The sequence below is a fragment of the Nocardia sp. NPDC057353 genome (assembly GCF_042667085.1).
Taxonomy (GTDB): domain Bacteria; phylum Actinomycetota; class Actinomycetes; order Mycobacteriales; family Mycobacteriaceae; genus Nocardia.
Genome location: NZ_JBHVAK010000015.1, coordinates 1 through 57,181 on the forward strand (window position 1 = coordinate 1; position 57,181 = coordinate 57,181).

Consider the following 57,181-nt stretch of genomic DNA (forward strand, 5'->3'; position numbering starts at 1 on the left):
ACCTCGCCACATCACCTCACCGGGACGTGTAGCCGGTCAGCAGATTTCAGGCCACCCCGTGCGACCTGCGCACATCACTTCGCAACACTGCCTAGCGTCCGGAACAGGGGTCCGGGGGCTGAAGCCCCGGACCCACGGTCTCAGGCGCAGGCGGCGAGGACCAGTTCGCGGACGCGGGCGGCGTCGGCCTGGCCGCGGGTCGCCTTCATGACGTCGCCGACGATCTTGCCCGCCGCCTGCACCTTGCCGGAGCGGATCTTGTCGGCGATGTCGGGGTTGGCGGCGAGCGCCCTGTCCACCTCGGCCTGCAGCGCGCTCTCGTCGCTGACCATGCCGAGCCCCTTGGCCTCGACGATGGCGGCGGGCTCGCCCTCGCCGGCCAGGACCAGGTCGACGACCTGCTTGGCGACCTTGTTGTTCACCGTCTTGGCCTCGACCAGCCCGATCACGGCGGCCACCTGGGCCGGGGTGATGGGCAGCTCGTCGAGCGCGACCGCGCGCTCCTTGGCCTTCTCGGTGAGGTAGGCGACCCACCAGGAGCGCGCCTCGTTCACCGGGGCGCCCGCGTCCACGGTGGCGATGATGAGGTCGAGCGCGCCCGCGTTCACCAGGTCGCGCATGACCTCGTCGGAGAGCCCCCAGTCGGACTGGATGCGGGCCCGGCGCAGCCACGGGTACTCCGGGATGGTGCCGCGCAGCCGCTCGACCCACTCGGCGTCCGGCGCGACCGGCTCCAGGTCCGGCTCCGGGAAGTAGCGGTAGTCCTCGGCGGTCTCCTTGCGGCGCCCGGGCGAGGTCGTCCCGTCCGCCTCGAGGAAGTGCCTGGTCTCCTGCACGATCTCGCCGCCCGCGGTGAGCACCGCGGCCTGCCTGCGCATCTCGTACCGCACCGCGACCTCGACGCTGCGCAGCGAGTTCACGTTCTTGGTCTCGGTGCGGGTGCCGAAGACCTCGGCGCCGATCGGCATGAGCGAGACATTGGCGTCGCAGCGCAGCGAGCCCTGGTCCATCCGCACATCAGAGACGTCCAGCGACTTCAGCAGGTCACGCAGCGCGGTGACGTAGGCGCGGGCCACCTCGGGCGCGCGCTCCCCCGCCCCGGTGATCGGCTTGGTGACGATCTCGATGAGCGGCACCCCGGCCCGGTTGTAGTCGAGCAGCGAGTGGCTGGCGCCGTGGATGCGCCCGGTGGCGCCGCCGACGTGCAGCGACTTGCCGGTGTCCTCCTCCATGTGCGCGCGCTCGATCTCGATCCGGAAGGTGCTGCCGTCGTCCAGCAGCACGTCCAGGTGGCCGTGCTGCGCGATCGGCTCGTCGTACTGACTGATCTGGTAGTTCTTCGGCTGGTCCGGGTAGAAGTAGTTCTTCCTGGCGAACCGGCCCCACGGGGTGATCGTGCAGTTCAGCGCGAGCCCGATCCGAATGGCGGACTCCACCGCCCGCTGGTTCACCACCGGCAGCGCGCCGGGCAGCCCGAGGCACACCGGGCACACCTGGGTGTTCGGCTCGGCGCCGAAGTCGGTGGGGCAGCCGCAGAACATCTTGGTCGCGGTGGACAACTCGACGTGGACCTCCATGCCGAGCACGGGCTCGAAGCGGGCGAGGACGTCGGCGTAGTCCAGCAGATCGACCGTTGGTGCGCTCATGCGCCCAGTCTAAATAAGCTCAGCGCGGCGGAATCCGGGTGGTCAGCCAGTCGGTGACGAAGGTCAGCGCGGCCGGATCGACGGTGGTCTCGATGGTGGCGTACTCCGACGGCGAGCCGGTGTTCGCGGGCTGCAGCAGGTGGTTCAGCCCGGGGAAGGTGCGCACGGTGGGGTCGGGGGCGCCCGCGAGCAGGTCGCGCATGGGCTGCTCGCTCTGCGCGGGCGGGACCTGCAGGTCCTTCGCGCCGAAGAGCGCGAGCGTCGGCACCCGGACGGCGCGCAGCGCGGGCGCCGGGTCGTAGGCGAGGAAGGAGCGCATGACCGGCGCCTGCTGTGCGTCCAGCGCGGCCGGGCTGCTGCGCTGCTCCGGCGGCAGCGCCGCCTCGTGCCGCTCGGTGGCGGCCCGCGCGCCCGCGGTGTCGCCCGCGACGAGCAGCGCCGACCACTCGGCCACGTACTCCTGCTGCGCCCGTGCCTCCTCCGGGGTGGCGCCCGCCGCGGTGAGCAGCAGTCCGTTCTGCTCGATCAGCACATCCCGGCCCGGCACCGCGGGCCCGGCCATCAGCACCAGGAAATCGATCTGGTCGCCCTGCTTCGACGCCGCCAGCGGCGCGAGGTAGCCGCCCTCGCTGTGCCCGAAGAGCCCGATCCGCTCGCGGTCGATCTCGGCGCGGCCGCGCAGGAAGTCGGTGCCCGCGGCGATGTCACCCGCGAGCACGTCGTAGGTGGCGGCGTTCAGGTCGCCGCCGGTGCCGCCGACGCCGCGGTCGTCGGTGCGCAGCACGGCGTACCCCGCGCGGGTCAGGGTGTCGGCGACGAGCAGGAAGACCTTGTGGCCCATGAGCTCCTCGTCGCGGTTCTGCGGCCCGCTGCCGGTGACGAGCTGCACGGCCGGGAACGGCCCCGCGCCATCGGGCAGCGTGAGGGTGCCCGCGACGGTGATGTCGCCGCTGCGGAAGGTGACCTCCTCGGAGCGGTACGGGAAGGGCGGCTTCGGTTCCTGCGGACGGGCAGGCGGTGGCAGCGCGCCGCGCGCCAGGGTCAGCGGGAAGCTCTGCCCGGCCTGGGTGAAGTCGCCGGTGATCCGGTCGTCGGCGTAGCGGCCGGTGAACGCGGGGTCGCCCGGGATGCCCTGGAGCGTGAAGCCGACGTTCCCCGGGTCGGTGACGACGTCGGCGAGCGGAGCGTCGGCGATGCCCTGCACCGGGATGTCGATGGTGCCGCCGCCGTCGGCGAAGGTGACCCCGATGGGCAGCGGCTGCCCGGGCACCTCGATCGAGCCGTTCCACTCGCCTGCCACCGGGTCGGCGGGTGCCTGCTCGCTCGCACACCCGGCCACCAGGGCGAGGATCGCGAGCAGTACCACCGGGAGCAGCCGCCGATCACGCATGCTCCAGTCATACCCGCTCGCGGGCGGTTCAGGCGAGCGTCGTCCGCGCGGGAGCGCGCTGCAGCGTGCGAGAACCCGGGTCGGCGCGCGAAAACTCGGGCCCGTGCCCGGGGCGACGCGGGCGCTACAGCCCGCGCGCGTAGGCGATCGACTCGGCGATGGCGTCCATGTCCATGCGCAGCTCGGGGTTGCGCTCCTGCACCTCGGCGAACTCCAGCAGCGCATCGGCGACGGTGCCGCGGCTCACTACCCCGATCAGTTCCTGCCGGACGTACTCGCCGAGCGGCAGCCCGGCCGCCTCGGCCCGGCGGGCGAAGACCGCGACCGCCTCGGTGGGCAGGTCGTGCTCGCTCCACAGCGCCACCGCGTCCGGCTCGGCGAGGCTCGGCTCCGGCACACCGCGCTCGGCACGGAACGCGACCACGCCGTCGATCGGGACCCGGCGGCGCGCCAGTGCCAGCAGCTCCTGGCGGACGTGCTGCTCCGGCGAGCGTCCGTCGGCCTTGGCCCGCCGGCGCAGCACCGCCGCGGCCGCCTCCGGGAGTTCGTCCACACGCAGATCGACCATGGCGGACAGGCTAACGGGAGCGGCGGCCGCGCGCAGCCCCCGGTCCGCCAAGCCCCCTGCGCGGATCAGCCGAAGAAGGCCTCGGCCTCGCCGTAGCGATCGGCCGGAACCCGCTTGAGCTGCTTGGTCGCCTCGGACAGCGGCACCAGGTCGATGGCGGTGCCGTGCAGCGCCACCATCTGGCCGAACTTGCCCGCGTGCACCGCCTCGGCGGCGTGCAGCCCGAAGCGGGTGGCGAGCACCCGGTCGTACGGCGTCGGGCTGCCGCCGCGCTGCACGTGGCCGAGCACGGTGGTGCGCACCTCCTTGCCGATGCGCCGCTCGATCTCGGTGCCGAGCTGCTGCGCGACGCCGGTGAAGCGCTCGTGCCCGAACTCGTCGATCCCGCCCTCGCGCAGCGCGAAGCCGGAGTCCTCGGCCGGGTGCGAGCCCTCGGCGACCACGCAGATGAAGTGCTTGTCGCCGCGCTGGAAGCGGCGCTTGATCATGGCGCAGACCTCGGCCACGTCGAACGGCTCCTCGGGGACGAGGGTGAGGTGCGCCCCCGCCGCCATGCCCGCGTTGATCGCGATCCAGCCCGCGTGCCTGCCCATGACCTCGACCAGCATGACGCGCTGGTGCGATTCCGCGGTGGTGTGCAGCCGGTCGATGGCCTCGGTGGCGATGGAGAGCGCGGTGTCGTGGCCGAAGGTGACGTCGGTGCAGTCGATGTCGTTGTCGATGGTCTTGGGCACCCCGACGACCGGGACGCCCTCGTCGGCGAGCCAGCTGGCGGCGGTCAGCGTGCCCTCGCCGCCGATCGGGATCAGTGCCTCGATGCCGTTGTCGTCCAGGGTCCGCTTGATCTGCCCGAGCCCGGCGAGCAGCACGTCGGGGTTGGTGCGGGCGGTGCCGAGGATGGTGCCGCCCTTGGTGAGCAGCCGGTCGGTGCGGTCGTCGTTCTGGATGACGATCTTGCGGTCCTCCAGTAGGCCCCGCCAGCCGTCCTGGAAGCCCACCACCGCGTCCCCGTAGCGGCCGTTCGCGGTGCGGACGACGGCTCGGATCACGGCGTTCAGTCCCGGACAGTCCCCGCCTCCGGTCAAGACTCCGATGCGCATGGCGTTCATCTTGCCCCGCAGCCGCATCCGCCGCGGGGCCGCCCCCGTGAACCCTGGGTAACGCTCAGCGCCTGCACTTCCCGCTGGGCAGCTCGGCCAGGTGCGCGGCGACCAGCGTCGCCATCTTGTTCAGCGCGAGCATGCCGTCGTTGAAGGTGCCGGACTCCGGCTTCGCGGCGATGGCCACCGCGACCTGCCCGGCCGGGCCGTCGACCAGGCCGAACTGCCGGACCAGGTAGTCGCCGTCCGGGTCGGGGCCCCAGCCGCCCTTGAACTCGGCGCCGTCGATGCTGCCCATCCCCCAGCGGTGCGTGGGGACGATCTCCGCCATCAGCGCGGTCACGCCCGCCGAGCCGGGCAGGCAGGGCAGCTTCGCGGCGAAGGCCACCTGGCCCGCCAGGCTCCACTCGGCCTGGCCGAAGGCGGAGTGGTCCGCGCGCGGGCGGGTGGGCGGCACCCTGGTGGTGACGTCGCCGCCCTCGCGCAGCACCGCCTCGACCGCGGCGGCCGCCTCCTGCCCGCCGCCGAGCGACTGCCAGAGCGCGTCGGCCGCGGTGTTGTCGGACTCGGTGATCGCGGCGGTGGCGGCGTAGGTGTTGGTGCCGGGCGCGGCGCGCTGCGCGGCCATGACCAGCGGGACCTTGATGGTGGACCAGGCGGGGCCGGTGGTCCATGAGCCGAAGCTCAGCGCCGCGGTGCCGCCGACCGGCATGGCGGCCAGCCCGATCGAGCCGCGGGTGCTCGCCTGCAATTCGGCGAAGTCCGCGGCCAGCGTGCCCGGCAGCGCGTACGACAGGTCGTGCTGCTCGGTGCGGGCCGCGGCCTCGGTGATGGTGGTCTCGTCGGTCCCGGAGACGTACGTACCGGTCGCGCACGAGGTGAGCAGGGCGGCCGCCGCAATCACGGCGCAGCCGATGGCCGCGCGGACGCGGCCGGATCGATCAGCAGACATTCCTCGACACATTCTCGTTGCGAAACTTCCGCACAACGTACTGTGTCCGCGCCCGGCGCGCCGCATCTTGCGGCGGCCGGGCGCTCGAGCACGCGCTGCCCGCCGCTCAGTCGCGCAGCGGGTGCCAGGTCGCGACGCCCCAGATCACCACCACGTTCAGCGCGATGATCAGGACCGACCACCACGGGTAGTACGGCAGCCAGAGGAAGTTGCCGATGATGGAGGCCGAGGCGATGATGATCGCCGTCACCCTGGCCCAGCCCGCCCCGGTCACCAGCCCGAGCCCGGCGACGATGAGCAGGATGCCGAGCACGATGTGGATCCAGCCCCAGGTGGTGACGTCGAAGGCGTAGACGTACTCGGGGCCGACGACGAAGAGCTCGTCCTCCGCCACCGCCGAGATCCCCTCCAGCAGCGAGAGCGCGCCGACGGTGAGCAGCAGGATCGAGGCGCCGATGGAGGTGCCCGCGGCGAGGCCCTGGCGCAGCGAATGGTCTTTCTCGATTTCGGTCGTGTGCGTCATTCCTCGACCCCTTCCGTGTGTGGGACGCACCCTCACCCTTCCGCCCGCGGCGGGGCGGGCGCCTCATCCGTTTCGGGTGATTCCGGCTCGGCCCCGCTGTGGCTGATGAGCGCGTCCACCCAGCGGGTGGTGGGGTCGATGTCCAGCAGCAGCGCCTTGGCCAGCAGGGTGAGCGGCACGGCGAGCAGCGCGCCGAGCGCGCCGAGCACCCAGCCCCAGAACACCAGCGACAGGAAGGTGACCGTCACGCTCAGCCCGACCGCGTCGCCGACGAACTTGGGCTGGATGATCGACTGGATCACGACGTTGATCACGCAGTAGATCGCGATCACCCACAGCATGAGGCCGGGGCCGCCCTCCAGCAGCGCCAGCGCGGCGGGCGGGATCACCCCGATGACGAAGCCGATGTTCGGGATGTAGTTGGTGAGGAACGAGACCAGCGCCCAGAGCAGCGGCAGCGGCACCCCGAGCAGCCACAGCGCGGCGCCGTCGAGCACCGCGACCACGAAGCCGAACACGGTGGAGACCACCAGGTAGGAGCGGGTGCCGTCAACGAAGGTCGCGAAGGCGCCCGCGATGTCGGGGCGCAGCCGGGTGACCACCGCCATTCGCGGGCCGATGGTCATCCCGTCGAAGGCCATGAACATCAGCAGCGCCAGCACGAAGACCAGGTTCGAGACCAGGCCGAGCAGCCCGCCGAGCACGCCGTCCACCGCGGCGACCACCTTGCCCACGTCGATCTGGCTGAGCGCGGAGTGGATCCGGTCCTGGGAGATGCCCGCGTTCGCCAGCAGCTCGCGGACGTCGTCCAGCAGGGCGCCGAGCTCGTCGGCGTAGCCGGGCAGCACCGAGCCGAGCTGTGCCACCGAGAAGAGCAGCGCCGCGACCAGCGCCACCAGCACGCCGACGACGGTGGCCAGCGCGGCGAGCAGCCCGAGCCAGGCGGGGCCGCCGCGCCCGCGCACCCAGCCCTGCACCGGCTGCACCGCGACGGTCAGCATGAGCGCGAGGAAGACCGGGGCGAGCACACCGGCGAAGGCCCGCATCCCGACCACCACGACGACGCCGCCCGCACCGGCGAGCAGGACGATCAACCCGCGCGGGATCGACCAGACCACGGGGGCTCCCTTCGGCCGCGGGCGCGCCGTGGTGGCGCACTCGCGGCCGAGGTTACGAGCGCGGCGACCGCGTCACCTCGCACGAATCGGGTGAAGCCCGATCAGTACACGTAGACCACGGCGTTGTCGCCGCCGGTGCAGGTGACCACGGTGCCGTTCGGGGTGCAGGTCATGGTGTAGCTGCGGCCGGTGACCGGGCTGACCGCCTCCACCGACTGTGAAGCGCCGCCCGACGCGCTGTACGCCTCCTGCACCGCCTCGGCGAAGCCGCAGCTGGTGGCACCGCTCCCGGTCGCGGTGCGGGAGTACGGCGTGCTCGCCGAGCCCTGGTCGCACGGCGACGCGCCCGCGGGCAGGCTGACCGCGCCCGCGCTGGTGGTCGCGGAGGTGGTCGAGGTCCGCGAGGCCGAGGTGGTGCTGCTGCTCCCGGTGGTGGTGCTGCTGCGCGGCGCGGTGGTCGTTGTCGGGTCCGGCCTGGTCGTGGTGGCCGGGCCGGTGGGGGCGGCGGCGCCGGTGAGCCCGGCGGTCGGGGCGACGGCGGTGGCGTTCGGGCCCGCCGCCGACGGCGCCGAGCTGTCGCCGCCCGCGAAGCGCTGCCAGCCGATGGTGCCGACGACCGCGAGCGCGAGCAGCACCACGACGGTGGCGAGCACCGGCCCGAGCGCCGCGCGGGCGCGCGACCTCGGCTTCGGCTCCTCGTCGTAGTACCCGTCGTCGGCGTAGCCGTCGGGGTCCTGCGGGCCGTACGGGTCGTAGGCGCCGTACGGGTCGTCGCCGTGGTCGCGGTCGTACCCCTGGTCCGGGTAGCCCTGCTCGCCGTAGCCGCGGTCGTAGCGGTCGTCGTACCCCGGTTCGGCGTACCCGGCGGGGCCGAGGTACTCGGTCCGCGGGTTGTCGCGGTCGTAGCCGGGGTCGACGGCGGGCTCCACGGCGGAGTACGCCTGCTCCGGGATGTAGCGGGTGGTCTCGGCGGCCGGGGTCGGCGCGGCACCGGGCTGCCGGTGCTGCTCGGGGGCGCCGTAGCGGGTGGTCTCCGGTGCGGCGTCGCGGACCGGCGGGATGTACTGGGTGGTCTCGTTCGCGGTGGCGTCCGGGGGCTGGTAGTGCTCCGGCGGCAGGTACTGCTGGCCGCCCGCGTACAGGTGGGCGTCGGGGAAGGCGCGCATCTGGCCGCTGCCCGGTGCGGGCTCCGGCTCGGGCTCCGGGTCCGGCGGGAGCGAGAACTGCACCTCGCCGAGGCGCACCTCGGTGGCGCCGCTCGGCTTCACCACCTTGTGCTCGCCGGTGGCGTCCGGTCTGCGCTCGGACTCCGGGAGCAGGTGCTCCGGCACCCGGACCACCAGCGTGGCGCCGGTGGCCGGGTTCGGCACCGGGGTGCCCGCCGGAACGACCGGCCCGGCCTCGGCCGGACCGGCGTTCGAGTCCGGCGGGGTGGTCTCCGCGGGCCGCCGCGACGGGATGGGGTGGCCGCCGGTCGGCGGGCGGCCGGGGCCACCGGGGTTGGGGTATGGGCCGGGCGGGGTGATCGGATGTCCTCCGGTGCTCGAATGGCTCGGCGGGGCCTGCTCGGGGCCGGTGCCGGTGCCGCGGAACGCGGCGGGGGTCTGTACGGCTTCATCCGGCGCGCCGGGCGCGCCGTTACCGCCGGGCGGTGCGGCGCCGGAACCGGGTGCCGCGCCGACGCCGGGCGGCTGCGCGGCGAACGCGGCGGAACCCGCAGCCGCCGCGGCGCCGGGCGGCGGCGCGGCAGCGCCCGCGCTGGGCGCTCGCGCGGGGCTCGCGGCGGCGCCGAGGCCCGCTGTTCCCGCGGCGGACGCCGCGAACGGGTTCCCCGCGCCGATGCCGCGGGAGACGGCGGACTCGGGCGCGCCGAAGGCGGCGAACTCCTCCGACGCCGCCGCGGGCTCGGGCCGCGCGGACCCACCGCCCACCCCCGACAGCGCCGCGGGCTCAGGGCGCGCGGAACCACCGCCTGCCCCCGACGGCGCAACGGGCTCCGACTGCGCGGGCCCGGCGGCGCCGGGGTCGAACCAGGAGTGCGCGGCCCCGACGGTGGGGCGCACCGACCCGGCGGCACCGCCGACGGCGGCGCGCGCGGCGCGGGCCAGCTCGAGCGCGCTCGCGTACCGCTCGCCCGGCTGCTTGGCCAGCCCGCGCGCGACGACCTCGTCCAGCCCGGCGGGCACCCCGGCGCGCCGCAGGCTCGGCCGCGGCGGCGGCTCGGTGAGGTGCGCGCGGAGCAGCACGTTCAGCGTGTCGGCCGGGTACGGCGGCGCCCCGGTGAGGCACTCGTAGAGCACGCAGGTCAGCGCGTAGATATCGGCGGCGGCGGTGACCGGGCCCGCGTCGAAGCGCTCGGGCGCGGTGTAGGCGTAGGAGTCCGGCCCGACCCCGACGACGGTGACGGCCGCGTCGCCCTCGGTGTCGGCGATCCCGAAGTCGGTGAGGTAGGCGAAGTCGGTGGCGGTGAGCAGGATGTCCGAGGGCTTGACGTCCCGGTGCACCAGCCCGGCGGCGTGCGCGGCGTCCAGCGCGGCGGCGACCTGCTCGACGATCCCGACCGCGCGCTCCGGCGCCATCGCGCCGTCGGCGGCCAGCACGGCGCGCAGGTCGATGCCCGCGATCAGCCGCATGTCGAGGAAGAGCGTCCCGTCGATCACGCCCCAGTCGTGGATCGGGACCACGTGCGGGTCGGCGAGCCGCGCCGCCGCCTGCGACTCCCGACGGAAGCGCACCTGGTAGACCGGGTCGCGCGCGAGCTCCTCGGTGAGCAGCTTGACCGCGACCGTGCGGTTCTTGACGGTGTCGAACGCCTCGTACACCTCGCCCATGCCGCCGCGGCCGAGCACCGACCGCAGTTCGTACGGCCCGAAGCGGGTGCCCGTCCGTGTTCCGTGTGCCACGCCGTCGCCCTCCACCCCGTCCGTCCGCCACCTTCCGGTTCTCGACGCGCCGCGCGTCAACCTGTGGATTCTCCTGGGGAAACTACCCCGTGGTCAAACGCGAAGACGATAGCGGCGGCCCGGTCGCGCAGGGCGAGCTTGCCGAAGATGTGTCCCACATGACTTTTCACCGTGACCTGGCTGATGCCGAGCGCCCGCGCGATCTCGCCGTTGGCGAGGCCGCGCCCGATGAGCTGCAGCACCTCGTACTCGCGGGCGGTGAGTTCGGCGAGCCGCCCGGCACCGCGGTCGACCGCGGGCCGGACCCGCCGGTACCCGGCCAGCACCCGGTCGGTGACCGCGGGGTCGAGCCAGGCGCCGCCCGCGGCGACCGTGCGCACCGCCCGGATCAGGTCCTCGGCGGGCGAGTCCTTGAGCAGGAACCCCGCCGCGCCCGCGCGCAGCGCGCCGGAGAGCAGCTCGTCGTCGTCGAAGGTGGTGAGCACGAGCACCGGGGGCGCGGCGGGGTCGTGCCGCAGCGCCCGGGTGGCGTCGATGCCGCCGACCCGCTTCATCCGCAGGTCCATCAGCACCACGTCGGGGCGGGCGGTGGCGACCGCGGCGGGCACCTCGTCGCCGTCGGCGCACTCGGCGACCGCGAAGCCGTCCCGGCGGCGCAGGATGCGGCGCAGCCCGCCGCGCACCAGCTCCTGGTCGTCCACCACGAGCACGGTGACGGTTTCGTCCGGCCCGGCCGCCGTCATCGCCGCCGCCGGCCGGAGCACGCAGGAGCCAACGCCGTCATCCCCGCCGCCTGCCGCGTCATCCCCGCCGCCTCCCGTGTCATCCCCGCCACCGGCCGCTTCGGGCTGTAGTCCACACCGTCGGCGCCGTCCCCGCCCGGAGCACACCGAGGACCGCGCGTCACCGGCCCTCCCCTGCCCCGCGCACCGCGCAGTAGCCGCCGGGGCGCTGCTCGGCCAGGGGCACCGTGACCCGCACCGTCCAGTACCCGCCTGCTGCGCCCGCGTCGAGTTCGCCGCCGAGCAGCTCGGCCCGCCTGCGCATGCCGGTGACGCCCATTCCCGCGGGCTCGCCCGTCCAGCCGGGCGGCAGCGAATTGCGCACCGTGAGCGTGGCGTGCGCGGCACCGACCGCGAGCCGCACCTCCCCGGTGGCGCCGGGCGCGTGCTTGGCGACGTTGGCGAGCGATTCCTGCCCGATCCGGTACAGCCCGAGCCCGGCCGCCGCGGAGACCGCGCCGAGGTCGCCCTCGGCGTGGAAGCTCAGCCGCAGCCCGGCGCGGACGAAATCACCGACCAGGTCCGCGATCTCGCCGACCCCCGGCTCCGGGGCCGGAGAGGCGGGGCGGGCGTCGAGCAGCCCGACGGTGCGCCGGATGTCGGCCATCGCCTGCCTGCCCAGCCGCTCGGCGTCGACCAGCGCCTCGGTCGCCTCGGCGACGTCCTCGTCGGTCTGCAGCGCGCGGCGCGCCGCGGTCAGGTGCAGCAGGGTGATGCTCAGCGAGTGCGCGATCACGTCGTGCACCTCCCTGGCGATCCGGCGGCGCTCCTCGTCGGCCGCCTGCGCGCTGCGGATGGCCTGGTAGGCCCGCTCCTGGTAGAGGAAGCGGCGCTGGTTGCGCAGCATCTCCCCGCACATCCAGCCGAGCAGCACGCCGACGCAGTACATGGGCAGCCCGGGCAGCCCGCCCTCCGACGCCGCGCCGAAGGCCGCCAGCAGCGCCACCGCCACCAGCGCGCTCGGCACGCTCGCCCGCCGCTGCGTGCAGGCTGCGATCTCACCCACCGCCACCACCAGGATGAACGGCGCGAAATCACCGTCGACCGGCTGCGCGAGCAGCACCGCGGTAGCGGCCAGCGCGGGCAGCCCGAGGGTGAGCGGGGTCGGCTCGACGGCGGTGAAGGTGAACAGCGCCAGCGAGCCGAGCAGCAACCCGACGGCGATCACCGGCAGCACCGTCGGCAGGTACGCGTGCCGCTGGAATCCGGCGGCGACCGCGATGGAGAGCATGGCCGCGTCGGCGGCCAGGATCACCGAGGGCGGGTAGTCGACCGGCGGGTTGGCCAGCCTGGCCCGGATCGTCGCGGCGGCCCGATCGCGCAGCGCGGGCAGCCCGCCGCGCACCGCCGCGCTTCGCCGCACCGGCCCGGACTCCGCCATCCGCCCAGGTTACCGCCGGGCCGCGGCGGGCACATCGTTCCGGGGCCGCACGGCGCCTCCACCCGGGGGCGGAGCCGCGATGGCGCCCGGAGCAGGACGACGGGAGCGCGCCGCGCGCCGTACCGTGGAGCGGCACCGCACCGATCAGGGGGAGTTTCTCGGCCGATCCGCCCGCCCATCCGGCGCCCGGCTGCTTCGATCGAGTGACGAGCGGGCAACACGCGGGGGAAGCGCCCCGAGCGAGGGAGTACGCGATGACGCAACCGGCCATGCTGGAGCTGAGCGGAGTCGGCAGGCACTACCGGGTCGGCGAGCAGGTGGTGCGCGCGCTGGACGGCATCGATCTCCGGCTGCACGCAGGCGAGTTCACCGCGATCGTCGGGCCGTCCGGGTCCGGCAAGAGCACGCTGCTGCACCTGCTCGGCGCGCTGGACCGCCCCGACACCGGGTCGATCCGGTTCCGCGGCACCGAGATCGGCGCGCTGACCGAGGAGCGGCAGGCCGAGCTCCGCCGCACCGAGGTGGGGTTCATCTTCCAGTTCTTCAACCTGCTGCCCACGCTGACCGCGTGGGAGAACGTCGCCATCCCGAAGCTGCTGGACGGCACCGGGTTGCGCCGGGCGAAGCCGCGGGCGCTGGAGCTGCTGGACCGGGTCGGGCTGGCCGACCGGGCCGCGCACCGCCCCGCCGAGCTCTCCGGCGGGCAGATGCAGCGGGTCGCGGTGGCGCGGGCGCTCATGATGGAGCCGCCGCTGATCCTCGCCGACGAGCCGACCGGCAACCTCGACTCGCGCACCGGCGCGGGCATTCTGGAGCTGCTCGGCGAGCTCGCCGGAAACGGGAACGCGGTCGTCATGGTGACCCACGACCGGGGCGCGGTGGCCGCCTGCGACCGGGCGATCACGCTGCGCGACGGGCGGATCGGCTCGGACGAGCGGGCGGGGGCGCTTCCGGCATGAGTGCGTCAGGCCCGGAGGCGGGAGCGGAGCGTAGCCACGGACGGCCGCGGAGACGCAGCGTGAGCGCGGCGTGGGATCGGTTGCGGCTGTTCAATATCGGGGAGCTGCTCGCGCATCGGGGGCGGACGGCGCTCTCGCTCATCGTGATGGCGGTGTCGGCGGCGCTGCTGGTGGCGGTGCTGAGCATCTCGGGCTCGGTCACCGGGTCGGTGGACGCCCTGACCAGGGGGCTGGCGGGCGCGGCCGAGCTGGAGGTCACCGGCGTGACCGACGCCGGCTTCGAGCAGTCGCTGCTGCCCGCGGTCGCCGCCACCCCCGGTGTGGCGCACGCGGTTCCGATGCTGCGCACCCAGGTCGGCACCGGCGCGGACCGCACGCTGCTGATCGGCGCGGACGCGAGCATCGGCGCGCTGGACAGCGCGCTCACGGCGCCGCTGGCGGGCCAGGCGGCGAAGCTGCTCACGGTGCCGCGCGGCGTCCTGGTCGGCGCCGCCACCGGGCACGCCGATGGCGACACCTTCGCGCTCGGGGCGGGCGAGGTCACCGTCGCGGGCGTGCTGGACGACGCCACCGCCGCGAAACTGAACGGCGGACACCTGGTCGTCGCCCCGCTCCCCCTGGCCCAGCTGGTCACCGGCCGACCGGACCGACTCGACTCGATCCAGGTGGTGCTCGAACCCGGCGCCGACCCGGCCGCCGTGCGCACCGCGCTCACCGCGGCGGCGGGCGGCCGCGCGGTGGTCGCCGACCCGGAGCTGCGCACCGTGCAGGCGAGCGGCGCCATCCAGATCGTGCGCTACTCCATGCTCATGTCCTCCGCGGCGGCGCTGATCGTCTCCGCCTTCCTGATCTACAACGCCATGAGCATGGCGGTGGCGCAGCGTCGGCCCACGCTCTCGCTGCTGCGCGCCATGGGGGCGGCGCGCGGGCCGATGGTGCGCGACCTGCTCGCCGAGGCCGCGGTAATCGGGTTGCTCGGCGGCGCACTCGGCGCACTGCTCGGCACCCTCATCGGGCGCGGCGCGATCGGCGCGCTGCCCGCCGCCATCCTGGAGTCGGTCGAGGCCCGCACCGAGTACCTGGTCCCCTGGTACGCCATCCCGCTGGCCGTCGCCGCCTGCGTGCTGGCCGCGGTGGTCGCGGCGACGGTGGCGGCGCGGCAGGTCTACCGGGTGGCCCCGGTGGAGGCGCTGCTGCCGGTCGACGCCGGGGCGGGCGAGGCGGACTCGCGCGGGTTGCGGATCGCGGCCGGGGTGCTCGGCGGCGTGCTCGTCATCGCCGCGGTCGTGGTCGCGACGACCGACCTTGGCCGGTACTCGCTGGCGGCGGTCTCGCTCGCGTTCACCGCGGCGGTGCTGCTCGCCTTCGCCGCGACCGGGCCCATCGTCCGGGCCGCGGCCGCGGTGGCCGGGCTCTTCGGCGCGCCGGGCACGCTCGGCGCCACCACGCTGGAGCGCGCGCCGCGCCGGGTCTGGGCCACCGCCATGACGGTGCTGATCGGCGTGGCGGCGACGGTGGCGGTCGGCGGCGCCGGGCAGAACATGATCGACTCGGCGACCACCACCTTCGACCAGCTCGCGGAGAACGACTTCTACGTCAGCCCGGCCTCGCTGGAGCAGTTCCCCACCGGCCCGCTGCTTCCCCCCGCACTGCGCGACGAGGTGGCGGAGCTGCCGGGGGTGGCGCGGGTGCGGCCGGGGCAGATGGCCTTCGCCACGCTCGGCAGCGGCCGGATCATGCTGCAGGGCTATGCGGCCGACGACCCGGACTCGCCGAACTGGCGCGCGGTGCGCCCGGACGTGGTGCCCGGGCTCGCCGCGGGCGCGGGCGTGGTGGTCTCGCGCGACATCGCCCGCTCGCTCGGGGTCGGCGAGGGCGACCCGATCACGCTGCCGACGCCGAGCGGCGCCCGCACGGTGACGGTGCTGGAGGTGATCCCCTACTTCTCCGCCATCTCCGGGGTGGTCGTGCTCGACCTCGAGCGCATGCGCGAGTGGTACCAGCGCCCCGGTGAGACCATCCTGGCGATCGAGCTCGCGCCCGGCGCCGACCCGGCCGCGGTGCGCGCGGAGCTCGAGCGGGCGCTGCCGCCGGAGCTGTCCGTGACCTCGGGAGACGACTCGGTGGCGGCGATCTCGTCGAGCATGCGCCAGGGGTCGGCGCTGAGCACCATGATCCTGTGGATCGTCGTCCTGGTGTCGACGGTGGCGCTGCTCAACACGCTCATGCTCTCGGTGCTGGAGCGGCGCCGCGAGCTCGGGGTGCTGCGGGCCATCGGCACCGGGCGCCGGTTCCTGCTGCGCTCGGTGCTGGCCGAGGCGGCCGGGATCGGCGTGGTCGGCGCGGTGCTCGGGCTCGCCGTCGGGGCGGCGGTGCAGTACCTGGCCACGCTCGCCATGGGGCACGCCATGACCATCGACATCGTGTACCGGCCCGGGCCGATCCCGGTGCTGTACGGGGCGATCGCGCTCGGGCTGGCCATGCTGGGCGCGATTCCGCCCGCGCTGCGCGCGGCGAGGATGCCGGTGGTGGAGGCGCTGGCCGTGGACTGACCCGCTACAGCCGGGCCGCCTCCCACCAGTCGTCGACCGCGGCCTGGGCGGACGGCTCGGGGCCGGTGCCGCTCGGGTCGCCGTGGTTGGCGACCGAGATCAGGAAGGCGGCGCGCTGCGGGTCGTCGCCGAAGCTCACGATCAGCCGCGCGGTGCCCTTCGCCTCGGTGAACGGGCCCGCCGGGTCCGGGCGGATCCAGCGGTGCAGCACCGCGGGGGCGCCGTCCTTGCGCTCGGCGGACCTGGTGTGCGCGGGCAGCGCGTCGACCGCGGCGCGGGCGGCGGCCGGGGCCGGGAACTGGAGCACCACGTAGCTGAGCGAGCCGGGGTCGTCCTCGTCGCGGTCGCAGCGCCAGGCGCGGACCCAGGTGCCCTGGCTCAGCGCGATCTCCTCGAAGCGGAGCCGGTCCTCGTCCGGGGTCACCAGCACGCAGTCGGTGCCGCGGTAGCCGGTGCCGACCTCGTCGCGGCCGAACGGCACCAGCATCGGGAAGGCGCGGCGGCTCGCGGCCAGCGGGTCGGCCTCCGCCGTCGCCGACTGCGTCGTCGGGGTCGGCGGGGCGGCGGCGCGGCCCTGGGTGGTGGCCGAGCCCTCGCCTCCTTCGTCGGAGCGCAGCACCACGAACAGGATGCCGACCAGCACCAGCAGCGCCACCACCACGACCGCGAGCCAGCCGAGGAGCAGGGTGCCGATGAGCCTGCGCCCCCCGCCCCGCCGCGGCGGCCGCATCCCGCGCCCCGGCGGCGGCCCGTTCGGCGGGCGCCCGCCCGGCCCCGGACCGGGCGACCCCGGATGAACCGGCCCGTTCGGCGACATCCCTGCGCCCTGCCCCGGACCGGCGGCGTTCTGCTGAACCGGCCCGGGTCCGTTCAGCGGCATCCCCACGCCCTGCCCTTGGCCGGGCGGGGCCTGCGGGACGGGACCCCCGCCAGAGCCGTTCGGCGGTAGCGGACCGCCCTGCGCCGGACCGGCGGCGTTCTGCTGAACCGGTCCAGGTCCGTTCGGCGGTGGCGCCCCGCCCTGCCCCTGGCCGGGCGGGGTCTGCGGCGGACCCGCGCTCGGGCCGTGGGGCGGCACGCCGCCGCTCCGGGCCGCCGCGTTCGGTGCCGCTCCTCCGACCTGCCCTGGACCCGGCGAGTTGGGTGAGCCGCCCTGCGGCGCGGGCGGCAGCTGAGCGGGGGCCACCGCCCCGAGCGCGCCGGGCGCCTGCATCGGCGCGCCCGGCGCCTGCGGCATCGGCCCGGCGGGCGCGACCGCACCGCCCGGCGCGGCGGCGGGCACCACCCCGCCGAACGCGGGCGCGACCGCGGGCATCCCCCCGCTCCCCGGCGCGTTCAACGCCGCCCGCGCCGCGGCGGCGAATTCACCACAACTCCCGTACCGGTGCGCCGGATGCTTCGCCATCGCCTTGGCGATCACCAGGTCCATGGCGGGCGAGATCCCCGGCCGCCGCGGCGCGATCGGCGCGGGGACCATGTTGAGGTGCCCGTGGATGATGTCGGCCGGGTTGGGCGAGTCGAACGGCCCGACCCCGAGCAGCAGCCAGTACAGCGCGCAGGCCAGCGAGTACTGGTCGGTGCGGTGGTCGAGCGGGTTGCCGGTCATCTGCTCCGGCGAGGCGTAGGCGAGGGTGGCGGTGAACATCCCGTCCTGGGTCAGGTGCGTGGAGTCCTCGCGCAGCCTGGCGATCCCGAAGTCGGTGAGGAACACCCGCTCCCCCTGCCCCTGGGAGCGGGCCAGCATGATGTTCCCCGGCTTCACGTCCCGGTGCAGGATGCCGATGCTGTGCGCGTAGTCGAGCGCCGCCGCGACGCCCTCGATGATCTGCACCGCCCGCTCCGGCGGCAGCTCGGTGACGTCGACGGTGCCCGCGTCCACCCCGTCCACGTACTGCATGGAGATCCAGAGCTGCCCGTCCTCGGTGCCGCGGTCGTACACCGCCACGATCGAGGGGTGGTCGAGCTGCGCCACCAGGTCGGCCTCGCGCTCGAAACGCGCCCTGACCTCGGTGTGCGTGAACAGCTCCCGGTTCAGCAGCTTGAGCGCGATCAGCCGGTCCATCCTCGGCTGCCGCGCCAGGTACACCGAGCCCATGCCGCCCGCGCCGAGCAGCCGCTCCACGGTGAACCCCGCGAACACCTCACCGCGCTCCAGCAACACGCCCCCTTCCGGTGACACCCAGGCTGAGAGCCTACCCGCAGCCCCGCCACCACGGAGTTTCGGTTTCGGGCGAGAATCGGTGAAACTGAATCGTCGGCCGTGCCTCCCGTGGCGGCCGGCGGATCGTCGAACAGCTTGTCGTGCACCACCTGCGAACGACCCGCGCACGCGGACGCGGTGGTGCTGGGGAGGGACGCGCGTGGTGAGCTCGAAGTGGCGGGCCGGTGGCTTCGGCCGGTCCGGGAAGCCCGCGCGGCTGCGACGCGGGGCGGGCTGGTCGCTCCGCACCCTGCTGGTGACCGTCGTGCTGGTGAGCTCGTCGTGCGCGCTCTTCACCGGTACCACCGACTCCGCGCCCGCCACCGTTGCCGCGCAGACCGGCGCCCCCGACTGGCGCGCCAGGATCACCTACCGCCCGAACGCCCTGGTAGCGGAGTTCGCCCGGCTCCGGGACGACCTCGAGGGCGAGGTCGGGCTCGCGGTGCTGCCGGTGGGCGGCGGCCGGATGACGGTGCTCGGCGACTGGACCTCGGGCATCGCCTGGTCCACCATCAAGGTCCCGCTGGCGCTGGCCGCGCTGCGCCGCGACCCGGACGGCGCCTACCCGGCCGCCGAGGCGGCGATCACGGTGTCCGACAACGACGCCGCGTGGGAGCTGTGGCAGTCGCTCGGCGACAACACCGAGGCGGGCATCGCGGTCCAGGAGGTGCTCGACGAGGCCGGGCAGTCCGCCACCGGCGACACCGTCACGCACCCCGAACTGGACGACATCTCCTACGGCAGCACCGAGTGGAGCCTGACCGATCAGGCCACATTCGCCGCCGAGCTGCCCTGCCTGCCCGACAGCGAACTGGTGACCGCGCTGATGGGGTCGATCACCCCCGACCAGTCCTGGGGGCTCGGCCGCTTCTCGACCGCCCAGTTCAAGGGCGGCTGGGGCCCGGACGACGACACCGGCGAGTACACCGTGCGCCAGTTCGGCACCATCGGCACCACCACCGGGCGGGTCGCGGTGGCGATGGCGGCGAGCGCCGACACCGGCAGCTTCGAGGACTCCACCGCGCTGCTCGACGCCATGGCCCAGCTGCTGGCCAGGAACATCGGGACGCTGCCGGGCGGCGCCTGCCCGCACTGAGCCTCAGCCCGGGGTGACCAGCCCCGACTCGTAGGCGAGCACGACCGCCTGCGCCCGGTCGCGCAGGTTCAGCTTCGAGAAGATCTTGGAAACATGGGTTTTCACGGTCTGCTCGGCCACGAAGAGCGCCTCGGCGATCTCGGTGTTGGACATGCCGCGGGCGACCAGCTCCAGCACCTCGCGTTCGCGCGGGGTGAGCTGGTCCAGGTGCGGCGCGGGCTTGACCCGGCCCGCCCGGCGGCGGGTGACGTCGGCGATCAGCCTGCGGGTGACGGTCGGGGCGAGCAGCGCCTGCCCATCGGCGACCACCCGGACCGCGCGCACCAGCTCCTCGGCGGGCGCGTCCTTGAGCAGGAAGCCGCTGGCGCCGATGCCGAGCGCCTCGTAGACGTAGTCGTCGATGTCGAAGGTGGTCAGCATGAGCACCCGGACCGGCGGGTCGAAGCCCGCGGCGAGGATCGCGCGGGCGGCGTCGAGGCCGTTCATCTCCGGCATCCTGACGTCCATCAGCACCACGTCCGGGCGCAGGCGGGCGGCCTCGGCCACCGCTGCCCTGCCGTCCGCCGCGTCGCCGACCACGCTGATGTCCGGCTGGGCCGCGAGCAGGGCGCCGAACCCCTGCCGCACCATCGCTTGGTCGTCGGCGATCAGCACCGTTATTGCCACGCGCCCACCCTAATTGCCCCGGGGTGCGTGCCCCGGGTTCCGGGGGTCGCGTAGCTCACCGTTCCGCGACAGCGGGCGTCAACGTCACCCCCGCCGCGAGCGGCAGCCGCGCCCGCACGTCGTACCCGCCGCCGGGCCGTACCCCCGCCACCAGCTCGCCGCCGACGGAGACCGCCCTGGCGTGCATCCCGGCCACCCCGTGCCCGCCGTTCCCGGCGGGCCCCGGCGTCCCCGGCCCGTTGCCGATCCACACCGTCAACTCGGCCCCGCACACCACGGCCACCTGCACCTCGGCCCCGGCCGCGTGCCTGGACGCGTTCGACAGCGACTCCTGCACGATCCGGTACAGCGCCAGCCCGACCGTCTCCGGCACCGCCGCCAGCTCGCCCTCGACCGTCCAGGTGAGCGGAACGCCTGCCCGCCGGGTGGCGTCCAGCAGCGCGGGCAGCTCGGCGGCGGTGGGCTGCGGTGCGTGCTCGGGCAGCTGCCCGTCGCTGCGCAGCACGCCGAGCATGCCGCGGATCTCGTTCAGCGCCTCGCGCGCGGTGGCGCCGATCGATTCGAACTCGGCGCGCGCCCCCGCGCTCACCCCCTCGACCCGGTACGGCGCGGTCTGCGCCTGCACCACCACCAGCGACATGTGGTGCGCCACCACGTCGTGCAGGTCGCGGGCGATCCTGGCCTTCTCCTCCAGGATGGCCCGCCGGGCCCGCTCCAGCTCGTTCTCCTCCTCGAAGGCGGACAGCTGCCGCCGGGAGAGCACCAGCCAGCGGATCAGCAGCGCGAAGAGGATGAGCGCGGCGAACCCGAGCGGCCAGCCGAGCAGCGCCCCCTCCCCCGGCATGGCGGTGCCGACCAGCAGCGAGGTCGCCAGCCAGGCCACACCGACCAGCGGGATCGGCGCCCGCAGCCCGACCGCGAAGAGCAGCGCGATCAGGCAGAGCAGCTGCACCACCTGGAACGGCAGGTCGTTGCCGGGCTGGTGCGGCACCGCGACCGCGATGAGCAGCGCCGCCCCGGCCGAGACCGCCCAGCCCAGCGCCGGGTTCACCCGCACCAGCAGCAGCGGGAAGGCGGCGAGCGCGGCCAGGAAGGGCTGCACCGGCGGCGTCACCACGTGCGTGACGTGCAGCGTCGGCCAGGCCACCGAGTACAGGGTGACGACCGCGATCAGCGTGCAGACGTCGACCCAGAACCGCGCGGGCATGCTCCGCAGTCGGCGTTTCACGGTGCGCACCGGTGCACGGTTACCCTGATTTCCCTCATGACCTCGACAGTAGGAACTCGGGCGTGCACTGTCCTCACCCCGGCGGATGAAGCGGACCCCCTACCCGGGTACGGGCCCCCCGACCCGCTCCCCCGCCGGAACCGGCGCCGAAGGCGACCCGAGCGGGAGGTGACCGCGGCACCGGCCGCCCTAGCGTCGACCGCCATGAGCAGATGGAAGCGCAGCGCACCGCACCGCGGGCCGGTGGCGGTCGCCGCCACCGGGGCGGTGCTCGCCCTCGTCGTCGCCCCCGCGCTGGCCCTGACCGCCGGTGAGTCGGCGGCGAGCGCGCCCGCCGAGGACGCGGGCGTCGCGGCCGCGGTGCTCGCGCTGAGCACCGACGACATCGGCGTGGCCGTGCCGCAGGGGTTCGCGGAGCAGTTCGGCTACCACCCCGAGCTGCTGGACGGGCTCGTCGTGCGCCCCGACGGCGGCTGCTCCTCCCCCGTCACCCTTCCGGTCGAGTTCGAACTCCCGTGCAAGGGCCACGATCTCGGCTACGACCTGCTCCGCTTCGCCGACGCGCGCGGCGCCGCGCTCGGCCCGTGGGCGCGCCGCGACCTGGACGCCGCGCTCGCCGGGCACATGCACCGGGCGTGCGAGGTGCGCGCGGACGAGTTCTCCCGCACGCGCTGCCATTTCATGGCGGACGTCGCGAGCGCCGCGGTCACCGCGAACTCGCATCGGCAGGACTACGGGGTTCCGGTGGTCGAGGAGGTGACGGTCCCGGATCCGGAGGGGAACAACGCGGGCATGCTCGCCGGTGCGGGCGTCCTCGCCACCGGCGCGGTCGCGCTCCGCTTCTCCCGGCGCGGAAGGGGGCGTGGCGTGCCCGCGCTCGCACCCCCGGACGCCCCCGCGCGGGCGGACGTTCCCGCGCACGCGGAAGCCGCACGGCCTGGCACCGCACAGCCTGGCACCGCAAGACCCGACAGCGTGCGACCGGACGACACGGCACGGCTCGACGGGGCGGCGCAGCGGTGAGCGTCGGATATGCGCAGCGCCCCGCAACCACGACCACGGCATTCTCCGCTCGCGCAGAAGTCCTGCCGCGCGTGCCGAGCACACTCGCGGCCGGCTTCGCGATCGTCGCGTCGCTCGCGCCGGGGCTACTGCCGCGCAGCCCGCTCACGCAGGCACTCCTGACCGCCCTGCTGGTCGCCATCGCCCTCGCGGGCACGTCCGCCACCGGGGCAATCCTGCGCCAGTTCGGCAGACGATCCGGCCCGCATCCTCGCCGACCGGCCGGGGAACTCGCCGACCGCGGCCCGGTCCTCGCGCTCACCGCGGGCGCGGTCCTCGTCGGCTGCGCGGCCGCCGCCTCCTGGCAGCACACCCTGCGCAGCGCCATGCACACCCCCCAGCTCACCCCCGCCCACTGGGCGCTGTGGGCCCTGCTCAGCACGGCATTCCTCGCCGCCCCGATCCTGCTGCTCCGCGTGATTCGCCGGGCTCCGCGCCGCACCGCCGCGGGCGCACTCGTGCTCGGCGTCCTCGCCACCATCCCGCACCCCTTCGGCGCCCAGGCGCTCGCGACACCGAACTCCGCACTCCCGTACACCCGTTCGGGCTCCGCGCACTCCACCGTCCCCTGGGACTCCCTCGGCACCCAGGGCCGCCGCTTCGTCGCCGACGGCCGCACCGACGCGGTCCGGGTCTACGTCGGCCTGAATTCCGCCCCCACCCTCGACGACCGCGTCGCCCTCGCCCTCCGCGAACTGGAGCGCACCGGCGGCCTGGCCAGGGACCACCTCGTCCTGGCCGTCCCCACCGGCTCCGGCTGGCTCGACGCGGCCGCGACGCGCGGCCTGGAGACCCGCTTCGCGGGCAATGTGGCCGTGGTGGCCGTGCAGTACTCCGCCGCCCCGAGCTGGGTCACCTTCGTCACCGACCGCGACCGCGCCGCCGACTCCGCCCGCGCCCTGTTCACCGCGCTCGAACACCGCCTGGCAACGCTCCCCGACCCACCCCGGCTGTACATGTACGGCCAGAGCCTCGGCGCCTGGGCGGGCAGCGCCGTCTTCGCCGACCCCGCCGACCAGCAACGCCGCACCTGCGCCGTCCTCTGGGCGGGCCCGCCCGCAGGCGCGGTGCACCGCGCGGGCGCCACGGTGCTCGCCAACCGCTCCGACCCGGTCGTGCACTGGTCCCCCCGCCTGCTCTGGCACGCCCCCGACCTCTCCGCCACCCGCCCGGACGCCCCCGTTCCGGCGTGGCAGCCGCTCCTCACCTTCCTGCAGACCGGCGCCGACCTGCTCGGTGCACTGGACGCCCCCGCGGGCCACGGCCACCGCTACGGCGCCGACCAGGGCACCGCACTCGGCGGCTGCCCCACCCACCTTGCCCCGAAGTGAAACTTGTTCTAGTTTCGCCGCATGGCCTTCGTCCTCGATCACGTCGTCGAGATCGACGCCCCCGCCGATCTGGTCTGGGACGTCGTCACCGACCTGCCCCGCTACGGCGAGTGGAACCCCTTCGTCCCGGAGTGCCGCAGCACCCTGGAGCCCGGCGACCCCATCGACATGCACGTCCGCCTGCGCGGAGCGAAACCGCGCAGGCAGCGCGAGTGGATCGTCGAGCACACCCCGGGCAGCACGCTCAGCTACCGGATGAAGCCGGTCCCGCTCGGCACCCTGCACAGCCTGCGCTCGCACACCGTCACCGCGCTGGACGCGAACCGCACCCGCTACGCTTCGCACTTCCAGCTCGACGGCTGGCTGCACCCGGTGGTCGAGGCGCTGCTCGGCGCCGACCTGCGCCGCGGCTTCACCGGCATGACCGACGGCATCAAGACCCGCGCGGAATCCCTGCACGGACAGTGATAGCCGTGTCTTAGTTTCGATCGTTTTTCCAGTTTCCCGGTGCGACCGCACCGGACGTGAATGACCATCGACCCCATGCTGGCGACTATGACCCGGAACGGGGCAGCGCGACAGGGGTTCAGCAAGACCTTCGCCGTTCCCGGCGCCGATCCCGGACAACTGGGCAGGGATTTCCGTGTCATCCCGGCTCCGGTGGTCGCGCCGGTACCGGAATCGCCGGGGCTGTTCGCGGTTCAGGTCCCCCTTACGTGGCTCGGCACGGCCGCGACCAGGAGCGACACCTTCGCGGCCATGGCCGCCACCTTCGACCGGATCTCCGAGATCGCCCGGCGGCGAGGAGGGTACGTACTTCCGCCGGGGTTGGGGACCACCCAGCATCGCGCACCCTTGGCGGGCGACACCCACGTGCTCGAAGTGCTCTCCTCCGTCGAGCAGGAGGTGCTGTGCAACCTGCTGCGAACGCAGGTGCCGACGCTCATCACACTGTTCGGTCGTGGCCGGACCGTCGCGGGCGCACCGCGCGATCGAGTCGGTTCCCGCTGGCTGGCCGGTTCGGGCTCGCACCTGGCCACCCGATTCCTCGCCTCCACCACACCGGCCCACCTGGAGCGGGTCAAGGCCGAGCTGCGCAGGCGCGACGGGGTCGCGCTGCTGGACCGGATGGACATTCACCCGGGCACCGCACCCGACGGCAGTATGACGGTGGTGGTCCGCTGCCTCGACAGCGCGGCCACCCTCGCCGGGCTCCGTGCTCAGGCGCTGCTGCTCGCCGCGTCCGCCATGCAGGCCCGACGCATGGTGCGCGACGGCCGCCGGATCGGGAACGTGCCGCAGCGGATGCTCGAGGACAACCGCGCCAGAGCAGTCGCGGACGGCTTGCGCGCGCAGCTCGCGACGGACGACAAGCGTTCCGCGCCCCGCACCAGGAACGACCGCTCACCGCACGGCGGTCACCGGCAGGCGGAAGGAGCGGGCGTCGCGCTCCGGCCCGCCCGCATCGTCGCGCGGAGCACGCTGCGCGCGCTGGCGGTGGAGCTGCGCAACCTGGATGTCGACGCCACCGAGCTGGCACCGGTGCTGCTGCCGCTCGAACTGCCCGGCCTCGGCGTCGAGCGCCGGAACTCGGAATCCGACCTGCTGGCGCGCTGGGCCATGGGCGGCGACCGGGAACTCACCGATCGCGTGCTGGCCGGGTTGACCGATCCCGCTCCCGGAGGGCCGTTGCTGAGCTGGGTGCACACGGTGGCGCCGAACCCCGCCGCGATCACGCTCGGCGCGTGGCAGGACCGGATTCGACAGGCCCGGTTGTTGCAGTCGGGGGGCAGGAGGTCGACCGGGTCGAGCAGCTCCGGCGGACGCAAGCACACGGGCAGACCCGATCGAAATTTCGGCGACCAACGCCGCGGCGGCGCCAGGCCCCAGCAGGCGGACCGAAGGGCGAACGGATCGTGACGGACGCGGTGGAGCTGGTGCTCGATCTCCGGGAGACGCGCACCAAACACGATTCCGCGACCGGCTTCGCAGGGCTGTGGGAAGCCTTGGAGCCCGCGCTGCACGGCCGGGATCTTCGCGATCGGCGCGTGCACTCCTTCGACGGCCCGGATGGGACGATCCGGCTCGAGATCGTGCGGGTTCCCGCCGCGGTACTGACGATCGACCGGAATACCGCCTTCTCCGTGGTGGCTATCCGGGAATCTCCGACGCTGCGCTACCGCTGCAAACACTGCGCGGCGAACAGCGCGGCCCGCTACGCCCCGTTCGTGTGCGCGGCCTGCCCCGCGGAGGGCACCGACAACCGGGTCTGCGACCAGCATGTGGTCATCCTCGACGGCGCGCTGACCCCGTCCTGCCAGGACCATCGGCCGCACTGCGAACAATGCTCGGCTCCCGCGGTTTTCCGGTGCGCCGGGACGAACTGCAGGCACCACAGAGCGTGGTGTGCGAACCACCGCAGGCAGCACCCCCGCGACCCCGACATCAACTACTGCCCCTCGTGCTTCGAGATCGCCTTCCCGCAGTGCTCGTCGACGGGCTGCACCCACATCGGAACCGTCCGGTGTGAACACTTCTCCGCCGAATACCGGCAGTGCGACACCCGGATGTGCACGCGACACGCGTTGCGCTGGCAGGTGTACGGCGGGGAGCGCATGGGGTTGGCGCAGTGTGGGCCGCACAGCCGGATCAACGGCCTCTCCGGCGAGGAGATCGTGGCCAGAATCATCGTCGGAACGGCAGCCCGCCGAAATCGTGAGCGCATGCCGAGCCTGCGCGGCTTCGGGCACACCCTGCGCCGCTATCGGCCGGAGTTCGTGAGCGATTTCACCCGCTTGCACCGAGTGCTCTGCAGCCAGAGCGACGGCCTCCGCGGCCACAAGCGGTTCGCGTCCGCGCTCGGGCGGGCCCGAGCGGACTGGGACAACCAGCTCGGAGTGATCACCCGGGGGAACGAGCAGGGCGAACGCCTCGTGGGGCGGCTGCGCGAACTCGTGGTCGGCCAGGTACCCCGGGGTGGCGCCGAGATCGCAGCCGCGCTCACCATGGCCGACTACAACCCGCCGGCCGACCACCGCGGGCGGTCGCGGCGCGGCATTCTGTTCATCCACCTTCCCGAGCAGTACCGCGGCCTGTTCATCGGAGCGCAGGGGCGTGGCATCCGCTTCTACAGCGAGCAGCTCGGGGTCGACGTTCGGTTCGAAGGAGATCGGCGCCGATGACCATCAACTCGTCCACGCACCGGCTGGCGGTCGTGCCCGCGAGCGGCCCGCTCACCGGGCACCGCATCGGAGTGCCGGAGGGCTGCGGAAGCGGCCCCGGCCTGCTCCAGGTGTCGGCGGACGCCGAGTTGCTCCAGGCTGCCGTGACCGCGGTCGAGCTACCCCAGGTCCCGGCGAATCACGTCGCGATTACCGACGATCTCGCGGCCTCGTGGGAGATCGAGCGGGATGCCGCCACCCTGGGCTGGCGGTTCGACCCGGCCCGGCCTGCCGACGTGCGGCGCATCGTCCTGGAACTGCCGACCGAACTCGATCCAGGCGACGCGGCGCGGGACATCGCAGCCGCGCACCTGGCGGGCACCCTGCTGTGGGTTCCGCCGGACGGAGCCGGATTCACCGTGCCGGTCACCACCGTGCCGTACCCGGTGCGGGAGATCGAACTCAACGGGGCGCCGGCCGGTTTGGCCCGGCTGACACCGGATACCAAGATCGAGCTCCATGCCTCGTCTGTGCGCGCCGGGGTCGATATCGTCGTGCTCGCCGATGTGAGTACCTCGATGACCGTTGACGACATTCCCGCAGACCGGGAGGGGCTGAGGGCCCGACAGCAGTGGTGCACCCGTTTGGATGCCCTCAAGCAGGCGCTGACCGAACTCCTCGAGATCCGGCTGCAGGTTTCGGGCCGAATTTCCCGGCTCGCGATCATCGAGTTCAACGAAGCGGTGCGGCACAAATTTCCCCGTGGCGGCGGTATGGCCCAGGTGGACGGCAGTTCGTCCGAGGAGGTGGTAACCGAATTTCGACAGGCGGTCGCGCTGCTCCGGGCGAGTGGCGCGACCAACATCGGCAATGCGGTGCACGAGGCGGCAAACCTTCTTTGCGAGCACGGACGGCCGGGCAACGAGAAGCTGATCGTGCTCGTCAGCGATGGCGCGAACTGGTCTCCGCAGGGCGAGGACGCCACCGGCGAGATGGTCGTCACCGTCGATGAGCCGATCGGCCTGGTAGCGCATCTGCACCAAAGCCTCGACATTCGGCTGCACGCTATCGGCATCAGCACAGCAGAGATGTTCCGCCGCCGGGGGTATCAGCCGAACGACAGCATCGTCCCCGATCACGCACTGCTCGCGGAACTCGTCAAGGTGGGAGGAGGCGATCCGGCGACCGTCGGTGGGCTGGACGTGCTGGAACGCTACTTCATCGGTATCGGCGCTGGTATGACACACCGGATCCAGGATCGACTCGGCACACCACCCGCACCGGGGCCGCTACACGAGCGAACCGTCACTGCGCTTCAGGGGCTGAGCAACAGCGGCGTCGAATGGGACAGGCGCCGGACCCAAGTACGCGACCTGCTCATGGATTCCGTGCTGAAATGCAATATTGAAAGTGAACGAGTGTTTGGTCAGCAGGTTTGGCCGGACGATCACCTGCTCGTGCTGCTGGGACGTGAGTTCGGGACGCCGATCACGGATCCGAAAATATTTGTGGTGAATGTGACCGATGGGTTCAGATGCACACGGTCTGAGCAGGTATTCTCCCGGCTCACCGAGTTCCTCGAGCAGCTGGCGCGGGCCGGAGCCGATCACGCCGCGATCGGGCAACTCGTTGGCAGTGCTGTCGGCACACCCGCTCAAATTCAGGTGCTGATCATGGAGCGCCTGCAGTTACTGCTCGGTGCATTGCACACTGAGATGTCGGCGACGGCTCCTTGTTCGACGCCCGCTCCGCCGGCACCGGATTCCCGACGATCCGCATGGACCTACCGTGACTGAGCAGCAGGTCCGTTCGGATCTCGATATCGAACCGGGCTATCGCATCGGCCGTGCCGAGAATCCGGACGAGTACCGGCTCGAAGAGCTGGTGTCGAGCGGCGGCGAGGGCACGCTGTGGCAGGCTACCTCTCCCCAGCGAAACGGCGGCAGATATCGCTGGGCCGTGAAGATCCTGCACGCGCACAATTTCGTGCCCGGGCACAATGAGACTCCGGACAACGCCATGGAGCGCTGGTACCGGCGGTCGCGGGATGCGTTGAACGCCACCGTCCAGGTGCGACAGGAGGTCCCCGGCGTCGAGGGAGCCATCGATGTCTTCCCGGGCCCGCGTCCGCATCCGCACGGAGAACCGGGCACGGGCCGCACCCTGTACGTCGTCTCGCGCTGGATCGATGGCGTCGATCTCACCCGCTGGCTCACCACGCAGCGCTCGTTCGAACAGGTCTGCTGGGTCGCCGAACAACTCGCGCGCATCGTCGACGGGATCGCCGGGAGCGAGGTGCAGCTGGTGCACCGCGACATCTCCCCGGCCAATGTCATGATCTCGAGGGACGGCACCCGGCTGTTCCTGATCGATTTCACCTTCACGGTGCCGACCCGGAGCGGTTCGGTCACCGTGGTCAACAACTCCGGATACACGGCGCCGGAGGCCAGGAACGGCTGCGGAACCCTGGCCTCCGACCGGTACTCCTACGGCGGCGTGATCTCCTTCCTGCTCACCGGGGTGCGTCCGAGCGAACACGCCGCGGCCACCGACTGTTACGACCGGCTGGTCCGGGACGGCTTCCCCGCCGATCTGGCCAGGCACGTGGTACTGCCGCTCGCCGAATCTCCGGCGGACCGCCCCACCTCGCTGCGCGACTGGGCAGCGGCGCTCGCCGAGTTCGACGGCCGCAGACACAGCGACGACCACCACCGGGAGCTGGACGTCACCGTCGACGGGTTCCACACCACCACGGTCACCACGCTGACCGGCCTCGGCGTGACCAGGCTCCGACTCGGCTCGGGCAGGCCACGCGTCTTCGTCACCGATACCGAGGCACCGCAGGCACCGGTCGTGATCCGGTCGGCGACGGACGGCGGAGGCCGCGCGGTCGATTTCGTCATCGCGCAGAACGAGTCGCTCTGGTTCCGGAGCGGAACCTCGTGGCGGGAAGCGGGCCGCGCGGTGGCGGGCGCCGGGCTGGTCGCTCTGCGCGGTCCCGAAGGCACGGTCACCGCGGCGGTGGTCGACCCGGTCTCGGACCAGTTGTCGACGATCGAGGTGACCGGCGCCGACGCCCCCGTTCGCCGGGACGGCGGACCCTACGCCCGGCGGGTGTTCGATGCCGCGATCGACCACGCGGGCGGACTGGTGATCGCGGCCGCCGATCCGGCCGACGAGCTTGTGATCCTGACCGGAGACGACTCCGACCGGCTGCACCTTGCGAACGTCCGCACCGCCGCGATCTGCTCCAACCGGTGGGGAGAACCGGTGTGCTACGCGATGGGTCGAACCTCCGAGCTCACGGTGTTCGAGCGGCGCTACGGGCGGTGGATGTCCATCGACCCCATCGCCGCGCCCACCCGATTCGAGCAGATCGCCTGCATCGGCCTGCGCGGCTCCACCGTCGTCGCCGCGGCCGGGCCGGACGGGCTCTGGGTCACGGATGTGGCCACGAAGAGGGTCCCCGAGTGGCACCGGCTCTCCGGTGAACCGTGCCACCGGGTGGCGCTGACGGTCGGCGCCGCGTGGCGCATCCAGGTCGCGGCGCTCGTCGACGGCCGCATCGAGCTCGCCACCGAACGCTTCGGCGACGGCTGGTCCATGTCCTCCCTCACCCGATGAACGGAGTCTCCGTGTACAACGAGTTCGCCTACTGCTCCAGCGACAAGGTTCGGCAATTCATGGCGCCGAAATCGCACTGGTGGGAACGGTTGCGCGCCACGAAGGTGAACGCCGGGCTGAAGGTGAGCCCGGTCGAGGCCGCGCTCGAGGTGGAGCCCGCCGTGGTCGGCGGCGACCAGCGGAAGCTGGAGAAGCTCGTGAAGCACCTGGAGGAACGGGGACGCTACTACACCGAGCCCGACGTCTACCCGGGCGAGTGGGTGATGTTCGAGGGCTGGATCGGCCTCGCCCACGTCGAGGCCGATCCCGCCGCGGGCGGCGTGCTGTTCTGTGAGGCGCAGCCGCTGACCGTCGCGACGCCGCGGATCTTGCTGCACGGCTCCGGGAAACACCTGCAGTTCGCCGCCGCCGCGGCGGCCGAGCACGGCAGGCCGGGCGGCTACTCCCTGGCGACCGGCGGCATCAATCTGCTCGAGACCCTGACCGCGGCGCACCGCGCCGGAGCCGAGCGGACGCTCCGGCGACTGCTCGACCGGGTCGCCGACGGCACCGAACCGCACCGTGATCTGACGACGTACTTCCGCGAGGTGGCGTGCGGCAACGAGTTCAGGGACACCGCGCCCTACCTCGCGGGCCACGCCAGGGTCACCGCAGTGTTGCGACCACCGGGGCTGCCCTTCCCGGTGGTGCTGGCCTCGCCGCTCTACGTTCGCTACGAACGCCCGTGACCGAGCGGATCAGGCGATCGGCCCCCGAGCCGCCTCGTACGCCGCCCCCACCCGGTACAGCCGGTCGTCGGCGAACGCGGGCGCCATGATCTGCAACCCCACCGGCATCCCGTCGTCCGCGCTGAGCCCGGACGGCACCGACATGGCCGGGTGCCCGGCCAGGTTGGTGGGCAGGGTGCAGAGGTCGGAGAGGTACATGGCGAGCGGGTCGTCCACCTTCTCGCCCAGCTTCCACGGGGTGAACGGGCTGGTCGGCGAGACCAGCACGTCGACCTGCTCGTAGGCGCGGTCGAAGTCGCGGGCGATCAGCGTGCGCACCTTGAGCGCCTGGCCGTAGTAGGCGTCGTAGTACCCGGCGGAGAGCGCGTAGGTGCCGAGCATGATGCGCCGCTTGACCTCGGGGCCGAACCCGGCCGCCCTGGTCAGCGCCATCACCTGGTCGGCGCTGTGCTTGCCGTCGTCCCCGGCGCGCAGCCCGTACCGCATGGCGTCGAAGCGGGCCAGGTTGGACGAGACCTCGGACGGCATGACCAGGTAGTAGGAGGGCAGCCCGTACTCGAAGTTCGGGCAGGACACCTCGACCACCTCGGCGCCGAGCTCCTTCAGCACCGCGACCGCGGCGTCGAAGGAGGCGAGCACGCCGGGCTGGTAGCTGTCCGAGTGCAGCTCGCGCACCACGCCGACCTTCACCCCGGCGAGATCGGCGCGCGCGCCCTCGCGGGCGGCGGCGACCACGGCCGGGACCGGCACGTCGCGCGAGGTGGAGTCGCGCGGGTCGTGCCCGGCGATCACCTCGTGCAGCAGCGCGGTGTCGAGCACGGTGCGCCCGCACGGCCCGCCCTGGTCCAGCGAGGAGGCGCAGGCGACGAGGCCGTACCGGGAGACGGTGCCGTAGGTCGGCTTGGTGCCGACGGTGGCGGTGACCGCGGCGGGCTGCCTGATCGAGCCGCCGGTGTCGGTGCCGATGGCGAGCGGCGCCTGGTAGGAGGCGAGCGCCGCGGCCGAGCCGCCGCCGGAGCCGCCGGGAATCCGGCTGGTGTCCCAGGGATTCCGGGTCGGGCCGTAGGCCGAGTTCTCGGTGGAGGAGCCCATGGCGAACTCGTCCATGTTGGTCTTGCCCAGGATCGGAATGCCCGCGGCGCGCAGCTTCGCCGTCACCGTGGCGTCGTACGGCGACATCCAGCCCTCGAGGATCTTCGAGGCGCAGGTGGTCGGCATGTCGGTGGTGGTGAAGACGTCCTTGAGCGCCAACGGAACTCCGGCCAGCGGCGAGGCAGGCGCCTCGCCCGCGGCCAGGCTCGCGTCGACTACGCGGGCGGCGGCCAGCGCCTCGTCCCGCGCGACGTGCAGGAAGGCGTTGTACTCGCCGTCCACCGCGGCGATCCGGTCCAGGTGCGCGCGGGTGACCTCCTCGGAGGAGACCTCGCGGGCGTGGATCTTCGCGGCGAGCTCGGCGGCGGAGAGCTGCGTGGGGTCGCTCATTCGCTCTCCCCCAGGATCTGCGGGACCAGGAAGCGCTGCTCCTCGGCGGCGGGCGCGCCGGAGAGCGCCTGCTCCGGGGTGAGGCTCGGCCGCACCTCGTCCAACCGGGTGACATTGGCGACCGGGTTCGGCGTCGCGGTGGCCGGGACGTCCGCGGCGGCCACCTCGGAGATGGTCCGCACGTGGCTCAGGATCGAGTCCAGCTGTCCGGCGAACTGATCCAGTTCGTCGTCGGACAGCGCGAGCCGGGACAACCGGGCGAGGTGTGCGACCTCGTCGCGGGAGATGGCGGGCACCGCGGGACCCCTTTCGGCGTCGGTGATGGTGGGTTCGAGCAGGTCGTCCCCGGCAACCTGCACCGGGGGCGAGAAGACCCGTCCAGCCTAGTCCGCACGGTTCCGCAGGCTGCGCCGCCCCGGCTGCCAGGGGGCACCCGCGCGAAATCGACTGTGGCGTACGTCACTGCGCCGAGTTCGGGTCGATAACCGCGCCTTCCGGGTGTAAGTATTGCGTGACCCGGGTATCCGTCCAGAGCCTCGGCTACCAAGGAAAGGAACGCGCGTGTCTTACCTGCTCCGCGTGCAACTTCCGGATCGCCCGGGAAGCCTCGGTGCACTCGCGCTGGCATTGGGATCGGTCGGGGCCGACATCATCTCGCTGGACGTGGTCGAGCGCGGTGCCGGGTTCGCCGTCGACGACCTCGTGGTCGACGTTCCGCCCAATGCGCTCCCGGACACCCTGATCACCGCCGCCGAATCGATCGGCGACGTCATCGTTGACTCGATCCGCCCCTACTCCGGCCTGCTCGACACGCACCGCGAGCTCGAGCTCATCGACCAGGTCGCCAATGCCCGCGACGACCGGCTGCAGGTGCTCGTGGACGGCGTCCCCCGGGTGCTGCGGGTCGGCTGGAGCACCATCATCGACACCGGGCTGCAGGGCGCGTACCGGGTGGTCGGCAGCCAGAGCGCGCCGCAGACCCAGGCCGGCTCGGCGCCGTGGCTGCCGCTGGACAAGCCGATCGTGCTCGACCCGGAATCCGAGTGGGTGCCGGAGATCTGGCGCGACATGGACACCAAGCTGGCCGCCGCGCCGCTCGGCCACCACGGCCGCGCGCTGCTGCTCGGCCGCCCCGGCGGCCCCGACTTCCGCCCCTCCGAGGTGGCCAGGCTCGGCTACCTGGCCGGGATCGTCGCCGGGGTGCTCTAGGCCCTGTCTCGGGGGCAGGCCGGGCGGGTTCTAGCCCGGCCGGACGATCTGCCAGCGGTCCGGTTTACCGGCCGGGTAGATCACCGGCAGCGTGTCGCCGATGGCGGGCCAGTGGTCGCCATCCCAGACCAGCCGCTGGTAAACCTGCGTCGCCGCCACGCCGGGGCCGGTGAGATTCCCCGTCACCGTGACGAACTGCTCGCCGAAGGCCTCCGGTCGCGGGCTCACCCCCGTGATGTACAGCGAGCCGTGCTCCGGCTCGGCGACGGGCATGCCCTTGCGCCCGCGCCGGTACAGCACCACCAGCGCGATCAGGGTGGACGCCATGATCAGCAGCATCGCGAACTCCAGCACGCCCCCACCGTACCGGGCATTCCGGGCGTTCAGTCGGCAGCGAGCTCGCTGGTGCCGTGTTCGGTGCGGCGGACGGTCCAGCCGCCACCGCCCGCGAGCGGCTCCCGGCCGGTGAAGATCAACTGGGCACCACGGGAATTGGTCTCCGGGGCACGGAAGAGCCCGATCAGGCGCTGGGCGGTGGCGGCGGGGAGCGCCGCGTCGAGGTCGTCGACGGCGAGCACCCGGCCGGTGTCGAGCGCGTCGAGCACGGCGGGGAGCAGCCGCAGCAGCGCCAGCACCGAGGCGGGCTCGTCGGCGAGCTCGAACGGGGTCGCGATCCCGGCGTGCGCGAGCCGGACACCGGGGCCGGAGCGCGCCGCCATCCGGGCGAAGAGCGCGTCCCGCGCCCCGCGCAGCGCGGTGAGCTCCCTGGCCAGCGCGGTCTCGGTGAGCCCGTGCTGCCGGAGCAGCAGCTCGGCGTGGCCGGGGCGGGTGGCGCACAGCTCGAGCTGCTCGGCGCCGCCCGCCAGGTCGCGGTCGAGTTCGGCGAGGTAGTCGGCGTAGCGCGGGTCCGGCTCGGGGAGCAGCAGGTCGGTGATGCCGAGCCCGGCCTCCCCGGTCAGCTCCAGCAGCCGGAGCGCGCCGCGCGGGGACCGGGAGAGGTAGCCGCCGAGCCGCAGCGCGACCGCGTCCGGGTCGAGCGGGCCGCGCTGCACCTCGAGCAGCGCGGCGAACCAGCGGTAGGCGGGCACCAGCGCCTCGGCGTCCAGCTGCCCGGCCAGCGCGAGCAGCAGCGCGTTCGGCCGGACCAGCGGCACCACCGCGCCGAGCCCGAACCGCGCCGCCTCGAAGGTCGGCCCGATCCGCACCTGCTCGCCCGCGCGCTCGAAGACGATCCGCTTCCGCCCGCGCGGGTGCGTGTGCAGCCACTCGGCCGCGACGTCGGCGTCGGTGAGCCGGAAGCCGTAGCTGTACGGCACGCCCTCGGCGACGAAGCCGGCGACGAACTCGGTGGGCCGCTCCGGGAAGCTCGGGTGCGGGGTGCGCGGCGGCCCGGCGTAGGGGTCCCAGCCGGTCACCGAGTGCAGCACCGCGTCCCGCATGCGGTCCAGCGCGTCCAGCAGGTTCGACTTCCCGGCGGCGGGCGCCCCGGTGATCCTGGTGACCGGCACCGCGACCGAGCCGCTGCCGCGGGCGGGCCGCAGCTCCTGCGGATCGGCCAGCGACCTGTGGTTCGTCACCCGGAAACTGCGCAGCATCCGGCTATCGTCGCAGCCTGCACCCGGCGGGCGGGAGCCGGGCGGGGTAGCATCCCTGCTGCCACGGCCGGTGCGCATCCACGCCGATGCCGCGCCCGTGGCCCGCCCTGCCCGACCGTTGCGAACAGGTGGTCGCCCATGAACCAGCACACTGCCGTCACCGCCGTGGCCGAGCCGCAGCCCGCCTCGCTCCCGGTGCGGCTCGCCGCCGGTGGTGGCTGCGCGGTCGCCGCCGTCGCGCTCGGGCTGGTGCTCGCCGCTCCGGAGGCCGCGGCCGATTTCGAGTGCGGGGAGGGCAACGCCCGCATCTTCTTCCACGACACCACCTACACCTGCCAGTCCGGCAGCGTCACCTACGGCCTGAGCCCCGCCGTGGTGAAGGTCTGCTCGAACAGCGGCTCGAATGTCGTCGTCGAGGTGCAGAGCGAGCGGAAGAAGCTGCGCCGCACCGTGGAGCTGAGCAACAACCACTGCGCCAAGTTCGACCCGAAGGGCACCACCGGCGCCGTCGTCACGGTGCGCTGAGCGGCTCCTCCGCCTCGGCGGGGCGGACCGCGTCCGGCCCTTCCGCGAGCAGGGTGCGGAACCCCGCCTCGTCCAGGATCGGCACCCCGAGCTCCTCGGCCTTCGCGGCCTTGCTCCCCGGCGCCTCGCCGACCACGACGAACGCCGTCTTCTTCGACACCGACCCCGCCGCCTTGCCGCCGCGCGCCAGGATCGCCTCCCTGGCCTCGTCCCGGGAGAAACCGGCGAGCGAGCCGGTGACCACGATCGACAGCCCGGTCAGGTTCCGCTCGATCCCGGCATCCCGCTCGTCCGCCATCCTGACCCCGGCGGCGCGCCACTTCTCGACGATCGCGCAGTGCCAGTCCACGGTGAACCACTCGGCCACCGCCGCCGCGATGGTCGGGCCGACGCCGTCGGCGGCGGCGAGCTGCTCGAGCGTCGCGGCCTCGATCCGCGCCATCTCGCCGAACTCGGCGGCCAGCGCCCGCGCCGCGGTGGGCCCGACGTGCCGGATGGAGAGCGCGACCAGCACCCGCCAGAGCGGCCGGTCCTTGGCCGCGTCCAGGTTCGCCAGCAGCCGCCTGCCGTTCGCCGAGAGGCTACCGTTCTTGTTCACGAAGAGCGCGGTGCCGAGCAGCCGCCGCTCGTCCAGGTCGAAGAGGTCACCCTCGTCGGTGATGGCGCCGGAGCGCAACAGCTCGATGGCGGCCTCGTAGCCGAGCGCCTCGATGTCGAAGGCGCCGCGCCCGGCCACGTGGAACACCCGCTCGCGCAGCTGGGCCGGGCAGGAGCGGGTGTTCGGGCAGCGGATGTCGGCGTCGCCCTCCCGCTCCGGAGCCAGCGGCGTGCCGCACTCCGGACAGTGCGTCGGCATCTCGAAGGCGCGGGCGTCCGCGGGCCGCGCGTCAACCACCGGACCCAGTACCTCGGGAATCACGTCACCTGCCTTGCGGATGGTGACGGTGTCGCCGATGAGCACCCCCTTCCGCACCACCTCGGCGGCATTGTGCAGCGTCGCCATGGAGACCGTCGACCCCGCGACCGACACCGGCGCCATCACCGCGAACGGCGTCACCCGCCCGGTGCGCCCGACATTCACCTTGATGTCGAGCAGCGTGGTCGTCGCCTCCTCCGGCGGGTACTTGAAGGCGATGGCCCAGCGCGGCGCGCGCGAGGTGGAGCCGAGCCTGCGCTGCAGCGCGACTTCGTCCACCTTGATCACCTGGCCGTCCAGCTCGTGCTCGATATCGTGCCGGTGCTCGCCCCAGTAGGCGACCCGCTCGATCACCGCGTCGATGCCGCGCACCCGCCTGGTGTGCGGGGAGACCGGCAGCCCCCAGGCGGCCAGCGCGTCGTACGCCTCGGACTGCGAGGCGGGCGCGTATCCGCGGATCCGCCCGAAGCCGTGGCAGATCATCCGCAGCCTGCGCCGGGCGGTGACCGCCGGGTCCTTCTGCCGGAGCGAACCGGCCGCGGTGTTGCGCGGGTTCGCGTACGGCGGCTTGCCGTCGGCGACGATGGCGGCATTGAGCACCTCGAAGTCCTCGAGCCGCAGGTAGACCTCGCCGCGCACCTCGAGCAGCTCCGGAATCGGGTGGTCGTCGCTCGGCGCGAGCTCGGTCGGGATGTCGGAGATGGTTCGCGCGTTCAGCGTGACGTCCTCGCCGGTCCGCCCGTCCCCCCTGGTGGCGCCGCGCTCCAGCTTCCCGTTCCGATAGACCAGGTTCAGCGCGACGCCATCGATCTTCACCTCGCACAGGTAGTGCAGGTCCGGCCCGGTCTCCGCCTCCACCCTGGTCGCCCAGGCGCGCAGCTCGTCCAGGTCGAAGACATTGTCCAGCGAGAGCATCCGCTCCAGGTGGTCCACCGGCGTGAAGTCGGTCGCGAAACCCCCGCCGACCAGCTGCGTCGGCGAATCCGGCGTCCGCAGGTCCGGGTGCTCGTCCTCCATCTGTTGGAGGCGGCGCAGCAGCGTGTCGAACTCGCCGTCGGAGACGATCGGCGCATCCCGCACGTAGTAGCGGAACTGGTGCTCACGCACCTCGTCCGCGAGCTGCTGCCACGCGCGCTGCTCCTCGGCCGTGGCCGGAGCGGGGGCCTCGGGTTCGGTCACAATTGGCACGATAGTCCAGGGGTATGACCTATCCGGGACGGATCGCCGCACGTCGGCGCAGTGCGCGTAGGTCGGCGCCGGGGACCCGGCCCAGCGCTCAGGCGAACTCCGACCGATCGCAACGCGGAAACCAGTCGAGCGCGAAGCAGGCGACATACACGTCCGCGGACCTACTCCGCGCCGAGCGTCTCCGGTTCCTCGGTATAGGCGCGTGCAATATCCGCGGTGAGATCCAGCGCCCGCCGCGCCCACTCGGGAGTCGCCCCCGCCAGCCCACAGGCCGGACTCACCAGCACCCGCTCGGCCAGCGTCCGCCGCGGAAACCCGAGCCGATCCACCAGCCGAACCCCGGGCTCGGCAAGCTCCCGCCACCCCGGCTTCCCAGCGGGCGCCGTGCTCGGCACCAACCCGAGAACCAGCATCTTCCCGGCATCCAGCGTCTCGCCGACACCGTCCAGATCAGCGGTACGCAATACCCCCACGTCGATAGCGAGCGCACCGGCCGCACTGGAACGGAAGAGCGAAAGCGGCGGCGGCTCAGCACAGCTGTGCACCACCACGGGCACGGACTGCGCCCGAATCACGGTATCGAGCAGGTCGAGCGCCTCGGGCTCGGGCAGCGACCGCACCGTGTCCAGCACACTCACTCCGCGCAGCGACCCCTCCAGCACCGCCCCGGCGAGCGGCTCGTCGAGTTGCAGCACAACCGGCGCATTCAGCCGCTTCCCTACCTCGGCCACATGCCGTGCCAGCCCCTCGGCCAGCGATTCCGCGAGATCACGCCGCGCACCGGAATCGGTGAGCACCCGATGCCCGTGCCCGAGCTCGACCTCGGCAGCCAAGGTCAGTACGCCAGCGGCCTGCACCTTCACCACCCGCCCGCTCCCGGGCGCCCCCGCTTTCTCCCACGCCTCCTCGAGCGCGTCCAGATCGGTCCGCAACAGATCCCGCGCCTGCCGCGCGACCCCACCCGCCCGCGCCGCGAACCGGTATCCGCGGGTCGTACTGTCGAACGGCAGATCCACCAGCAGCGCACACCCGCGCCCGACCAGATCGGCCCCGACCCCGCGCCCGGGCAACTCCACCAGATGCGCCAGCCCCGGCAACTCCCCCACCACGGTCGCCGCGGCCTCTCGCGGATCCGTCCCCGGCCACGACCCGACCCCCGTCGCGATCCCGCCGCGCAGCGCGGCCTCGACCCCGGCGCTCACCGCGCGTCGGCCAGCGGCACGGCGCTGTCGGTCCCCGCGATGGTCCCGCTGCCGATGACCTCGTCCCCGGCGCTGTCCGGCCGGTACAGCACCGCGGCCTGCCCCCGCGCCACCCCGGTCAACGGCTCCCGCAACCGCACGGTCAACCCGCCGTCGGTGGCCTCCGCCACCGCGGGCGCCAGCCCACCGTGCGCCCGCACCTGCACCACGCAGTCGATGGCGCTCTCCGGCGCGGCACCGGAGGTCCAGATCGCCCGCTCGGCGCGCACCGTCCACACCTGCAGCTCCTCGGCCGACCCCACCCGGACCTCGCCCGAGTCCGGATCGATCCCGGTCACGTACCGCGGCTTCCCATCCGGCCCCGGCCCCGGCAACCCGAGCCCCTTGCGCTGCCCGATGGTGAACCCGTGCACCCCCTCGTGCTCGGCCAGCTTGCGCCCGTCGGCATCCACCACCGCACCCGGCCGAATCCCGATCTTCGCCCCGAGAAACGCTCTGGTGTCCCCGGACGGAATGAAGCAGATGTCGTGACTGTCCGGCTTGTCCGCGACAGCGAGCCCCCGCGCGGCGGCCTCGGCGCGGATCTCCGACTTCGGCGTATCCCCCACCGGGAACATGGCCCGGCTCAACTGCTCGGCGGTCAGCACCGCGAGCACGTACGACTGATCCTTGTCCGCATCGACGGCGCGGCGCAGCACCCCGTCCTCGAGCCGCGCGTAGTGCCCGGTGGCCACGGCGTCGAACCCGAGCGCGACCGCCCGATCCGCCAGGGCCGAGAACTTGATCTTCTCATTGCAGCGCAGACACGGATTCGGCGTCTCACCCGCGGCGTAGGAGGCGACGAAGTCATCGATCACGTCCTCCTTGAACCGGTCCGCGAAATCCCACACGTAGAACGGAATCCCGAGCACATCGGCGGCCCGCCGCGCATCCCCGGCGTCCTCCTTCGAGCAGCAGCCCCGCGACCCCGTGCGCAGCGTGCCCGGGGTGGCCGACAGCGCCAGGTGCACCCCCACCACGTCGTGCCCGGCGTCGACGGCCCGCGCCGCCGCCACCGCGGAGTCGACACCGCCGCTCATCGCGGCGAGAACCCGCATCAGTACGCTCCCTTCGCGCTCGTGAGCCCGGCCGCCCTGGCCCGCTCCACCACTCCCGGCAGCACCGTGAGCAGCGTCTGCACATCGTCGTCGGTGGAGGTGTGCCCCAGCGAGAAGCGCAGCGAGCAGCGCGCCTGCCACGGCTCGACCCCCATCGCCACCAGCACGTGGCTCGGCCCCGCCACCCCCGCCGTGCAGGCCGAACCGGTCGAGCACTCGATCCCGGCGGCGTCCAGCAGCATGAGCAGCGAATCGCCCTCACAGCCCGGGAAGGTGAAGTGCGCATTCCCCGGCAGCCGCAGCTCCCCGGCCGGGCCGTTCAGCACCGCCTCGGGGTCGACCGCCCGCACCCCCTCGATCAGGGCGTCCCGCAGCGTCCGCAGCTCCTTGGTCCGGGCGGGCAGCTCCTCCGCGGTCTGCCGCAGCGCCGCCGCCAGCCCCACCGCACCCGGGATATCCGACGTCCCCGACCGCAGATCCCGCTCGTGCCCGCCACCGTGCAGTAGCGGAACACACGGCACCTGCCTGCCCAGCAGCAGCACCCCGACCCCGTGCGGCCCGCCCACCTTGTGCCCCGCGAAACTCGCCGCCGCCAGCCCCGCTGCCCCGGTGTCGATCGGCAGCTGCGCCGCCGCCTGCACCGCATCGCTGTGCATGGGCACGCCGAACTCCCGCGCCACCGCCGTCAGCTCCGCGACCGGCGCGATCGTCCCCACCTCGTTGTTCGCCCACATGAGCGTGACCAGCGCGACCTCGTCACCGTGCGCCTCCAGCGCCGCCCGCAGCACCGCGGGCGTCACGAACCCCTCGCCGTCCGCCGCCAGCCAGGTGACCTCGGCACCCTCGTGCCGCTCCAGCCACTCCACCACGTCCAGCACCGCATGGTGCTCGGTCGCTCCGACCAGGATCCGCCGCCGCTTGGGCTCGGCATCCCGCCGCGCCCAGAAGATGCCCTTGATCGCCAGATTGTCGCTCTCGGTCCCCCCCGAGGTGAAGATCACCTCGGACGGCCGGGCGCCCAGATCCGCCGCGATCGACTCCCGCGCCTCCTCCAGCATCCTGCGCGCCGCCCGCCCCGACCCGTGCAGGGAGGAGGCGTTACCGACCCGGCCGAGGGCAGCGGTCATCGCCTCGAGGGCGGCGGGATACATCGGTGTCGTTGCCGCGTGATCGAGGTAGACCGTCTTGGGCACCGCGCGCGGGGTGCCAGGGCAAGCCGACATCATGACCATCAAAGGATAGCGGCCCGGCTCCGCGCGTTATTCCCCGCTGCGCGCTGCCGCGCTGGAGTCCGCGGTCACAGCTGCTACGGTCGCGGCACAGCGACCGCTTATCGCTCCGAGCCGTTCCGGGGTGCGAGGGCGGTGAGCACGGCGGCGAACACGGTCCCCGCGAAATCCCAGCCGCCGAGTAGGCCCGCGCCGACCGCTGCGCCGGTAGCCACCACGAGTACGACGACCGGATGCATCGGGCCCCGCGGTCCGGGCGGCGGCAGCGACCGAGAGTTCTCGTCCACCGGAGGCGGATCTATTGTCATGATCGGAGCCTTTCCTTCCATTCCGCATTCACCAGCGGATCCATTGCGGGCAAGCTGTCGCCGGCCCGCGTGCTCACATGGTGGCAACCGCGAATCCTGTGCACCGTCAAAGAACTGACGGTTTGTCCCGCTGTCCGCAATACACTCGAGAGGGTGGCTGACAGCGACAGCGCCGCACTATCCATCGGCTCGCGGATACGGCGATCGCGGCGAAGCAGAGAAATGAGTCAGGCCACCCTCGCCGGGTTGGTCGACAGGTCCGAGTCGTGGATGCGGGGCATCGAGGCCGGGCGCCTGAAACTGGTCAAACACTCGGTCATCGAACGGCTCGCTGACGTGCTCGAGGTCGACGCGGCGTGGCTGTTGGGGATTCCGTTGGAGATCGGCAAAGACACCGGGCACAGCGCCATCCCCGCACTGCGCGCCGCGCTCAGGAGAACCGGCCTCAGCCTCGCGGGTCACCCCGGCCTGCGTCCGGTCGCGCCACCGTCGCTACTGACGGAGTTGCGCGTGGACGTCGACCGCATAACGCGGCGCAGGCAAGCCGCCAATCTGCTCGAGGTGATGCGTCAACTGCCCGACCTGACGGAGTCTCTGAACACCGGAACCCTGCTGAGTTCGGGCCGGGAGCGCGATGCCGTCGACGTCCTGCTGATCGAGACCTCGCACGTCGCCAGAACCGTCCTCAACCAGCTCGGATACCACGACTTGGCCTGGACCGCGGTCGAGAACGCGGCCACCGCCGCCGCCCGACTCGGCGATCCGCTCATGAGCGCCTGTTCGGCTTGGGACCGCTGCGGCGTACTGCTGCACACCGGGTCGGTGGACGAGGCCTTCGCCGTTGCCGAAGCGGCACTGCTCGGGCTGCAGGAGCAGTTGGCTACGCCGAGCCCTCAGGTTCTCTCGCTCTGGGGCGCGCTGCATCTGCGCTGTGCCGTCGCATCGGCGCGTCGCCTGGATGCGGCGGCGGCGTGGATGCACCTGCGCGAAGCGGAGGACGCCGCCGCGCGGCTCGGCGTTGACCGCAACGACTTCCAAACAGTATTCGGCCCGAGCAATTGCGGAATACACGCTGCGGAAATCGCCGTCGCGTTGCACCAGCCTCACATTGCGGTGCAACGCCACGCCGCTATCGATGTGACGAACTTGAGTTCGAAGGAACGACACACCCGGCATCGCATCGAGATGGCCCGTGCCTACGGTCAGCTCAAACACGATGCCGCCGCGGTGGAGGAATTGACCCTGGCGATCCGCCTCGCCCCGCACTACGTCTACAACCACCCGATGGTGCGCGACCTGGTCGACGAGCTGTGCCGTCGGGGCAGACCGAGCGCCGTGGACAGCGGGCTCGGCGCGATCGAACGGGCAATGCGCCAGTGACCTTCTCGCGGACTCCCCTAGTGGGCTGCGGAACCCGCTAGTTCGGGCTGCTCGACCGGCCGAACCGCGGCCGTGACGAGATCCAGGCGGCAGTCCCGCGGGTCGCGCAGGGTCGGAACGAGCAGGGTGCGCATGCCGACATCGACGGCAGCTCCGTCGCGGGACGGCCGGTCACCCACCATCAGGGTTTCCTCGGCGGAGGTGCCGAGGTCGGTGAGGGCTCGCAGGAAGATGCGGGGATCGGGCTTCTGCAGGCCGCACTGGAAGGACATGACGAAGGTTTCGACGCGGTCGAGCAGGCCGGCTTCGGCGAACAGCGGGCGGATGTCGAAGTGGATGTTGCTGAGTATTCCGATTTTGCAATCGTTGGCGCGGAGAGCGTCGAAAGTCGATGCGGTGTCGTCGGCGAAATGGTTGTAGGAGGGGTCGGAATCGATATCCCAGAGCGCGTCCGCTACCTCGCTGTCGAGGTTGGCGTCCTCGAACACCCCGTAGAAGGTCTCGCGGTGGCGTTCGGTGCTGGTATTACCGTGCGGCGACTGCAGGCGCTGCTTCAATTCGGGTGTGTGGATCGCCGCGAGAACCTCGGTGACGGCGTCGCGATCGGAGCTGCGTCCGGCACGGCGCAATGCTTCCGCAACCCAGCCCTTCGGGTCGAGCTCTGAGACGAGAGTGCCTCTCCAGTCGAATACGACCGCTCGGATTTCTCTGGTTTTTCGGCAATTTGTGGGCGTCACCGGTGCAGATTAGCGGGTGCACCGCCGAGCCCAAAAATGCCCCAATCTTCCTGTAACCGGTGGTAATACAACAGCGCTCGGCCCGCGGCGCCGAATTCGCGACTCAGCACGCGCGCGACCCCGCCGTTCTCCTTCCCTCGGGAAGGTCGAACCCTCGATCGATTCGAGGCGGCGAGGCGACCTGCGCGGATGAGCTGCCCGACAGCTATGCCATGACCGGCGCATCTCGCGCGAACTGTCGGGGGACAGACAGGGACGGCAGACTGGTCCCATGACGGAACGAGGGGACGCACGGCGACGGTGGCTGCGGCCGCGGACGCTGGTGCGCGTGGGAGCGATTTCGACACTGGCGGTCGCGGTGGTGGCGGCGAGCGCGGTCGGCTGGGTGCGGTGGCGCGGCGCCGGGACGGACCACACGGTGGCCTCCGTGCCCGCTGCGGACGTGGCGATCGTGTTCGGGGCGCAGATCTACGAGAAGGTCGGGGAGCCTTCGCCGTATCTGGCGGCGCGGCTGGAGATCGGGCGCGAGCTGCTGGCTGCGGGGAAGGTGAAGGCGGTGCTGGTGACCGGGGACAACAGCACGCCCGAGCACGACGAGCCGACGGTGATGCGGGACTACCTGGTGCGCACGGGGGTGCCGGAGCGGAAGGTGGCGCTGGACTACGCGGGGTTCGACACGTATCAGTCCTGCGTGCGGGCGAAGGAGATCTTCGGGGTGACGAGCGCGATCGTGGTGACGCAGGACTTCAGCATGCCGCGCACCATCGCGCTGTGCCGCACGGCGGGGATCGCGACCGAGGGGGTGGCGGACAACGATCAGCCGCGCAATGGGATCTGGTGGAAGTGCTACGTGCGGGACCAGTTGGCGGCGAGTAAGGCGGCGATCGCCATGATCACGCGGCCCGCACCTCGCTTCCTGGGGAACCAGGAAACGAGTGTGCGGGACGCGATGAATGCTCCCTAGCGGGTAGCGGCGGCCTTGCGGCGGCCGGGCAGCAGGCGGCGCGGGCGGCGCACCTCCGGCTCGGCGGCGTCGAGATCCGGGTCCTGGACGCGGGTGGTGCCCGCTTCGATCCAGCTGCCGTGGGTGGAGCTGCCTGCGCCGCGGACGGCGCGCTCGACGCGGCGGGCCAGGTCGCGGCGGTCGTCGCCGGGCTGTTCGCGCGGTTCCAGGATGACCTCGGCGACCATGCCGCGGGCGCGGAGGACGCGGGCGGCGGAGGTGGTGAAGCTGTCGTCGCCGATGAAGGCGGGGACGGTGCATGTGCCGCCCGTGCTGTGGCGGTAGGCGAGGCGGATCGGCTGGACCGGGGTGTTCGCGTCGATGGCGGCCTGGAAGAGGGCGGGGCGCAGGGTGCCGTAGGCGCGGCCGCACCAGGTGGTGCCCTCGGGGAAGGCGGCTACGCGGTCGCCCGCCAGCAGGCGGTCGCGGAGCTGCGTCACCACGTCGGGGAGCTTGCGAAGGCTCTCGCGTTCGATGGGGATGACGCGCATGCGGACGGCGAGCTTGCCCAGCAGGGGCCATTCGAGCATGTCGGCTCGGGCGACGAAGCCGAGAGGCTGGACTGCTGCCAGCACGAGGACGTCGGACCAGCTGACGTGGCCTGCGATGATCAGGGCGCCTTTTCCGGGTTCGGCATATCGCGTCCGCTTCGCGGCTCGACTGGATTCGGCGCCGGCGCCGGGGTGTGCGGCGTTCCGGTCCGGCGCGAGGTCGGCGTTGGGGTCGATCGCGGAGACCGGTGCCAGCGCGTCGAGGGTCGGCTGCGGGGCATCGCGGTTGTCGATCACCGAGAGCCGGATGCCGAGGACGCTCAGCATGGCGCGGGCGTAGCCGCGGTGCAGCGGCTCCCGGCGGCTCGCGGGGGTCAGGCCGTTCACCACGGGGAAGCTGAGCAGCAACCCGGCGACCCCGGCGACCCTGGCCGCCACCCGGACACGGCCGACCCGGTCGCCCTCGTCGATGCACCCGACCCCGCACGGACTGGCGGGCATCCAGGAGTGCACAGCGGCACCCTGGGGCGCGGCGAAGATCTCGGTCACCATGAGCGATCAGCCTCCGAAGCCGGCGGCTGCGTCCTGCAGCCGATTCAGGTAGCGGGTGTTGATGGTGGAGAGGCCGAGCATCACGACGAAGTCGGCGACGGCGAAGTCCGGGTCGTGCGCGGGCTCGCCGCAGACCTCCGCGCCGAGGCGGAGGTAGCCGCTCATCAGCGGCGGGAGCTTGGGGCGGCGGGGGGCGGGGAGTTCGTCGAGCGCGCGACCGTCGACCACGACCGGGTTGTACGGCCGGACCCGGCGCTCGCTCGCGTGCTTCGCCATGACCAGGTCGCGCACGCCGCGCACGTTCACCCCGGCGGCGTCCTCCGGCTTGTCCCGCATGGGAACCGAGACGCAGCCCATGACCCATTCGTGCCCGGTGAGCTGGATGTAGTGCAGGATTCCCGCCCACATGAGCGTGACGACCGAGCCGTTGCGGTGCTCGGGCAGCACGCAGGCGCGGCCCATCTCGACGATCCGGTTGCCGTGCGGGTCGAGTGCGCTCAGGTCGAATTCGGTGGCGGTGTAGTAGCCGCCCGCGGCCGCGGCCTTGTCCGGCGGGAGCATGCGGTAGCAGCCGACGTACTCGCCGCTCGCTTCGTCGCGGACCAGCAGGTGGTCGCAGAATTCGTCGAAGCGGTCGGCGTCGAGGCCGGTGCCGGTGTCGGGGATGGTGAAGCCGGGCTCGTCGGCGAACACGCGGTAGCGCAGCCGCTGCGCGGCCTCGCGGTGCTCGGCGTCGGACGAGACGACCAGGGCGTAGCGGGCTCTTTCCACCCCCGCGTCCGTCGGTCGAGCCGGGGCTGTCAACACGGACGAGATACTCATGTACCCGATGAACGCACCCGGAAACTGCCCTGCGGCGTCCGCGTGGTGTCAGGCGCGTGCCCGTTCGGTTAACGAGATATTGGTCACACCAGCTGTTCACCGGGTCGTCGGCACGGGTTCTTCCACCGGTGTGACCCCCGATGCCGGGCGCCCGAAATGCGACGATCGCGCCGCCCGAGGGGGACGGCGCGATCGGTCGAGACGGTCAGGCAGCCAGCCGTTCCCGTTCCAGCGCGGCGATCTCCTCCGGCTCGACCTCGTCGAAACCGGGGCGGCCGGTGCCGATGAAGGCGACCAGCCAGGAGACCACGGCGGCGAACCGGTTCCGGAAGCCGACCAGGTACATGAGGTGCACCGCGAGCCACATGAACCAGGCGATGAAGCCGCGGAAGGTGATGCGCTCGTTGAGCTTCACCACGGCGCTGAACCGGCTGATCACCGCCATGCTGCCCTTGTCCCAGTAGTGGAACGCGGTGCCGGGCTGCTTGCGCCTGGTGATGATGTCGGCGACGTGCCTGCCCTCCTGCATGGCGACCGGCGACTGGCCGGGGTAGCCGTTCAGCGAGGTCATGTCGCCGATGGCGTAGATGTCGGCGTAGCCGCCGACGGTCAGGTCCGGGTTCACCAGGAGCCTGCCCGCGCGGTCGGTGGCGACGCCGGTGGCCGCGGCCAGCACCGTCGCGAAGCCGCCCGCCTGCACGCCCGCCGACCAGACCACGGTCTCGGCGGGCAGCGTGCGCTCGGCGCCCGACTTGTCCTTGACGGTGACCGAGCCGTGCTCGATGTCGGTGACGAAGGTGCCGAGCAGCACCTCGACGCCGCCGCCTGCCAGCGACTCCTTCGCGTACTCCGAGAGCCCGCCGCCGAACGGCGGGAGCACCGCGCCCGCGCCCTCGACCAGGGTCACCGAGATCTCCTGGTGGTAATGGCGCTTGGCGAGCTCCTTCAGCTGGCCCGCGACCTCGACGCCGGTCGCGCCCGCGCCGACCACGACGAAGCTGAGCAGCCTGCGCGCGGTCTCGGCATCGGCGTGCTTCGCCTCCGAGAAGACCCGCTCGATCTGCGCGCGCAGCGCCTTGGCGTCGTCGATGGTCTTGAGCGAGAACGTCTTCTCCGCGAAGTCGTCGCGGCCGAAGTAGGACTGGCTGGCGCCGGTGGCCGCGATCAGCGAGCCGTAGCGGAGCCTGCGCTGGATGCCGTTCGGGGTGGCGTAGGTGAGCACTGCGGTGGCCGGGTCGACGGCGACGACGGTGCCGTGCCTGACATCGGCCTCCTCGTGCCTGCGCAGCACCGAGGCGATGGGCGGGGCGATCTCGCCGGACTCCAGCACACCGGTGGCGACCTGGTACAGCAGCGGCTGGAAGAGGTGCTCCCTGGTGCTGGAGATCAGCACGAAGTTGATGCCCGCCCTGGCGAGCCGCTTGGCGGCGGCCAGGCCGCCGAAGCCCGAGCCGACGATGACGACGTCGGCGTGTTCGACGTTCTCGGTACCGAGCGGAGTGGTGTCCGCCCCGCCGGCCAGGACGGGTGTGGTGTCGGCCAACGGCTGTTCCATGATCGGTGTCCCCTCACCAGGTGCAGTGTTCGTTTCCTTCTCTCATTACTAACCGTCATTCATATCGGAGATATTTCACCCGTTGGAGCGCATAATGGTGATGACTCTTATCTGACTCGCTCATGAATAGGGGACTTTGCGTGGAGCTGCGTCAGCTGGCATACTTCGTCGCCGTCTGCGAGGAGCTGAGCTTCAGCCGCGCCGCCGCGCGCTGCTTCATCTCGCAGTCGGCCATCAGCCACCAGATCGCCCGGCTGGAGCGCGACCTCTCCGTCCAGCTCTTCGAGCGGACCACCCGCGCCGTGGTGCCGACGGATGCCACCACCCGGCTGCTGCCGCTGGCCAAGCAGATGCTGAGCCTGGAGTCGGCGATCCGGGCGGCGGTGCGGACCACCGGCAGCCGGATCCGGCTGGCGGCGAACATGTCGTTCGCCACCCGTTCGCTCTCCGCCATCGCCGGGGCGAGGGAGGCGCACCCGGGGGCGGAGATCGAGTTCGTGATCAAACCGTTCCGGCAGCGGATCTCGGCGGTCGCGGACGGCGACTGCGATCTGGCGCTGGTCCGCGGCTCGGTCGACCAGCCTGGGCTCGCGGTGGAGCAGCTGTGGGTCGAGGAGCTGATGCTGGCGGTGGCGCCCGCGCATCCGCTGGCGTGGCGCACCAATGTGACGCTGCGCGAGCTGAGCGACTTCCCGCTGCTGCTTCCCCCGGAGTCGGAACAGGTGCTGCTGCACACCGTGATTCGCTCGGCCTTCGCCGACCTGCCGGTCGGGCCCACCTACGGGCCGCCGATTCCCGCGGATCACACCGCCACCATGGAGTTGATCAACCACCCCGATGCGTGGACGGTGCTCTACGCGCACAGCCCGACCGACGGGATCGCCACCGTCGAGCTCGCCGATCACCGGCTGCGGGTGCCGGTGAACGCCGTGATCCGCGCCGAGGCGCGGCAGTCGCCGGTGCTCACGACCCTGCTGGCGGCGCTGCACAGCGCGTGAACGCCCGCGTCGGGCCGAGCATCCGGGGTAGCGAGCGGGCCGGTGAGCGCGGCGATGGCCGGCGCCAAGGGCGGGCGGCGCTGTCAGCGCAGAGCGGCGGCGATGACCAGATGGAGATCGCGGTCGGCTGGACGGTCGTCTTCGACCGCCCAGGCGACCTCCTCGACGGCGCGCAGGAAGGCCCACGCGCGGGCGCGGTGCCGGTCGACGCCGAGCGCGTCGGCGGTCAGCGCGGTGACGCGGCGCGCCTGCTCGGCGCCCGGCGCGCTCGCCACCTGGATGAGGACGAGGAAGCCCGCGTCGAAGGCGGCTTCGCCGAGGTAGGGCTTGGGGTCGATGAGGAGCCACGGTTCGCGCTCGGCGGCGACGATATTGCCGAGGTGGTTGTCGCGGTTGACCACCAGGAGCGGGCCGTCCGGCTCGGCCAGTTCCGCGCAGCGGTCGCGGGCGAGGGAGCGCAGTGCCGGGTCGAGGACGGAGGCGTCGGGTCCGCTCAGCCAGGCCGACCACTCGGCCACCACGTCGGCCACCGTCGGCGGCGGTGGGTAACCCTCGGGTAGCTCTCCTGGCGCGCGGCGCAGCCGCCGGAGCAGGTCACACGCGAGCCGAACCTTCCCGGCGTGCTCCGGCAACCCCTCCAGCGGAGTCCCGGGCTGCGGTAGCAGCGGCGTCCCCGGCCGCGCGTACTCCAGCAGCAGCGCACCCGAACCCGGGTCGGACCCGTACAACCGGACCGCCCCGCCCCCGTCGTACCAGCGCAGCCCGGCCGCCTCCCCGGCATTCTCCGGGTCGCGCACCGGAATCTTCAGCACCGCGAGCGAGCCGTCGGCACGCCGCACCGGCGCTACCCACGAGTGCGTCCCACCCGCCATCGGCGCCCCCACCTGCTCCAGCCCCCACGCCGCGCACCGCTCCCGGACCACCCCCGGCAGCTCCCCCAGCCACCGCTCCCCCCGCGCCCCGAAGATTTCCCGCACGTTCCGCACCACATCGAGCGGTAGAGCCGAGGTCATCCCCGCACCTTGCGCGCATCCGCCCGCCCCGGCAACCGATTATCTGCGGCCGACGGCGCGTGGCCGCCTCGTCCGGCGCCCTGCCACGCCCGGCCAGCTGACACACCGGGCAGGACGGATAGGGCGGGCACGCTAGGCAGGGCGGCCACGCTAGGCAGGCCGGGCACGCCAGGCAGGCCGGGCACGCCAGGCAGGGCGGGCAGGGCGGGCACGCCGGGCAGGGCGAGCCGAACCGGCAGACACCCCCAACGGCCGGGAGGCCCGGCTCCATACGGAACCGGGCCTCCCCAGGGGCGGAAGATCTACCCCTTGTGCTTCTTCACCTCATCGGTGAGCTGCGGCGCGACATTGAACAGGTCGCCCACGATGCCGTAGTCGGCGATCTCGAAGATCGGCGCCTCTTCGTCCTTGTTGACGGCGACGATGGTCTTCGAGGTCTGCATGCCCGCACGGTGCTGGATCGCGCCGGAGATGCCGAGCGCGACGTACAGCTGCGGGGAGACCGTCTTGCCGGTCTGGCCGACCTGGAACTGGCCCGGGTAGTAGCCGGAGTCGACGGCGGCGCGGGAGGCGCCGACGGCGGCACCGAGCGAGTCGGCCAGCTCCTCCACCACGGAGAACTTCTCGGCCGAGCCGACGCCGCGGCCACCGGAGACGACGATGCTCGCCTCGGTGAGCTCCGGGCGGTCGCCGCCCTCGATGGGATCGCGCGAGGTGATCTTGACGACGCCCTCTTCCTGCGCGGGCACCTCGACGGTGACCTTCTCACCGGCACCGGCCTGCGGAGCCGCCTCGATGGCGCCGGGGCGCACCGAGATCACCGGCACGTCACCGGTGGCCTTGGCGTCGACGGTGAAGGCGCCACCGAAGATGGAGTGCACCGCGGAGCCGTCGGAGTTCACCGCGACCACGTCGCAGAGCAGCCCGGAGCCGATCCTGGCGGCGAGCCGACCGGTCACCTCCTTGCCCTCGGCGCTGGCGGCGGCGATGATCGCGGCGGGCGAGGCCGACTCCGAGAGCGCGGCGAGCACGTCGACCTTGGGGGTGACCAGGAAGCCGTCGGCGTCGTCGGACTCGGCGACGTAGATCTTCTCGGCACCGGCCTGGGTCAGCGCGTCGGCCAGCTTGTCGGCGGTGCCGGGGGCGGCGACCACGACGGCGGCGGGCTCGCCCAGCGCGCGGGCGGCGGTGATCAGTTCGGAGGTGACCTTCTTCGGGGCACCCTCGGCGTGCTCGACCAGCACGAGTACTTCAGCCATGTCTTCTCTCTCCTGAAAAAGTCCGTGTGGGGTGACCCGGGTCAGATGATCTTCTGACCGACCAGGTACTTGGCGACCTTGGTGCCGCCGTCGCCCTCGTCGGTGACCTTCTCGCCCGCGGTGCGCGGCGGCTTCGGGGTGGCCGCGGTGACCGTGCTGCCCGCGTTCGCCACGCCGACCGTGTCCGCCTCGACGCCCAGGTCGGCGAGGGTGAAGGTCTGCACTTCCTTCTTCTTCGCGGCCATGATGCCCTTGAAGGAGGGGAAGCGCGGCTCGTTGATCTTCTCGTTCACGCTGACGATGGCGGGCAGGTTCGCCTCCAGCTTGAACACGCCCTCGTCGGTCTCCCGCTCGCCGGTGACCTTGTCGCCGTCGACGGTGAGCTTGCGGAGGTGGGTGAGCTGCGGCAGGCCGAGGTACTCGGCGATGATCGCCGGGATGGCGCCCATCCGGCCGTCGGTGGCCTCGTTGCCGGAGATGACCAGCTCCACGCCCTCGATCTGGCCGAGCGCCGCGGCGAGCACGTACGAGGTCTGCACCGCGTCCGAGCCGTGGATGGCCGGGTCGTTGATGTGGATGGCCTTGTCGGCGCCCATGGAGAGAGCCTTGCGGATGGCCTCGGTGGCCCGGTCCGGACCGGCGGTGAGCACGGTCACCTCGCCGCCCTGCGCCTCCTTGATCAGCAGCGCCTCTTCGACCGCGCGCTCGTTGATCTCGTCGAGGACGGCGTCGGCGGCCTCGCGGTCGAGGGTGTAGTCACCATCGCTGAGCTTGCGCTCGGACCAGGTGTCGGGAACCTGCTTGATGAGTACGACGATGTTCGGCATCGGTCTTCGTCGACCTCCTTCTGGGGGCACGGGGTGGCGGTCGCCCTTGTCGGCGGCCGTTCGTCCTTCGAATGGCTCGATCGAGGAGATTACCCTACGTTAAGTTACTCGTGGGTAACTTACTCCGAGCGTACCTGTGGAATGCCCGACCAGTAACGTCGGAACGATGAGCGAGGCTGTGATCCCTGCCGCATCGGACGCCGATGCGCCCCTGCCGCTCACCGGCGAGCGCACGGTGCCCGGAATCGCGGAGGAGAACTACTGGTTCCGCAGACACGAGGTGGTCTACGCCCGCCTGCTCGACCGCTGCGCGGGCCGCGAGGTGCTGGAGGCGGGCTCCGGCGAGGGGTACGGCGCGGACATGATCGCGGGCGTCGCGCGCCGGGTGACCGGGGTCGACTACGACGAGTCGGCGGTGGCGCACGTCCGGGCGCGGTACCCGCGGGTGGAGATGGTGCAGGGCAACCTCGCCGACCTGCCGCTGCCCGACGCCTCGGTCGACGTGGTGGTGAACTTCCAGGTCATCGAGCACCTCTGGGATCAGGGGCAGTTCCTGCGCGAGTGCCTGCGGGTGCTGCGCCCCGGCGGCGAGCTGCTGATCAGCACGCCGAACCGGATCACCTTCTCGCCGGGCCGGGACACCCCGCTGAACCCGTTCCACACCCGCGAGCTGAACGCCGCCGAGCTGACCGAGCTGCTGGTCGAGGCCGGGTTCACGGTGGCCGAGATGACCGGCGTGCACCACGGACCGGCGCTGCGGGCCCTGGACGCCAAGCACGGCGGCTCGTTCATCGACGCCCAGATCGAGCGCGCGCTGGCCGGTGAGCCGTGGCCCGCCGAGCTCACCGCCGACGTCGCCGCGGTCGGCATCGACGACTTCGCGCTGCGCGCCGACGACATCGACGCCAGCCTCGACCTGGTCGCCATCGCGGTGAAACCGTGACCGTCCCCGGGCAATTCACGCTGGTGCTGCACTCGCACCTGCCGTGGCTGGCCCACCACGGCCGCTGGCCGGTGGGCGAGGAGTGGCTCTACCAATCCTGGGCCGCCTCCTACATTCCCGTGCTCCGGGTACTGGAAGAGCTTGCCGCCGAGGGGCGTTCGAACCTGCTCAGCCTGGGTGTGACGCCGGTGCTCGCGGCCCAGCTGGACGACCCGCACTGCCTGGCGGGGATGCACCACTGGCTCGGCAACTGGCAGCTGCGCGCGGACGAGGCCGCGCTCGCGGGCAAGGTCGAGCTGGGCCGCTACGAGCACCGGCTGGCCAGCGCCGCGCTGGCCGACTTCGAGACCCGCTGGCGGCACGGCGCGGCGCCGCTCTGGCGCGCGCTGGCCGAGGCCGGGACGGTGGAGCTGCTCGGCGGCCCGCTGGCGCACCCGTTCCAGCCGCTGCTCGAGCCGCGGCTGCGCGCCTTCCAGCTGGCCGAGGGGCTGGCCGACGCCGCGCTGCGCTGGGGCGACCGCCCCGCCGGGATCTGGGCGCCGGAGTGCGGCTTCACCCCGGGCATGGAGCAGGGCTACGCCGCCGCGGGTGTGACGCATTTCATGGTGGACGGCCCCGCGCTGCGCGGCGACAGCAGCCTCGGCAGGCCGGTCAACGAGTCCGAGGTGCTGGCCTTCGGGCGCGATCTGCCGGTCAGCTACCGGGTCTGGTCGCCCAAGTCCGGCTACCCCGGGCAGGCCGCCTACCGCGACTTCCACCACTACGACCACGGCACCGGCCTCAAACCCGCCCGGGTCACCGGTAAGTCGGTGGCCGGACCGGACAAGGCGCCCTACGATCCGGCGCTCGCGGCCGCGGCGATCGAGCGCGACGTCGCCGATTTCGTCGGCACCGTGCGCGAGCGGCTGATCGCGGAGTCGGCGCGGATCGGGCGGCCCGCGCTGGTCGTCGCCGCCTTCGACACCGAGCTTTTCGGACACTGGTGGCACGAGGGGCCGCAGTGGCTGGCGGCGGTGCTGCGGGCGCTGCCGGAGGCCGGGGTGACCGTCGGGACGCTGGCCGACGCCCGCGCGAACGGCTACGTCGGGGCCCCGGTGGAGCTCGCGGACTCCTCGTGGGGGTCGGGCAAGGACTGGCGGGTGTGGGCGGGCGAGCAGGTGCACGACCTGGTCGAGCTGAACGCCGATGTGGTCCGGCTCACCCTGGACACGCTGGACAAACTGCACGCCGGGCGCGGCGGGCACGGGCTGCGCGACCGGGTCGCCGACCAGCTGGTGCGCGAGGCGATCCTCGCCGTCTCCAGCGACTGGGCCTTCATGGTCAGCAAGGATTCCGCGGCCGGGTACGCGCGGGAGCGGGCGCACCGGCACGCGCACGCCGTCCGGGAGATCGCGGCGGCGGCCACCGCGGGACAGCTCGCGAAAGCCGACCGGTTGGCGGCAGGATGGAACGCGGCCGACGGGCTCTTCCCCGCTCTGGACGCGCGACGCCTCGCCGGCCGGGCCTAGAAGGACGCATATGAAGATCTTGATGGTGTCGTGGGAGTACCCGCCGGTGGTGGTCGGCGGGCTCGGCAGGCACGTGCATCACCTGGCGGTCGAGCTGGCCGCCGCGGGCCACGAGGTGGTCGTGCTCTCCCGCCGCCCCACCGGCACCGACGCCACCAGCCACCCCACGCACTCGTTCGTCGCCGAGGGCGTCCTCGTGGTGGCGGTCGCGGAGGACCCGCCGAGCTTCGACTTCGGCACCGACATGCCGGCCTGGACGCTGGCCATGGGGCACGCCATGGTGCGCGCGGGCATCGCGCTGCACAAGCCGGGCATCGGCGAGGGCTGGCAGCCGGACGTCGTGCACGCGCACGACTGGCTGGTCGCGCACCCGGCGGTCGCGCTGGCCGAGTTCTACGACGTGCCGCTGGTGAGCACGCTGCACGCCACCGAGGCGGGCAGGCACAGCGGCTGGGTCGCGGGCCGGGTCAACAAGCAGGTGCACTCGGTGGAGTGGTGGCTGGCGAACGAGTCGGACGCGCTCATCACCTGCTCGGCCTCGATGCAGGACGAGGTGGAGCGGCTCTACGGGCCGGAGCTGCCCGCGATCACGGTGATCCGCAACGGCATCGACGTGGCGGCCTGGCAGTTCCGCGCCCGCGCCCCGCGCACCGGCCCGCCCCGGCTGCTCTACGTCGGGCGGCTGGAGTACGAGAAGGGCGTGCAGGACGCCATCGCGGCGCTCCCCCGGATCCGCCGCGCGCACCCGGGCACCACGCTCACCGTCGCCGGGGTCGGCACCCAGTTCGAGTGGCTGCGCGAGCGGGCCAGGGTGCACCGGGTGGCGCGCGCGGTGAGCTTCGCCGGGCAGCTGGGCCACCAGGAGCTGCTCGGCTGGCTGCACGGCGCGGACGCCATCGTGCTGCCGAGCCGCTACGAGCCGTTCGGGATCGTGGCGCTGGAGGCCGCCGCGGCGGGGATCCCGCTGATCGCCTCCAGCGCGGGCGGGCTCGGCGAAGCGGTGCTGGACGGCGTCACCGGCGCCTCCTTCGAACCCGCCGACGTGGACGGCCTGGTCGAGGCGGTGCGCGCGGTGCTGGACGACCCGGCCGCCGCGCAGAGCCGGGCCGTCGCGGCCAGGGAGCGGCTCACCGCCGACTTCGCCTGGGACGTGGTGGCCGCGGAGACCGCGCAGGTCTACGCCGCGGCCAAGCGCCGGGTGCGGGTTCCGCTCGGCCGTCCCTCGATCGTGGAGCGGCCGCTGCCGGAGCGCGACCCGGAGTAGCTCAGGCCTCCAGCTTCTTCACGATGCGCTGCACCGTGAGCCAGGTGCGGGTGGTGATGTCCTTGCCGTACGCCTTCTCCAGCCAGGCCATGAAGTCCGGGGTCTTGCCCGGATCGCTGTTGTCGACAACGGCGAGGAAGGCGCGCGCCGCCTCGTCGTAGCCGATCACCTCGGCCCGCGGGTCGTCGTTCGCAGGCAGGCCGGTGACCGCGCCGTGCTTGAAGAAGGTGGCGATGAGGTAGCTGCCGCGCTCGTGCTTGCGGCCGTCGAACGGGTCGCTGTCGAGCAGCGCGCGCAGCTCGGCGTGGCTGCGCACGATGGTGCCGCCGCCGATGCCGAGCTGCTCGCGCAGCGCCCCCTGGATCCGGTCCTCCAGCGCGGGGACGTCGGTGTCGGCGGCGTCGAAGACGATATTGCCGCTGGCCAGCACCGACCCGACCCGCGTGCAGCCGAGCGATTCGAACACGCCGCGCAGCTTGTCGTTGGCCATGTTCTTGTTGCTCGGCATGATCCCGCGGAGCAGCGCGGCGTACCTGGTCATGCGGCGCCGCCGCCGACCCCGCTCTTCTTGCGCTCGATGTCGGCCAGCGCGGCCAGGTACTTCTCCCGCTCGGCGGCGCCCGCCTCCCAGGCCACCTTGCGGTTCTTCACCACGCGGGCCGGGGCGCCGACGGCGATGCTGTAGTCCGGGATGTCGCCCCTGACCACCGCGTGCGCGCCGAGCACGCAGCCGCGGCCGACCCTGGTCTCGCGCAGCACCGTGACCTTGGCGGCGATCCAGGTGTCCGGGCCGATCCGCACCGGGCTCTTGACGATGCCCTGGTCCTTGATCGGCAGCGTGATGTCGTCCATCCGGTGGTCGAAGTCGGTGATGTAGCACCAGTCGGCGACCAGGGTGGACTCGCCGATCTCGATGTCGAGGTAGGTGTTGACCACGTTGTCCTTGCCGAACACCACCTTGTCGCCGATGCGCAGCGAGCCCTCGTGGCAGCGGATGGCGTTGCCGTCGCCGATGTGCACCCAGCGCCCGATCTCCAGCCGTCCCAGCTCGGGGGTCGCGTGGATCTCCACCCCCTTGCCGAGGAACACCATGCCGCGCAGCACGACG

The 57,181-nt window shown here is 72.7% G+C and carries 49 protein-coding genes (1 of these 49 cut by a window edge); 19 read left to right on the top strand and 30 right to left on the bottom strand.

The annotated features are described in order from the left end of the window. Positions 1–140 precede the first annotated feature (140 nt). The 10 genes from gatB to ACFUUZ_RS10195 form a co-directional block, all read right to left on the bottom strand. Positions 141–1,646 (bottom strand): Asp-tRNA(Asn)/Glu-tRNA(Gln) amidotransferase subunit GatB, encoded by a 1,506-nt coding sequence (gene gatB / locus ACFUUZ_RS10150; protein ID WP_378694529.1) that lies wholly within the window; start codon positions 1,644–1,646, stop codon positions 141–143. Positions 1,647–1,665: 19 nt separating this feature from the next. After that, positions 1,666–3,036 (bottom strand): alpha/beta hydrolase family protein, encoded by a 1,371-nt coding sequence (locus tag ACFUUZ_RS10155; RefSeq protein ID WP_378694530.1) that lies wholly within the window; start codon positions 3,034–3,036, stop codon positions 1,666–1,668. A 124-nt stretch (positions 3,037–3,160) separates the two neighbouring features. Further along, positions 3,161–3,604, bottom strand: a complete 444-nt coding sequence (locus ACFUUZ_RS10160) for a hypothetical protein (RefSeq protein ID WP_378694531.1) — start codon at positions 3,602–3,604, stop codon at positions 3,161–3,163. 65 nt (positions 3,605–3,669) lie between these two features. Next, positions 3,670–4,704 carry an ATP-dependent 6-phosphofructokinase gene (locus tag ACFUUZ_RS10165; RefSeq protein WP_378694533.1) on the bottom strand — a complete coding sequence of 345 codons (1,035 nt, stop codon included), beginning with the start codon at positions 4,702–4,704 and terminating at the stop codon, positions 3,670–3,672. Positions 4,705–4,768: 64 nt separating this feature from the next. Next, positions 4,769–5,656 carry a hypothetical protein gene (locus ACFUUZ_RS10170; protein WP_378694535.1) on the bottom strand — a complete coding sequence of 296 codons (888 nt, stop codon included), beginning with the start codon at positions 5,654–5,656 and terminating at the stop codon, positions 4,769–4,771. A gap of 106 nt (positions 5,657–5,762) precedes the next feature. Then, positions 5,763–6,179, bottom strand: a complete 417-nt coding sequence (locus ACFUUZ_RS10175; protein WP_378694536.1) for a hypothetical protein — start codon at positions 6,177–6,179, stop codon at positions 5,763–5,765. A gap of 32 nt (positions 6,180–6,211) precedes the next feature. Continuing rightward, positions 6,212–7,297 carry an AI-2E family transporter gene (locus ACFUUZ_RS10180; RefSeq protein ID WP_378694537.1) on the bottom strand — a complete coding sequence of 362 codons (1,086 nt, stop codon included), beginning with the start codon at positions 7,295–7,297 and terminating at the stop codon, positions 6,212–6,214. A 101-nt stretch (positions 7,298–7,398) separates the two neighbouring features. After that, positions 7,399–10,200: a protein kinase gene (locus ACFUUZ_RS10185; protein ID WP_378694539.1), complete on the bottom strand. Its 2,802-nt coding sequence runs from the start codon at positions 10,198–10,200 to the stop codon at positions 7,399–7,401. A gap of 56 nt (positions 10,201–10,256) precedes the next feature. Then, positions 10,257–10,943 carry a response regulator gene (locus ACFUUZ_RS10190; RefSeq protein ID WP_378694701.1) on the bottom strand — a complete coding sequence of 229 codons (687 nt, stop codon included), beginning with the start codon at positions 10,941–10,943 and terminating at the stop codon, positions 10,257–10,259. A gap of 160 nt (positions 10,944–11,103) precedes the next feature. Beyond that, positions 11,104–12,363, bottom strand: coding sequence for a sensor histidine kinase (locus ACFUUZ_RS10195; protein ID WP_378694541.1), 1,260 nt, complete (start codon positions 12,361–12,363; stop codon positions 11,104–11,106). Between the two features lie 254 nt (positions 12,364–12,617). On the opposite strand from ACFUUZ_RS10195, the gene ACFUUZ_RS10200 reads away from it, so the two are divergent. Then, positions 12,618–13,322: an ABC transporter ATP-binding protein gene (locus ACFUUZ_RS10200; RefSeq protein ID WP_378694543.1), complete on the top strand. Its 705-nt coding sequence runs from the start codon at positions 12,618–12,620 to the stop codon at positions 13,320–13,322. Between the two features lie 59 nt (positions 13,323–13,381). After that, complete coding sequence (locus ACFUUZ_RS10205; RefSeq protein WP_378694545.1) at positions 13,382–15,874, top strand: FtsX-like permease family protein; 2,493 nt, start codon at positions 13,382–13,384, stop codon at positions 15,872–15,874. A gap of 4 nt (positions 15,875–15,878) precedes the next feature. Here ACFUUZ_RS10205 and ACFUUZ_RS10210 read toward each other — a convergent pair whose 3' ends face one another. Next, on the bottom strand, positions 15,879–18,032 hold the full coding sequence (locus ACFUUZ_RS10210; RefSeq protein WP_378694547.1) for a protein kinase: 2,154 nt from the start codon (positions 18,030–18,032) through the stop codon (positions 15,879–15,881). A gap of 205 nt (positions 18,033–18,237) precedes the next feature. Between ACFUUZ_RS10210 and ACFUUZ_RS10215 the strand changes: the two genes are divergently transcribed. Further along, positions 18,238–19,170 carry a hypothetical protein gene (locus tag ACFUUZ_RS10215; protein WP_378694549.1) on the top strand — a complete coding sequence of 311 codons (933 nt, stop codon included), beginning with the start codon at positions 18,238–18,240 and terminating at the stop codon, positions 19,168–19,170. Between the two features lie 3 nt (positions 19,171–19,173). Here ACFUUZ_RS10215 and ACFUUZ_RS10220 read toward each other — a convergent pair whose 3' ends face one another. Together ACFUUZ_RS10220 and ACFUUZ_RS10225 are read right to left on the bottom strand one after the other, a co-directional pair. Continuing rightward, entirely contained in the window at positions 19,174–19,836 is a 663-nt protein-coding gene (locus ACFUUZ_RS10220) for a response regulator (RefSeq protein WP_378694550.1), read from the bottom strand. A gap of 55 nt (positions 19,837–19,891) precedes the next feature. Beyond that, positions 19,892–21,043: a sensor histidine kinase gene (locus ACFUUZ_RS10225; protein ID WP_378694703.1), complete on the bottom strand. Its 1,152-nt coding sequence runs from the start codon at positions 21,041–21,043 to the stop codon at positions 19,892–19,894. 225 nt (positions 21,044–21,268) lie between these two features. Between ACFUUZ_RS10225 and ACFUUZ_RS10230 the strand changes: the two genes are divergently transcribed. From ACFUUZ_RS10230 to ACFUUZ_RS10265, 8 genes are all read left to right on the top strand, one after another. Continuing rightward, a complete protein-coding gene (locus ACFUUZ_RS10230; protein ID WP_378694552.1) occupies positions 21,269–22,087 on the top strand; it encodes a hypothetical protein in 819 nt (272 codons plus the stop codon). Positions 22,088–22,158: 71 nt separating this feature from the next. Next, positions 22,159–23,457: an alpha/beta-hydrolase family protein gene (locus tag ACFUUZ_RS10235; protein WP_378694554.1), complete on the top strand. Its 1,299-nt coding sequence runs from the start codon at positions 22,159–22,161 to the stop codon at positions 23,455–23,457. 21 nt (positions 23,458–23,478) lie between these two features. After that, on the top strand, positions 23,479–23,925 hold the full coding sequence (locus tag ACFUUZ_RS10240) for an SRPBCC family protein (RefSeq protein WP_378694556.1): 447 nt from the start codon (positions 23,479–23,481) through the stop codon (positions 23,923–23,925). Between the two features lie 87 nt (positions 23,926–24,012). Beyond that, complete coding sequence (locus ACFUUZ_RS10245; RefSeq protein ID WP_378694558.1) at positions 24,013–25,377, top strand: hypothetical protein; 1,365 nt, start codon at positions 24,013–24,015, stop codon at positions 25,375–25,377. Continuing rightward, positions 25,374–26,639, top strand: coding sequence for a hypothetical protein (locus ACFUUZ_RS10250; RefSeq protein ID WP_378694559.1), 1,266 nt, complete (start codon positions 25,374–25,376; stop codon positions 26,637–26,639). The genes ACFUUZ_RS10245 and ACFUUZ_RS10250 overlap by 4 nt, the downstream gene beginning before the upstream one ends. Next, complete coding sequence (locus tag ACFUUZ_RS10255; protein WP_378694561.1) at positions 26,636–28,414, top strand: VWA domain-containing protein; 1,779 nt, start codon at positions 26,636–26,638, stop codon at positions 28,412–28,414. The genes ACFUUZ_RS10250 and ACFUUZ_RS10255 overlap by 4 nt, the downstream gene beginning before the upstream one ends. Then, positions 28,407–30,242 carry a serine/threonine protein kinase gene (locus ACFUUZ_RS10260; RefSeq protein ID WP_378694563.1) on the top strand — a complete coding sequence of 612 codons (1,836 nt, stop codon included), beginning with the start codon at positions 28,407–28,409 and terminating at the stop codon, positions 30,240–30,242. Before ACFUUZ_RS10255 ends, ACFUUZ_RS10260 begins: the two co-directional genes overlap by 8 nt. Continuing rightward, on the top strand, positions 30,239–30,970 hold the full coding sequence (locus tag ACFUUZ_RS10265) for an SAVMC3_10250 family protein (protein WP_378694565.1): 732 nt from the start codon (positions 30,239–30,241) through the stop codon (positions 30,968–30,970). Before ACFUUZ_RS10260 ends, ACFUUZ_RS10265 begins: the two co-directional genes overlap by 4 nt. A 9-nt stretch (positions 30,971–30,979) precedes the next feature. Here the strand turns inward: ACFUUZ_RS10265 and gatA are convergent, their stop codons facing one another. Then, on the bottom strand, positions 30,980–32,452 hold the full coding sequence (gene gatA, locus ACFUUZ_RS10270) for an Asp-tRNA(Asn)/Glu-tRNA(Gln) amidotransferase subunit GatA (RefSeq protein WP_378694567.1): 1,473 nt from the start codon (positions 32,450–32,452) through the stop codon (positions 30,980–30,982). Next, positions 32,449–32,748, bottom strand: a complete 300-nt coding sequence (gene gatC / locus ACFUUZ_RS10275) for an Asp-tRNA(Asn)/Glu-tRNA(Gln) amidotransferase subunit GatC (RefSeq protein WP_378694705.1) — start codon at positions 32,746–32,748, stop codon at positions 32,449–32,451. Before gatC ends, gatA begins: the two co-directional genes overlap by 4 nt. A 265-nt stretch (positions 32,749–33,013) precedes the next feature. On the opposite strand from gatC, the gene ACFUUZ_RS10280 reads away from it, so the two are divergent. Further along, a complete protein-coding gene (locus tag ACFUUZ_RS10280) occupies positions 33,014–33,661 on the top strand; it encodes an amino acid-binding protein (RefSeq protein WP_378694569.1) in 648 nt (215 codons plus the stop codon). A 30-nt stretch (positions 33,662–33,691) separates the two neighbouring features. Here ACFUUZ_RS10280 and ACFUUZ_RS10285 read toward each other — a convergent pair whose 3' ends face one another. Both ACFUUZ_RS10285 and ACFUUZ_RS10290 read right to left on the bottom strand, forming a co-directional pair. Further along, entirely contained in the window at positions 33,692–34,015 is a 324-nt protein-coding gene (locus ACFUUZ_RS10285; protein WP_378694571.1) for a hypothetical protein, read from the bottom strand. A gap of 29 nt (positions 34,016–34,044) precedes the next feature. Next, positions 34,045–35,256: an ATP/GTP-binding protein gene (locus tag ACFUUZ_RS10290; RefSeq protein ID WP_378694573.1), complete on the bottom strand. Its 1,212-nt coding sequence runs from the start codon at positions 35,254–35,256 to the stop codon at positions 34,045–34,047. A 138-nt stretch (positions 35,257–35,394) separates the two neighbouring features. Between ACFUUZ_RS10290 and ACFUUZ_RS10295 the strand changes: the two genes are divergently transcribed. Beyond that, positions 35,395–35,781 (top strand): hypothetical protein, encoded by a 387-nt coding sequence (locus ACFUUZ_RS10295; protein ID WP_378694575.1) that lies wholly within the window; start codon positions 35,395–35,397, stop codon positions 35,779–35,781. Here the strand turns inward: ACFUUZ_RS10295 and ligA are convergent. The 4 genes from ligA to ACFUUZ_RS10315 all read right to left on the bottom strand — a co-directional run bounded on the left by ligA (position 35,768) and on the right by ACFUUZ_RS10315 (position 41,410). After that, positions 35,768–37,876 (bottom strand): NAD-dependent DNA ligase LigA, encoded by a 2,109-nt coding sequence (ligA, locus tag ACFUUZ_RS10300; protein ID WP_378694576.1) that lies wholly within the window; start codon positions 37,874–37,876, stop codon positions 35,768–35,770. The genes ACFUUZ_RS10295 and ligA overlap by 14 nt on opposite strands. A gap of 170 nt (positions 37,877–38,046) precedes the next feature. Continuing rightward, the gene (locus tag ACFUUZ_RS10305; RefSeq protein ID WP_378694578.1) at positions 38,047–39,087 is read right to left on the bottom strand and encodes a methionine synthase; all 1,041 of its coding nucleotides are present in this window, start codon (positions 39,085–39,087) and stop codon (positions 38,047–38,049) included. Continuing rightward, positions 39,084–40,184 carry a tRNA 2-thiouridine(34) synthase MnmA gene (mnmA, locus tag ACFUUZ_RS10310; RefSeq protein WP_378694580.1) on the bottom strand — a complete coding sequence of 367 codons (1,101 nt, stop codon included), beginning with the start codon at positions 40,182–40,184 and terminating at the stop codon, positions 39,084–39,086. The genes ACFUUZ_RS10305 and mnmA overlap by 4 nt, the downstream gene beginning before the upstream one ends. Continuing rightward, positions 40,184–41,410, bottom strand: coding sequence for a cysteine desulfurase family protein (locus ACFUUZ_RS10315; RefSeq protein WP_378694582.1), 1,227 nt, complete (start codon positions 41,408–41,410; stop codon positions 40,184–40,186). Before ACFUUZ_RS10315 ends, mnmA begins: the two co-directional genes overlap by 1 nt. A 464-nt stretch (positions 41,411–41,874) precedes the next feature. Here ACFUUZ_RS10315 and ACFUUZ_RS10320 point away from each other — a divergent pair, with 464 nt between their 5' ends. Beyond that, on the top strand, positions 41,875–43,101 hold the full coding sequence (locus ACFUUZ_RS10320) for a helix-turn-helix domain-containing protein (RefSeq protein ID WP_378694584.1): 1,227 nt from the start codon (positions 41,875–41,877) through the stop codon (positions 43,099–43,101). Between the two features lie 17 nt (positions 43,102–43,118). Here the strand turns inward: ACFUUZ_RS10320 and ACFUUZ_RS10325 are convergent, their stop codons facing one another. After that, positions 43,119–43,838 carry an HAD family hydrolase gene (locus tag ACFUUZ_RS10325; protein ID WP_378694586.1) on the bottom strand — a complete coding sequence of 240 codons (720 nt, stop codon included), beginning with the start codon at positions 43,836–43,838 and terminating at the stop codon, positions 43,119–43,121. Positions 43,839–44,166: 328 nt separating this feature from the next. On the opposite strand from ACFUUZ_RS10325, the gene ACFUUZ_RS10330 reads away from it, so the two are divergent. Then, on the top strand, positions 44,167–44,802 hold the full coding sequence (locus ACFUUZ_RS10330) for a vancomycin high temperature exclusion protein (RefSeq protein WP_378694588.1): 636 nt from the start codon (positions 44,167–44,169) through the stop codon (positions 44,800–44,802). Here the strand turns inward: ACFUUZ_RS10330 and ACFUUZ_RS10335 are convergent. The 3 genes from ACFUUZ_RS10335 to ACFUUZ_RS10345 all read right to left on the bottom strand — a co-directional run bounded on the left by ACFUUZ_RS10335 (position 44,799) and on the right by ACFUUZ_RS10345 (position 48,261). Then, complete coding sequence (locus tag ACFUUZ_RS10335; protein WP_378694590.1) at positions 44,799–45,884, bottom strand: lysophospholipid acyltransferase family protein; 1,086 nt, start codon at positions 45,882–45,884, stop codon at positions 44,799–44,801. The two genes, ACFUUZ_RS10330 and ACFUUZ_RS10335, sit on opposite strands and share 4 nt — an antisense overlap. Positions 45,885–45,890: 6 nt before the next feature. Further along, positions 45,891–46,706, bottom strand: coding sequence for a GNAT family N-acetyltransferase (locus ACFUUZ_RS10340; RefSeq protein ID WP_378694591.1), 816 nt, complete (start codon positions 46,704–46,706; stop codon positions 45,891–45,893). A 205-nt stretch (positions 46,707–46,911) separates the two neighbouring features. Further along, on the bottom strand, positions 46,912–48,261 hold the full coding sequence (locus tag ACFUUZ_RS10345; protein ID WP_378694592.1) for an NAD(P)/FAD-dependent oxidoreductase: 1,350 nt from the start codon (positions 48,259–48,261) through the stop codon (positions 46,912–46,914). A 140-nt stretch (positions 48,262–48,401) separates the two neighbouring features. Here ACFUUZ_RS10345 and ACFUUZ_RS10350 point away from each other — a divergent pair, with 140 nt between their 5' ends. Further along, positions 48,402–49,259: a LysR family transcriptional regulator gene (locus ACFUUZ_RS10350; protein WP_378694594.1), complete on the top strand. Its 858-nt coding sequence runs from the start codon at positions 48,402–48,404 to the stop codon at positions 49,257–49,259. A gap of 83 nt (positions 49,260–49,342) precedes the next feature. On the opposite strand, the gene ACFUUZ_RS10355 is transcribed toward ACFUUZ_RS10350, so the two are convergent. From ACFUUZ_RS10355 to ACFUUZ_RS10365, 3 genes are all read right to left on the bottom strand, one after another. Continuing rightward, on the bottom strand, positions 49,343–50,272 hold the full coding sequence (locus ACFUUZ_RS10355) for an aminoglycoside phosphotransferase family protein (RefSeq protein ID WP_378694596.1): 930 nt from the start codon (positions 50,270–50,272) through the stop codon (positions 49,343–49,345). Positions 50,273–50,574: 302 nt separating this feature from the next. Further along, positions 50,575–51,531, bottom strand: a complete 957-nt coding sequence (locus ACFUUZ_RS10360; RefSeq protein ID WP_378694598.1) for an electron transfer flavoprotein subunit alpha/FixB family protein — start codon at positions 51,529–51,531, stop codon at positions 50,575–50,577. A gap of 41 nt (positions 51,532–51,572) precedes the next feature. Next, on the bottom strand, positions 51,573–52,358 hold the full coding sequence (locus ACFUUZ_RS10365; protein ID WP_357028583.1) for an electron transfer flavoprotein subunit beta/FixA family protein: 786 nt from the start codon (positions 52,356–52,358) through the stop codon (positions 51,573–51,575). Positions 52,359–52,524: 166 nt separating this feature from the next. Here ACFUUZ_RS10365 and ACFUUZ_RS10370 point away from each other — a divergent pair, with 166 nt between their 5' ends. From ACFUUZ_RS10370 to ACFUUZ_RS10380, 3 genes are read left to right on the top strand one after another with little or no spacing between them, the layout of a single operon-like run. Then, positions 52,525–53,301, top strand: coding sequence for a class I SAM-dependent methyltransferase (locus ACFUUZ_RS10370; protein ID WP_378694600.1), 777 nt, complete (start codon positions 52,525–52,527; stop codon positions 53,299–53,301). Further along, on the top strand, positions 53,298–54,809 hold the full coding sequence (locus tag ACFUUZ_RS10375; RefSeq protein ID WP_378694602.1) for a 1,4-alpha-glucan branching protein domain-containing protein: 1,512 nt from the start codon (positions 53,298–53,300) through the stop codon (positions 54,807–54,809). The genes ACFUUZ_RS10370 and ACFUUZ_RS10375 overlap by 4 nt, the downstream gene beginning before the upstream one ends. 10 nt (positions 54,810–54,819) lie before the next feature. Continuing rightward, positions 54,820–56,073, top strand: a complete 1,254-nt coding sequence (locus ACFUUZ_RS10380) for a glycosyltransferase family 4 protein (protein ID WP_378694604.1) — start codon at positions 54,820–54,822, stop codon at positions 56,071–56,073. Position 56,074: 1 nt separating this feature from the next. Here ACFUUZ_RS10380 and ACFUUZ_RS10385 read toward each other — a convergent pair whose 3' ends face one another. Together ACFUUZ_RS10385 and ACFUUZ_RS10390 are read right to left on the bottom strand one after the other, a co-directional pair. Next, positions 56,075–56,614 (bottom strand): DUF1697 domain-containing protein, encoded by a 540-nt coding sequence (locus ACFUUZ_RS10385; protein ID WP_378694606.1) that lies wholly within the window; start codon positions 56,612–56,614, stop codon positions 56,075–56,077. Continuing rightward, positions 56,611–57,181, bottom strand: partial view of an acyltransferase gene (locus tag ACFUUZ_RS10390; protein WP_378694608.1) — the 3' portion only. It continues 182 nt past the right edge of the window; only the last 571 of its 753 coding nucleotides appear in the window; its start codon lies off the right edge, out of view; it ends in the stop codon at positions 56,611–56,613. The genes ACFUUZ_RS10385 and ACFUUZ_RS10390 overlap by 4 nt, the downstream gene beginning before the upstream one ends.

Coding starts and splice junctions, on each gene's coding strand:
- ACFUUZ_RS10195 (WP_378694541.1), bottom strand. CDS start 12,363: ATGGCGGAGTCCGGGCCGGTGCGGCGAAGCGCGGCGGTGCGCGGCGGG.
- ACFUUZ_RS10175 (WP_378694536.1), bottom strand. CDS start 6,179: ATGACGCACACGACCGAAATCGAGAAAGACCATTCGCTGCGCCAGGGC.
- ACFUUZ_RS10245 (WP_378694558.1), top strand. CDS start 24,013: ATGACCCGGAACGGGGCAGCGCGACAGGGGTTCAGCAAGACCTTCGCC.
- ACFUUZ_RS10155 (WP_378694530.1), bottom strand. CDS start 3,036: ATGCGTGATCGGCGGCTGCTCCCGGTGGTACTGCTCGCGATCCTCGCC.
- gatA (WP_378694567.1), bottom strand. CDS start 32,452: ATGAGCGACCCCACGCAGCTCTCCGCCGCCGAGCTCGCCGCGAAGATC.
- ACFUUZ_RS10200 (WP_378694543.1), top strand. CDS start 12,618: ATGACGCAACCGGCCATGCTGGAGCTGAGCGGAGTCGGCAGGCACTAC.
- ACFUUZ_RS10335 (WP_378694590.1), bottom strand. CDS start 45,884: ATGGTGACCGAGATCTTCGCCGCGCCCCAGGGTGCCGCTGTGCACTCC.
- ACFUUZ_RS10190 (WP_378694701.1), bottom strand. CDS start 10,943: ATGACGGCGGCCGGGCCGGACGAAACCGTCACCGTGCTCGTGGTGGAC.
- ACFUUZ_RS10170 (WP_378694535.1), bottom strand. CDS start 5,656: ATGTCTGCTGATCGATCCGGCCGCGTCCGCGCGGCCATCGGCTGCGCC.
- ACFUUZ_RS10315 (WP_378694582.1), bottom strand. CDS start 41,410: ATGATGTCGGCTTGCCCTGGCACCCCGCGCGCGGTGCCCAAGACGGTC.
- ACFUUZ_RS10355 (WP_378694596.1), bottom strand. CDS start 50,272: ATGACCTCGGCTCTACCGCTCGATGTGGTGCGGAACGTGCGGGAAATC.
- ACFUUZ_RS10345 (WP_378694592.1), bottom strand. CDS start 48,261: ATGGAACAGCCGTTGGCCGACACCACACCCGTCCTGGCCGGCGGGGCG.
- ACFUUZ_RS10290 (WP_378694573.1), bottom strand. CDS start 35,256: ATGCTGCGCAGTTTCCGGGTGACGAACCACAGGTCGCTGGCCGATCCG.
- ACFUUZ_RS10380 (WP_378694604.1), top strand. CDS start 54,820: ATGAAGATCTTGATGGTGTCGTGGGAGTACCCGCCGGTGGTGGTCGGC.
- ACFUUZ_RS10255 (WP_378694561.1), top strand. CDS start 26,636: ATGACCATCAACTCGTCCACGCACCGGCTGGCGGTCGTGCCCGCGAGC.
- ACFUUZ_RS10240 (WP_378694556.1), top strand. CDS start 23,479: ATGGCCTTCGTCCTCGATCACGTCGTCGAGATCGACGCCCCCGCCGAT.
- ACFUUZ_RS10160 (WP_378694531.1), bottom strand. CDS start 3,604: ATGGTCGATCTGCGTGTGGACGAACTCCCGGAGGCGGCCGCGGCGGTG.
- ACFUUZ_RS10365 (WP_357028583.1), bottom strand. CDS start 52,358: ATGCCGAACATCGTCGTACTCATCAAGCAGGTTCCCGACACCTGGTCC.
- ACFUUZ_RS10360 (WP_378694598.1), bottom strand. CDS start 51,531: ATGGCTGAAGTACTCGTGCTGGTCGAGCACGCCGAGGGTGCCCCGAAG.
- ACFUUZ_RS10370 (WP_378694600.1), top strand. CDS start 52,525: ATGAGCGAGGCTGTGATCCCTGCCGCATCGGACGCCGATGCGCCCCTG.
- ACFUUZ_RS10295 (WP_378694575.1), top strand. CDS start 35,395: ATGAACCAGCACACTGCCGTCACCGCCGTGGCCGAGCCGCAGCCCGCC.
- gatB (WP_378694529.1), bottom strand. CDS start 1,646: ATGAGCGCACCAACGGTCGATCTGCTGGACTACGCCGACGTCCTCGCC.
- ACFUUZ_RS10165 (WP_378694533.1), bottom strand. CDS start 4,704: ATGCGCATCGGAGTCTTGACCGGAGGCGGGGACTGTCCGGGACTGAAC.
- ACFUUZ_RS10385 (WP_378694606.1), bottom strand. CDS start 56,614: ATGACCAGGTACGCCGCGCTGCTCCGCGGGATCATGCCGAGCAACAAG.
- mnmA (WP_378694580.1), bottom strand. CDS start 40,184: ATGCGGGTTCTCGCCGCGATGAGCGGCGGTGTCGACTCCGCGGTGGCG.
- ACFUUZ_RS10230 (WP_378694552.1), top strand. CDS start 21,269: ATGAGCAGATGGAAGCGCAGCGCACCGCACCGCGGGCCGGTGGCGGTC.
- ACFUUZ_RS10340 (WP_378694591.1), bottom strand. CDS start 46,706: ATGAGTATCTCGTCCGTGTTGACAGCCCCGGCTCGACCGACGGACGCG.
- ACFUUZ_RS10265 (WP_378694565.1), top strand. CDS start 30,239: ATGAACGGAGTCTCCGTGTACAACGAGTTCGCCTACTGCTCCAGCGAC.
- ACFUUZ_RS10225 (WP_378694703.1), bottom strand. CDS start 21,043: ATGCCCGCGCGGTTCTGGGTCGACGTCTGCACGCTGATCGCGGTCGTC.